Here is a 55,823-nt window from a genome sequence, read left to right as displayed (position 1 = left end):
CGACGCTGATCCTCCTCGACATCGTCGAGGACTGCCTCAACGATGACGACGTGTCGCTCACCGGAGTTCTCGGCGGCGCCCGTGACCACGCCGAGCACATGCTCGGCATCCCCAGCAGCTACGGCGTCCTGGCCGAAGCCGAGGCCGGCGCGCAGATCGTGCAGGCCGCCGGCCTCGACGCCGGCTCCCCGTTCGGCCTGGCCCTAGCCCAGGGCCTCACCGGTATTGAGCAGTTGCCCGTACAGCAGCAACAGCAGCTCGTCCGTGCCGCAGCGCGCAGATACGCGATCACCGCGCCTTCGCGTACACCGGCTGCCCCGGCGACAGTACCCCGGCGTCCGGAGCCCGGCCGCTCCCGCTGAATCACCCCCCGCTCCACCAACCGTACGCGTCCCCTTGGAGAGTCCCTTCTTGCGTATCCGCTCCGTTCGCACCCTTCCAGCCGCCGTCGCCGTCGCCGCCACGGTGGTCGGCAGCAGCCTGTCGTGGGCTCCGGCCGCCTCCGCCCAGAGCACCGAACCCACCCCGTCCACCTCCGCGACCTCAACCCCGAAGAACGCGGCCGAGACGGAGTCCGGCGGGGTGGCCATCCTGAAGACAGACCCGGGTGGCGACGTCCTCGCCGGGGCGGCCTTCACTCTCTTCAACTCCGCGGGGAAGGAAGCCGCCAGCGGCAAGACCGACGCCCAGGGGCAGCTCGCCCTGAAGGACCTCACCCCCGGGGTTTACCGCCTCAAGGAGACCTCCAGCGGCAGCCCGCTGCATGCCACCGTCGATGATCAAGACGTGATCGTCACCCCTGGTGTCGACACGCCACTGACGATCGTCGATCCGTTCAAGGACGCCTCGGTCCTGCTCAAGGCCAAGGACGACAAGACGGGCAAGCCACTGGCCGGTTCCGTGGTCAACATCGGCAGCGGCGACAAGACCCTCCTGACGCTGACCACCGGTTCTGACGGCACGGCAAGCGGCAAGCTGCCGACCAACTCCCGGACCAGCAGCAACTTCTGGGTCAAGCAGATCAAGGCACCCGACGGCTACGAGATCTACAAGCCCTCGAAGACGTTCCAGGCCAAGCCGGGCGATCCCGTGACCGTGACCGTCACCAACGCCAAGACCGCCACCACCCCGCCGCCCACGCACAAGCCCACCGACAAGCCGACCGAGAAGCCCACCGGCCGACCGAGTGAGAAGCCCACCCCCGACAAGCCCGGCAAGGACGAGGCCACTCCGACCCCGTCGGTCCCGGCCACGGACACCCCGACCACCCACGAGACCACGTCGAGCACCGCGGCTCCCGCCCCAGCGGGCTCACTCGCGCACACCGGCGCGGACGCCACCCCCTGGCTCATCGGCGGAGCCGGAGTGCTGGTCGCCGCCGGCGGAGGTGCCCTCCTCGCCGCCCGCCGCCGTCGTACGGACGACTCCGCCGAGAACAGCTAAACAACCCGCCGCTACCACCATGAAGGCCCCCGGAATCACCATGATTCCGGGGGCCTTCGCACGGTGTGGGCAAGGCAGGGGGGCGCGTCCAGTGCTTCGTCCGGTCACGCGGCCTCGGTTCTCTACTCAGTCAGCACGAGGAGACGGAGATGTGGACCAGTCGGAGAACCTCGTGGACCAGCCCGCCGGCCAATGAGGCGGAAGCGGCGTAGAGCGCTGCTCGCCCAAGGCCCTCGACGAGACGGTGTCGGGCTCGGCGCCGCTTCGGGGTCCGGCGTTGCGTACGGTGGCTCATGACGGTCTCCGTTCAGGGGATGAGTCGGCTGCCCCCGCACCGGGTGTTCCTGGCAGGGATACGGTGCGGGGTGCAGTTTCTGCTGGCCCCTAGCCTTATGGCTGACGCGTGCGGAGAGCAGCTCCTGAGGGTCGAACCTCGATGTAAGTTCGGTGCCATGGACGGAAATCGGGCCACCACGTCGAGTGAAGGGACCGCAGCCGATCTGGTCGCCGACGCGCTGGCGCTGGGCGTGAAGGCCAGCCCCCGGATGGTGACCTCCTGGGTCGAGGACGGCATGCTGGCCAGCCCGGAACCGCGCAAGACCAGCGCTCACGGCAGTGATCCGCGAGTGTTCCCACCCGAGCAGCGCGAGCTGTTCAGCAGACTCCTGGAGGCCCGGGAACGCTCCCCGCTGGGGCGCATCCCGCAACGCTCCCTGATCCGTGTCGTGCTGTATCTGTGGCTGATCGACGACACGATCGTGCCCACACCGCAAGCACGCCGAGCCTGGCGCACCCATGCGCGCGCCACAGGGAAGACGAACGCCGCCCGGCGCAGCGAGAACGTCCGTGCCGTTGTCGAGCAGCTCGCCCACCCGTCTGCCACTCTCAAGCAACGGCGCGCTGCCCACCTCGTCCTTGAGGAGGGAGAGCGGACCGGGCAGATCGATGTCGACAGACTGACGTCGGTCCTCACGGAGCTGTACTCGCCCTGGCCGACCCAGCCGGGTATGCCGAGGATTGAGCGAGCCCTTCCCGGCCCGTTCGGGCCGGTCTCCGTCCAGCACCACATCGCCACGTGGCGAGCCCGCCAACAAACAGTCCGCCGCCTGCGGCACGAGGAGATCGACGAAACCGAACTCGACCGAGTACGGGCCGTCTACCGACCGATGTGGGCTGACTACCAGGCCCGCCGACCCGCCATGGCGACTCTCGACGCCGGAGAATTCGCCGCGCACTTCGCAGAGCCCGACACCATGGAGGGCCGCGCGATCGAGGCCGTCAATGCCTTCGTGGGAACCCTCGCAGGCGAACTCGGCCTGATCGAAGCCGCGTCCCACGCCGCAGAGACAGCACGCCTCAGATTGGTGCGCTGACGGACACCGCACACCAGCGCCGCTCCGCGGCCTCGATGTGCCACGCGCTCGCCCGGGGATCTCGGGCGACGCTCGGCACCACGGCCGCAGGGCGTAATGCTCAGGAGGTATCCGATTCCCGGGCTTCCGCACTACGCGTCTAGGTTTGTCGGGTGAGCACGCGGCCCCAGCTTCCAGGCGACCCCTCCGACCTGTACCTGCGCATCTCCTACGACGACGAACTCGGTGACACCCCGCAGGCCGACACGTTGGAGCGATGGCGCGTGGCCATCCTCCACCGTCAGCGCGTGCACGAAACAGACGAGGGACCGGCGTCCACGGGCAACTGCTTCACCTCGGATTGCCCCTCGTGCACGGTCGAGGACGCGACCGTCGGGTCGATGACGTTCTTCCGGGTGCACCTTGACCGCGGGAAGAACGCGTACTGGGCCATGGAAGAGGAGTCCGAGGAGCTGTACGAGACCGCCCAGGCCCTCCTCGACCCCGAGACAGGCTGGTTCACCAGTGAGGTCAGCGGGTTGCTGGAGTACGTCGGCTCAGCACTGCTCGTCATGGACCGGGTGACCCTGGCTCCAGCGTGGCGCGGGCAGGGCCTGGCGGCCGTGCTGGGCTGCGAGGTGATCCACCGGCTCATGGCCGGCTGCCGGGCCGTCGCCTGCTCGCCCGGCGTGACCGACCTCAGCAGCCCGCAACTGACCGACCGGTCCGAATGGGACCGTGTGAATGCCAAGATCGCCCGAGGGTGGGAGAGCCTCGGCTTCCGTCTCTACCGAGACAATGTCTATCTCCTCTCGCCGACCTCGCCAGATCTGGAACAGGCACGTGGCGTCCTGCGCGGTCGGCTTGCCGAACTTGGTGCGTCCTGGCGGACCGGCCCATCATGAGCGGCGACGGGACGCTCCCCCGACGTGGTCCGGCGGCTCCCGCGGCGGCGGAGTCTCCATGGATGTGCGGCCCGGCGGAGTGGTGACCACTCAGGGTCGGCAGCGATCGTTCTGTGCCGCCTGCGCAGTGCGTGTGCGCAGTAGATGCCAGCGCTGCTCTGCATAGTGGTTGCGGTCTCGTATCCGCCGGGCCTACCGCAAAGGTATGGGTTGGCTGGGGCGGTGGCGTGGCATGAGGACCCGTTCACTCTTTCGGGGTACGGGCCTCTCGCCTGAATGGGCGACGCCCCGGCACCACCGCCCCGATGAGGGACTCGGACGGTCCCGGGGCGGCCTGACCTGCAAGATCCACCTCGCCAGCGAAGGCGGTTGCCGTCCCATGGCGCTCCTGCTCACGCCGGGTCAGTGGGGCGATGCCCCGCAGATGGTCGAGGTCCTGGACCGGATACGGGTTCCCCGGCCGCTGGGCGGACGGCCCCGCACCCGGCCGGATCACGTCAGCGGCGACAAGGCTTACAGCTCACGCCGAAACCGGCGCTACCTGCGAAGACGCCACATCCGGCACACGATCCCGGAACCGAAGGGCCAGCGGGCCAACCGCCGCCGGAAAGGCAGAGGAGGCGGCAGGCCGACCGGCTTCGACCGCGACCTCTATCGGCGCCGCAACGAGGTAGAGCGGACCATCAACCGGCTCAAGAACTCCCGCGCCGTCGCGACCCGTTACGACAAGCGGGCGTATGTCTTTCACGGCACCGTGCCCGCCGCGGCAATCAGGCTCTGGATCCGCCCGTGATCCGCCGTACCGACCCCATGGGCGTCATGCGAACTGCGCGGTGGCATGCGGCTCTCTGGCCACGGTCCAACCCGTGGTTGCAGCTTTCAGGGAGTCGGTCAGGCGTTGGCGGGTGCGGACGAGGATGACCGCGGTGGCGATGAGGACGAGATCCAGGGAGGCGAGCGGGGCAGCCACACGGCGGGCGGTGCGAACGCTGCCACACAGATCACTCGCCAACTCGCCGCCATCGACTGCTTTCGACGCACTGTGGGTCCAGGTTTGTGTGCAACGGAGCAGTTGGCCTCATCAGCACTGCGGGGCGCACGCCCACAGTTCGGTGGGTTCGGTGAGGAGCCCCGTCCGGGCGGTGAATGTCCCCAGGGAACGGTCCGTGATCAGCCGCGTGCCGCATAAAGCACACCGCCAGCCCTTGGCCTGGTCGAACGTTACCCGCTCAAGATCGACGCCGAGCAGCTCGGAACGAGGGGCTTGGGAGGAGAACATCGCGTCAGGACTCCAGATCAGCGGGGTGGATGGACCACGAAGAGGTCGCGAAACTCGGTGGTGAGGGAGGCCGGGGTCCGGCGATACGCGAACGGCATGCGCCTGGTACCGGACGCCGGGGCCGCCCCGTCCGCTCGGCGGGCCGGACGGGCGCTTCAAGGTCTCGCCGTAGCGGCTCGTCCTCACGGCCCACGTAGCGGTCCGCGTCACGATCCGCCGTGTCCGGTGAAGCCGATCCCGGCGGGCAGACGGGCGGGGCGGCCCTGCACGTCACGTGAGGTGGGTGGTGAACCAGTCGATCATTCGGCCGGGGTTCTCGGGGAAGTGGTTGTAGCCGTCGAAGCGGCGGGTGGTCCCCTCGATCCAGTGCAGCTTCTTGTCGTCGGCGGCGAGGTTGTCGTAGATGTTCTGGACGTCCTCGGGCCGGGTGCTGGAGTCCTGGTGGACCTGGGCGATGAGCGTGGGTACGCGGACGTCCTTCGCGTATTCCAGCGGGGAGAGCTCGTCCAGGTCGAAGCCGGTCAGGTTCTTGAGTTCTGTCTCCAGCAGGCCGATCCCGCCGGGGACCTGGGCCAGGGCGGTCTCGGCGAGCGCGCGCAGGGACACGGGCTGGACGGCGACGAGGGCGCGGACGCCTTCGAACTCCTCGGGGTGCCGGGACATCGCGACGATGGTGGAGTTGGCCCCCAGGCAGCGGGAGAGGAAGCCGATCCGGGTGTTGTCGATGCCCATGCGCTCGCGTCCGTAGCGCACCGAGCCGATCACGTCGCGGTATTCGAACTGGCCGATGCCGACCAGGCCGCCGTTGGCTTCGCCGCTGCGGCCGTGGTTGCGCAGGTCGTAGGCGAGGACGTTGTAGCCGGCGTCGTGAAGGTTCTTGTAGTCGGGCAGGAAGTTGATCTCGAAGTCGGCGAACGGGGTCGCGTACTGAGGCAGGTGCCCGGGGTAGCCGTAGCGGTTGGCCGGCATCGGGTGGTTGGCGATGACGAGCTTGTCGGAGTCGGCCGGGATGAACCAGCCCTCCAGCGGGGTGCCGTCCTGCGAGGGGAACGTGACGTCCTCGTAGGAGAGTCCGTACTCGTCGGGGCGGCGCAGGACCGGGACGCGGCGGGTGTGGGCGAACCCCTGGGCCAGGCTCGTGGCGATCGTCTCGGGTGAAGGCATGCTCACGGGTGGCTCCCGGTAGGTCGTGCGGCGAGGGCCGGCCCGGCCGAGCAGCGCAAAGCCGCTCGGCCGGGCCGGAGAGTGCGGTCTGCGGGCGCGGTCGTCCCCGGTGAAGACGGCGGGGACGGGCGGCTCAGAGGTGCTTGTTGAAGAACGGGATGAGCGCGTCGAGTGCGGGTCCGACGGCTTCGGGCTTGTCGTAGAGGTCGTAGTGGGAGACGTCCGGGATCACCAGGACTTCCTTGTCCTTCGAGGCGGCCTTGTCGAAGACCTCGAAGGCGTCCCGGTAGGCGCCGAACTCACCCGGCTTGTTGCCGACGACGAGCAGCAGGGGCTGGGTCAGCAGCTTGTCCGCGAGGTGGTAGGCGTCGAACCAGACCGTCGGCGCCATGGAGGAGAACGACCACAGGTTGGTTCCGTTCGGGTGGGCGCCCCGGGGGGTCTTGTAGTACTCGGTGGCTTCCGCGACGTCGATGTGGAGGGGCGGAACCATGCCGAGCTCCTTGGCCTTCTCCACCGACGGCGGCAGGGAACTGTCGAGCCGCTGCTCACCCCCGCGGGCCTCGACGGTGCGCTGGGCCGAGATGGCCTCCAGCGTCTTGACGGCCGCGTCCGGCGACATGTCGCCCTGGCGCAGCAGCCGGCCCAGGTTGACTCCGGTGACCGTCGCGACCGCCTTGAAGCGGCGCTCGGTCATCGCGGCGGCCCAGGTGTAGCCGCCGCCGGCGCACATGCCGAAGACGCCGATACGGTCCTCGTCGATGTAGTCGAGGGTGACGAGGTAGTCGGCGGCGCAGCGGAAGTCCTCCACCCGCCACGTCGCGTCCTCCAGCTGGCGGGGCTCGCCGCCACTGCCGGCCTGGAAGGAGGCGTCGAAGGCCAGGACGACGAAGCCCGCCTCGGCGAACGCCTTGCCGTACACCGACCCCGAGGTCTGCTCCTTGCAGCTGCCGACCGGGTGGGCACTGACGATGGCCGGGTACTTCCGGGCGGGGTCGAAGCCGGGCGGGAAGTGAATGTTCGCGGCGACGTCCACGTGCTTGTTCTTGAAAGTGACGGTTTCCACGGCTGACGCCTCCTGAAAAGCGATGTCGTTCCGCGAGAATGACCGGGACGCCGAAATAGCGCAATCCAGCTGACCCTCTTCTCCGCGGCAATCGGATCTGCGGTGATTCCACCGTCACACATCCACCGGCCGCCGTGCAGGGTAAGGATCCCTACCCCCCGGAAGAACCGCTTCCCGGGTGATCACGGCACTACTGTGGGGGCATGGGCAGGGACGCGAACACCAACGAGCTCGGGCAGTTCCTCAAGGCGCGACGAGCCGAGCTGATCCCCGAGCATCTGGGGTTCACCGATGACGGACGGCCGCGCCGCGTCCCGGGGCTGCGCCGTGAAGAAGTGGCCCAGCTCGCCTCGATCAGCGTCCAGTACTACACCCGCGTGGAGCAGGGCCGCCTCAAAGCGTCCGCGCCGGTCCTCGCGAAGCTGGCCGACGTGCTGCGCCTCGACCACGACCAGCGGACCTACCTCCTCGAACTGGCCGGCAAGGACGCCCCCCGACCCCAGCGGCCCGCAACCCAGAAGGTTCGCCCCCCGACCCGGCGCCTCCTCGACGCCCTCGGCTTCCCCGCGATCGTCCTGGGCCGCCGCATGGACATCCTCGCCTGGAACCCCCTCGCGGCAGCCCTCCTCACCGACTTCTCCCAGCTCTCCGCGAAGGAGCGCAACTACGCCCGCCTGGTCTTCTCCGACTCCGAGGTCAGGGCGCGCTACAAGAACTGGCAGGCGATAGCGCCGGACTGCGTGGCCTTCCTGCGCATGGAAGCCGCTCGCCACCCCGACGACCCCCGCCTGAGCGAACTCGTCGGAGACCTGTCGATAAAAGACCCGCACTTCCGCCGGTGGTGGGCCGCCCACAACGTCGCCGCCCAGACCGCCGGCGTGAAGAAGATCGACCACCCGCTCGTCGGCGAGCTCATCCTCGACTGGGAAACGCTCGCCTGCGCCACCGACCCCGACCAGCAACTCGTCGTCTGGAGTGCCGAACCGGGCACGCCCAGCCACGAAGCACTGGCCTTCCTCGCCTCCTGGGCCGCCACCCACACCACGGCCGCCGTCCAGGAGGAACACCCCGAGAAGCCGGAAAGCGCGCGCCGCCACAGAGGCCACTGAATTCGCTCCACACGACGACCGCCGCCAGGCCGTCTGCATAATTGACGCGCCCACTATCGCTCCCGTCCTGTTCAAAGGGGTAGGAATTCTTACCCTCCCGAATTCTCCCGCACCGTGTCACGGTGGACTCGTAGAGAAAATGTCGAACCTGTAGGGAGCGTAGGGGAATGGCAACCAAGGTCCTGATCCTCGGAGCCGGAGGGCAGATCGCCCGACGGGCAGTGGAAATCCTGGAAAACGAAGACGTCGAACTGGCACTGCTGGCCCGCAGCCGTGACCGTATCGCGCACGTGCCGACCGGAGCGCACGTCATCGAAGGCAATGTCCTGGACACCGAGGTACTCGGCAACGCTGTGCGCGGGCAGGACCTGGTCTACGCGAACCTGGCCGGCGATCTCGACGCCCAGGCGGAACACATCGTCACCGCCATGCGGAACGCCGGCGTACGACGCCTGATCTTCGTCACCGCCCTCGGAATCTACGACGAGGTTCCCGGTGCGTTCGGCCGCTGGAACACGGAGACGATCGGCGCCCCGGTCCTGGCCACCTACCGTCGCGCCGCGGAAACGGTCGCGGCTTCGGGCCTGGATTACACGATCCTGCGGCCCGCGTGGCTTTCGGACGAGGACGAGATCGACTTCGAGACCACGAACCGGGACGAGCCCTTCAAGGGCACGGTCGTGTCCCGCAAGTCCGTGGCCGCGCTCGCCGTCGAGATCATCAAGGACCCCACCAAGTGGGTGGGCGCGGACCTGGGAGTGGACAAGCCCGGCACGGACGGTGAACGTCCCGTCTTCGGCTGACGCGCCCACCTCGGCCCATGCCCTAACCAATGGTCAGAAGGTCACATGATCCGCCGGACAAGCCCTAGGCGGTCACCGTCCACGGGCAGTTCGGCAGGTTCGCTGCGAACCACCCGTCCGCCAATTCCAGCACCCGGTCAATATGCGCGGCATCGAAATACTCGGAGCCCATCACCGGACGGATGCCCTGGCTGGCCAAGCAGTCCAGGACATGTCGCTCGACATCGCGAGCTGAACCAACGGGCAGGTCGGATATGAACCTGCGGACTTGACCCAGACCGTGCTGGATGCGGTGGGTATCAAGCCGGCCTCGCCCGTCACCCGAGGAGATCCCGGGCTTCACCATGGCCCCGTCGGTCACCACGTAGTACACGGTTGGTTCGGGGCGAACGCCCGCTCCGCTGCATCGGGCGCACAGCAACTCGCGCTTCAACCCGGTGTTGATGCTCACCGAGGTCAGGTGCCCGGCAACGCAGCACAGGCGCACAGTCTGGAGGATCCGGTCCGACATGACGTCCAGGATCATCACGTTCTGCTCGCGGGCGCGGCGCCTGAACTCAACGAGCTTGGGTGTCTGAGAGATGCGGCGACACGTAGCGCAAGGGTCGTCCACGTTGCCAGGACCTGTTGTGGATCCGTAGTTACCCTCCGGCAACCGCCCGGGGGTAGGTGAATCCATCGGCATGGTGAAATCACGCCAGGTGCGTTCGTGCCCGTAGTTGCGCCCGTAGCCTGGCGCGCGCTTAGGGGTACGTGGATCTATCGCGGTGATGGTGAACTCATGCCCGTGCAGGCAGCGAACCTTCTTTGCTGGCAACCCGTTGCGGGATGTGGCGTCGGCCAGGATGCGGAGATCGGTCTCGATAGCGTAGGCAGCGAACGACGCATGGGCGGCTTCTTCCCACCGCTTCCGCGCGCAGTGCTCGCACTCCTCCAGCGCCATGGGGAAGGATGCCAGATTCGTCGTTCCCGGCACTTCCATGTGCTTCATCTCTGCATCCAGGAGGAACACGCTCCCCTCGGGTGCCCGGACGATCGTGCTGCCGAGTGTGGGGTGCAGTGCGGTCACGGGGGTTACCTGAGTCGTATGTCCCGCGTCGCAGGACAGCGTCACGTGGTCCAAGATGCCGCTCGGCTTGCTCCGTACCTTCCAGCCCAGTTCGTAGGCCCGCGTGGTGAAGAGCGCCACGACGGCCGCCTCAGCACGGGCAAGCAGCCGGGCAGAGCGCAGCGTGTCCTCCGGCGAAGGTGCGGCGCTCCGTGTGTCGTCACTCAAGTCGTCCCCCATCTCAACGGGCGCGTCGGCTGCGCGAGCGCCTAGACGAGGTCGAGGGTCGCATGGCGCACTGACAGCGGGCGCAGCTGCTCGCCCTGTAGGTATACGCGGCCGACATACGGACCTCGTGGAGGGGCTCACCCTGGATCGGCAACGGGCAGTGGTCAACTTCCCCGCCGAGGTGACGATCCTGCGGAGAGAGAAGTCAAAGCGGCTTGGTTCGTTGTCAAACGCCTCGAATGGATGACGAAGGACAAGTTCTGTCCTTCGACAGCGAAGCTAGTCGTGCACAACGCGCTGATCTGGGGCGACTGAGTTGGATGTCAACGCGAAGTCGCCGCAGAGCCAGGTTCCTTGACGCCGCCTCGTTCCCAAGGAGCCCGTGGAGTAGAGGAGGCCCGCTCAGGGCTGGTATGTGCTGCGTTAGTCGCTGGCGAGTTCGGTGTTCTGCTGCCCGCTCTGATCGAGAGTGGCGGCCCAGCTGGCCAGAAGCCGGAGTCCATCAGCCGATGCGGAGCCGGGCTCGGCGCTCATTGCGGTGAGGGTGAGGCCGGGATCGTTCGGGACGGGCAGGCCCTCGAACGCGAGGGCGAGGTCACCGACGACAGGGTGGCGGAAGCGTTTGAGGCCGGTGCGGTGCAGGCGCACGTCGTGCGCGGCCCACAGTGTGCGGAATTCCTCGCTACGGGTGGAGAGTTCACCGATCAGGTCGCTGAGGTCACGGTTGTAGGGGTCCTGTCCGGCCTCGGTGCGCAGGAGAGCCGCCGAGGCGGCCTTTTGGTAGTCCAGTTCGGTCATGTAGTCGCCGGCGCCGGGGTTGAGGAACTGGAAGCGGGCGAGGTTGACCGGCCGCGCGGGATCCTGGAACACAGGCCAGTACAGGGCTTTGCCAAGGCGGTTGGTGGCCAGGATGTCGAGGCGGCCGTTGCGGATGAAGGCGGGTGCCTCGGTCATGGCGTCCAGCAGTTGCTGCAGGGCGGGGCGGATCGGCTGAGCGCCGCGGCGGCGTGAGGGCTTGCGGGTGGTGTTGGCCGTGCGTGCGAGATCCATCAGGTGGGCGCGTTCGGATTCGTCGAGCTGCAGCGCCCTGGCGAGCGCGTCCAGGACGGCCTCGGAGGCACCTGCGAGGTTGCCGCGTTCCATGCGGGCGTAGTACTCGGCGCTGACTCCGGCGAGCATCGCAACCTCCTCGCGGCGCAGCCCTTTCACCCGGCGCTGACCTGCTGCGGGCAAGCCGGCCTGCTGGGGTGTGATCTTGGCGCGGCGGCTGGTGAGGAACTCGCGGACCTCGCTGCGGTTGTCCATGTCTTCGAGGCTACGACGATCCCGACGAGCGAGAGGTGTACTGCCAGTACACGTATCAACGGGTCCTTCCGCGCGCCCGTGACCTGCCGTTTCATCGGAAGCAGGCCAGCGATGGGGCTGCCTCCGGTGGCGCACACCGTGACGGCGAGACCGAATGGAGAGACGGTGCCTGCTTCCCGCCCCTGCGGGGACACGTCCGGGTATCCACGAGGAAGGAGCCGAACATGGCGGAGGACAAGAAGCCCGAGGGCCCGCGTCAGCAGTTCGGGGACATCGCCCCGGCACTGGCGGGATACAGCGAGGACGTGCTGTTCGGGCAGGAGTGGGAGGACCCCGACCTGTCCTCGCGGGACCGCAGTCTGGTCACGGTGGCCAGCCTGATCACCAGCGGCAGCAGCGAGCAGCTCGCCTTCCACCTGGGCAAGGCCCGCGAGAACGGGGTCAGCGACACGGAACTGATCGCGACGATCACGCACATGGCGTTCTACGCCGGATGGCCCAAGGCGATGTCCGCGCTCACTGTCGCCCGCGAGGTCCTGGCCGAGGACTGATTCGCCCCGCCCCTACCCCTCACCTGTCCGTGGCCGAGCCACGACAGCACGTATGCAAGGAGAACGATCATGGAGATCCTCCAGCCTCCGGCCACGATGAAGCTTCCGGCGGAGATGTTCACCGGGGATGCCTGGGCGGATGTGATCTACCGCGGCGAGGACCCCTCCCGGGCGCGGGCGAACATGGTGCGCTTCGCGCCCGGTGCCCGCACGGCTTGGCACTCCCACGGCCTGGGCCAGACCCTCTACGTCGTCGAGGGAATCGCCCTCATCCAGTTCCGCGGCGGCGACATCGTCGAGGCCCGCCCCGGGGACGTGATCTTCACGCCGGCGGGTGAGGAGCACTGGCACGGCGCGGCCCCGGACCGGTTCATGGCGCACATTGCGCTGTGGGAGGGCGACGAGGTCGACTGGCTGGAGCACGTCACTGACGACCAGTACTCCGGCCCGCGACGCCACGCCCGCCTCTCCTGACCTTCCCCGGCACGAGTCCTGCACCGTGCCCAGTTTGCGCGTTACGAGTGCCGTGCCGCCCAGACTTTCCGGCGCCCTGACGAACGTGGCGCGCTTCGGCCGCGGCGAGACCGTGCCCGCCCCCTGTACGAGCGGCCTGTCGATTCGCCGGGCCCGCATAAGAGATTGGAACCTGAGCATGAACCCGCAGTACAACTTCGAGGGCCAGGTCGCCCTGGTCACCGGCGCGGCCTCCGGCATGGGCCTGGCCGCCGCCCGCCTCTTCGCCCAGGCCGGCGCCGCCGTGGCCCTGGCCGACCTCGACCAGGACGCGGTCAACAGGGCCGCCAAGGAACTGAAGGACGCCGGCCACCAGGCCATCGGCGTGGTGTGCGACGTCGCCGACGAGGCGCAGGCCGCCGCCATGGTCGACCAGGCGGTAGCCGCCTTCGGCCGCCTGGACATGGCCTTCAACAACGCTGGCATCCAGGCCCCGCCCTCGGACGCCGCCGACGAGACGGCCGAGGACTTCGACCGGGTCAACGCCGTCAACCTGCGTGGTGTGTGGGCCGCCCAGAAGCACGAACTGCGCCAGATGCGCACCCAGGGCTCCGGCGCCATCGTCAACAACTCCTCTCTGGGCGGGCTGGTCGGCCTGCCCGAGCGCGCCGCCTACCACGCTTCCAAGCACGGCGTGATCGGCCTGACCAAGAGCGCCGCGGTCGAGTACGCGCCCAAGGGCATCCGTATCAACGCCATCTGCCCCGGCGTGATCGAGACCCCGATGGTCGCCGACATGCTCGAAGGGCAGGCCGAGGCGATGGCCGAGATCATGAAGCAGCAGCCCATCGGCCGCCTGGGCACCGCCGAAGAGGTCGCTGCCGCCGCCGTATGGCTGTGCAGCCCCGCCGCCAGCTTCGTCGTAGGCGTCGCACTGCCCGTCGACGGCGGCTACACCACCCACTGAACCGCCGGCCCCGCAACCGGACCGCACTTGATCACTGAGGAGCACCCAACGTGGAGTACACCCGTCTCGGCACCACCGGGCTGAGGGTGAGCCGGCTCGCTCTGGGGTGCATGAGCTACGGCGACCCGACCGTCCCCAGCGCCCACCCGTGGGCGCTGACCGAGGACAAGGCCGCGCCGTTCTTCCGGCAGGCCGTCGAGCTGGGCATCACCTTCTGGGACACCGCCAACGTCTACCAGGCCGGCACCTCCGAGGAGATCACCGGCCGCGCCATGCGCGAGTACTCCCGGCGCGAGGACGTCGTGCTCGCCACCAAGGTCCGGGGCAAGATGCACGACGGACCCGGCGGCGAGGGCCTGTCCCGCAAGGCCATCCTCGAACAGGTCGACGCGTCCCTGGCCCGACTGGGCACCGACTACATCGACCTCTACCAGATCCACCGCTTCGACGACGACACGCCGGTCGAGGAGACGATGGAGGCCCTGCACGACGTCGTCAAGGCCGGGAAGGTCCGCTACCTCGGCGCCTCGTCCATGTACGCCTGGCAGTTCGCCAAGCTCCAGCACGCCGCCGACCTCGGTGGATGGACGCGCTTCGTGTCCATGCAGAACCAGTACAACCTGCTGCGCCGCCAGGACGAACCGGAGCTGATGGCCATGTGCGGCGACATGGGCGTGGGGCTGGTGCCGTACTCACCGAACGGCAAGGGCCGCCTCGCACGGCCCGTCGGCGAGCAGAGCACCCGCTCCCGTACCGACCACGTCGTGCAGTCCTTCGACAGCCCGCATGACGAGCCGGTCATCAACGTGGTCCAGCAGGTCGCCGAAGCCCGCGGCGTCAGCATGGCTCAGGTCGCGCTGGCCTGGGTGCTGCGCAACCCGCTCGTCTGCGCGCCTGTCGTGGGAGGCACGAAGCCCCACCACTTGTCCCAGGCCGTGGATGGACTCGGCCTGCGCCTGTCGGACGACGAGGTGGCCGCGCTGGAAGCGCCGTACACCAACGCTGGCCCCTCCTGGTTCTGACCACCCGCCCGTCAGCACGGTGCTTACGGCAGCGGTGACCGGCGCCACTCTTGCCCGAGCCGCCGCGGCACCGTGCGGGCTACGACTGGCCGAGGGGGTGGTCGGATCCCTGGGAGACGAGGTCTCCGAGGGCCTGGTCGCCGCCTTGGAGCCGTCGGTCGCGCTGGGCCACACCGAAGGGGCCGTAGGGGTAGTCGCCGGGTGTGGGGGCGCTGACCTTGTCGAGGGCGTGGGTGGCCTCGTCGTCCAGGGTGAGGTCGGCGGCGGCGATGCCGTCGTGGAGCTGGTCCAGGGTGCGGGCCCCGTAAACCGGGGCAACGACGCCGGGCCGGTCGGCGATCCAGCTCAGCGCAACCTGAGCGGGGGTCACACCGGCCTCCTGAGCGATGCGAACGGTCTCGTCGATGGTGGCCCAATTGCGGTCGGAAGCTGAGTACTGCGCCGAGACGTACCGGTACAGCGGGTTGTCGCCGCCGGCCCGGGTGTCCGGGGCGGGGGTGGTGCCGCGCCGGTACTTGCCGGTGAGAAAGCCCCCGGCCAGCGGCGACCAGGGCAGCAGGCCGATGTGGTTGTGCAGGGCGGCGGGGACCATCTCGTACTCGCTCTCGCGGGAGAGCAGGCTGTACTGCTGCTGGAGGGTCAGGGGGACGTTAACGCCCATGGCCTTGGCGGTGGAGACGGTCAGCTGGAGCTGCCAGCCGGTGAAGTTCGACAGGCCCGCGTAGTAGATCTTCCCGGCGCGGATCGCGCCGTCGAGGAAGGAGAGGGTCTCCTCGATGGGTGTGTGGGCGTCCCAGCCGTGCATCTGGTAGAGGTCGACCCTCTCCACGCCCAGGCGGTGCAGGGAGGCGTCCAGGGCGCGGGTCAGGTGGCGGCGGGACAGGCCGACGTCGTTGACGTCGGGGCCGGTGGTGTAGCGGCCCTTGGTGGCCAGGACGACACGGTCGGTGATCTCGCTGGGGCGGGCGGCCAGCCAGCGGCCGACGGTCTGCTCGGCGAGGGTGTCGGAGTACACGTCGGAGGTGTCGAGCACGGTGCCGCCGGCCTCGACGAAGGCGTCGAGCAGGGCGAATGCCTCGTCCTCGGTGTTCTCGCTACCGAAGTACATCGTGCCAAGTGCGATCTTGGAGACCGCCATGCCGGAATTACCGAGGGTGCGGTACTTCATGAGGGTTCGGGCCTTCCTCTGGTGGTGGTGAGACTAGGTGCGGTGCGGGTCGCACGCGACCCGACCGGCTCCGCGGGCGGGGTCAGACCGTCGTGTGGCGGACGTCGGTTTCGTGCGCGACTCCCGCTTGAGCGGTGGACGTCGGGGGCGCGGGCGTGTGGGTGGCGCGGATCGCGCCGAGTGCGGCCAGCGGCACCAGGGAGCAGGCGGCCATCACGGTGCCGACGAGGGCGGGGCCGGTCAGGCCGAGGGAGGAGTCCAGGGCGCTTCCGGCGATCCAGGAGCCGGCCGCGATCCCGACGTTGAAGGAGGAGATGGCCAGGGCGGCGGCCAGGGTGGGGGCGTCGCCCGCGAAGCGCACCGCGAGGGCGGTGACGACCGGCGGGACAGCCATGCCGGCCATGCCCAGCAGAACCACCAGGACCACGGTCGGGGCGGCGCTGTGGGACAGCGGGATCAGTAGGAACAGGATCAGTGCCGTGCCGATCGCGGCGCTGGTCACGGTGGCCAGGGGCTTGCGGTCGCCGAGGCGTCCGCCGAGGTTCGTTCCGGCCAGGGCGCCGATGCCGTAGCCGATCAGGACCAACGGCACGAGGCCCTCGGGGATGCCGGTCCGCTGGGTCAGCAGCGGCGTGATGTAGCTGAACGCGGCCATGGCGCCGCCGGTGACCAGCGCGGTGGCGCTCATAGACAGCCACAGACGTCCCTGGCGCAGCGCGGCGAACTCAGCACGGGCCGAAACCGTCGCGCGCTGCGTGTCGGCGGGGACGAACCGGCCGATCAATACCGCGACCAGGACGGCCAGGGCGGCGAGGGCCCAGAACGTGCCGCGCCAGCCGACCGCCTGTCCGGCCCAGGTTCCTACCGGCACGCCGACCACCGTGGCCAGGGCGGAGCCGCTGACCATCACGCCCAGCGCGCGGGACCTGGCGGCCGGCCCCGCGGCGGCGGTGGCCACGACGGAGGCGACGGCCCAGAAGGTGCCGGTCGCCAGCGCGCTGAGCACACGGGCCGCGAACACCACGGTGAACGAGGAACTGAGCGCGGCGAGTACGTGTCCGGCGGCGAACACGGCCAGCGCCAGGATCAGGGTGGAGCGGCGGGGCAGCCGCAGGGTGGCCAGGCCCATCACCGGGGCGCCGACGATCATGCCGATCGCGAACGCCGTGATCAGCAGACCGGCCTGGGAGACGCCGACGGACAGGTCGGCGGCCAGCTCGGGCAGGATCCCCGCGACGATGAACTCGGTGGTGCCCATCAGGAACGCGCCGACGCCCAGCAGATAGACGACGAACGGCAGCTTGACGGACTTCTCTGTCGGAGCAGACATGTGGAAGGAAACCTCTTGGCCGGGGACGCGCCGCAGAAGTGCGGCACTCACCAGGAAACCTCGATCCCGGGAGGTGAGGGAGTCCGCGTTGTGAGGGGTACCGGCGGGGACCCCCAACGCCATGTGCCCAGTTCACGGCAGCGCCCGGCGCACACCGTGTGCGCCGGGCTTCAGAGGAGTAAGCAGGGCCGGTTCAGTTCTCGGGATCGGCCTGTCCGGCCACATGGCTTTCGTCCGTGGTGGCGGCCCAGAAGGCCAGCAACTTCAGACCGTCCTCGGCTGCGCTGCCCGGGATCGCGCTGTAGACAGCCACACCGATCTGCTCGTCGGCCGCCAGGAACATCGTCTCGTGGTCCAGATCGATCGGGCCGACGGCCGGATGCCGGAACCGTTTCGTCCCGTCCCGGAACACCCGCACGTCGTGCGCGCCCCACATCACCCGGAACGCGTCACTGCGCGTCGACAACTCCCCAATCAGATTCGACAGTTCCCGGTCGTAGGGGTCCTTGGCCGCCGCGACGCGCAGCGCACCCACCGCCGTCTGGGCGACCTGCTCCCAGTCGACGTAGAACTGCCGCGCCGCCGGGCTGAGGAAACAGAACCGTGCCGTATTGGCGCCGCAGGACGCGTCCTCGAACACCGGCGCATACAGGGCCCGCCCCAGCGGGTTCGCCAGCAGGATGTCGAAACGGTGATCGGTCACGAACGCCGGCAGCGTCGGCATCGCCTCCAGCATGCGCATCACCCCTGCCCGAACCGCCGGACGCACCGGGGCGCTGGAACGCGCACGGGCCGCGCTCTTGCCGGATGCCCGTGCCAGGTCGTACAGGTGCGTGCGCTCGGTGTCATCCATACGCAGTGCGGTGGCGAGTGCGTCCAGAACGGCGTCGGAGACTCCGCGGAGGCTGCCTCGCTCCAGGCGCGTGTAGTACTCGACGCTCACCCCGGCGAGCAGGGCGACCTCGCTCCTGCGCAGTCCCGCGACCCGCCGGGCGCCGTACGCGGGCAGCCCGGCCTGACCGGGGGTGATCTTGTCCCGGCGGGACTTCAGAAAGGCGCGGATTTCTGCCCGGTTGTCCATACCCCCAGGGTAGGCATGTGCCCTTCGTCCCTGGGAGTCCCTGCCAGTGCCCCCACCGGGAAGAATCCTCTAATGTGCGCGGTGCGCATCCGGGGCAGCAGGCGTGTCAGCGCAGCTGGTCGGTGGGTTCGGCCTCCTGGGACCGGGTCGCCGCCAGGCTGGCGAGCAGCTTGAGCCGGTCCTCGGAAGGGGTGCCGGGTTCGGCGGTGTAGAGGTTCAGGCCGTGCACCGTCCGGTTCGGCGTGGGCAGGTCCAGAGACTGGTAGGTCAGCTCCAGGCGGCCCACGTCCGGGTGCTCCAGGCGCTTGATGCCGCCGTGCTGGATACCGACGTCGTGCGCGGCCCACATCGTGCGGAATTCGGGGCTGAGGGTGGACAGCTCCCCGATGAGTTCGCGCAGGGCCCGGTCGTGGGGCTCACGTCCGGGCTCCGCCCGCAGTAGACGGTGGCATGGGCGGGGCGTCCCAGTCGACGAAGAAGTCCAGCGCGCCCGAGTCGCGGAAGTGGAAGCGGGCGATGTTGGCGCGGCCCCGTTTGTCGACGGTTTAGCTGTCGAACATCGGCGCGTGCAGGGCGCGGGCCAGCGGCGCGGATTGGCGGCGACGACGTCCATGCGGCCGTTGCGGACGAAGGCGGCGGACAGCGTGACGGAGTCGAGCAGCCACCGCACCGGGGGCGGGACCTGGATGCGCTTGCCCTCCAGTTGTCCGGCGACGAGGTCACGGCTCTAGAGAAGCCCTACATCAACGCCGGACCTCCTGGTACTGACCACCACCCCCGGGCGCGGGCGCGGCCGACGACGGCCAAGACACCCCGGGGGGCGTTCTCGTCCGCACGCTGAGTGGGCCCGTCGGTTGGTCACAGCGCTGGGGGACGTGGCAGGCGGTTAATGCAGCTGGTCGGTGGGCTCAGCTACCCCACCCGGTCGTTTCGCTGTGGGGGCTTCCCGGCAGGCCGGTGGCGGTAGCGGCCTGCCGGGGGTGCTTGCGGTCAGGCGAGGTTCTTGGTGAAGAACTCGTCGAGCTTGTCGAAGGGGATGAGGTCCTTGCGGTCATACAGGTCGACGTGGTCCGCGCCCGGTACGACCACGAGGTCGACGGTCTCGGGGGCCATCTTCTGGACGTCCTGGGAGTAGTAGAGGGAGTGCGCGTCGGCACCGGCCACCAGGAGGGCCTTGCGGGGCGCCAGCATGTCGATGTTCGTCATCTGCCGGAAGGCGAAGAACGACATGGGCGTGGTCGCGGTCCACGCGGTGGCGGAGTTGATCGAGCGCGGGTGGTAGCCGCGCTCGGTGCGGTAGTAGTCGAAGAAGCTCTTCGTGACCGGGTCGGCGTCCGCCGGCAAGGTCTTGGGCAGGACGCGGTTCGAAGGGGCGACGTCGCCGTTCTCGTCGAAGGGGACCTCGTGGGATCCCCGCGCGAAGGTGCCCTTCTCGGCGTCGATCCAGCGCTGCCGGCTGATGTAGTCCACGACCTTCTGACGCTGCTCACGCGTGTAGAAGTCCTCGTGCCCGCGGGAGATGCTGCGAGACATGTCGTACATCGAGGCCGTGGCGACCGCCTTGATACGGCTGTCCGCAGCCGCAGCGGTGAGCGCCATACCGCTGAGACCGCAGACGGCCTGCACGCCGATCCGCTCGCGGTCGACGTTCTTCTGCAGGCCGAGGAAGTCGACGGCGGCGCTGAAGTCCTCGGTGTAGATCTCGGGCGAGCCCACGTCGCGGACCGTGCCGCCGCTCTCCCCGGTGAAGGAGGGGTCGAAGGCGAGGGCGACGTAGCCGCGGCGGGCGAACTCGTTGGCGTAGAGCCCCGAGGACTGTTCCTTGACGGCGCCGAACGGGCCGCTGAGCGCCAGGGCGGGCATCCTGCCCCTGCCGTTCTTCGGAACGTAGAGGTCTGCGGCAACCGTGATGCCGTAGCGGTTCTTGAACCGCACCGAGGTCCGCTTGACGTTCCTGTCCAGTGCGAAGGTGTAGCCGCCCTTGCCCGTGGCCTTGCCCTGTCCTGTGGCGCCCGCGGCGCGGCTGCTCTCCTCACCGAAGGCGGGCAGAGCCGTGAAGGACGCGGCGGCAGCGCCGCCACCGGCGATCAGTCCGAGTGCTTTGCGACGTTCCATGGAATGGACCTCATATTCGATCGGTGGAAGGGGCGCGACGGCCGGTGATGTCGTGACCGAGGCACGGTTCCAGGAGACCGTTTCTGCGCCAGGCGTGACAGGTCGGGTTTGTGGGGGGTACCAGCTCAACCCCCCACCTCCGCAGCGTTGTCCGCCGCCGTCCGGACGGCGGCAAGGGCTGTCTCACGGCCGAGGTGGCGGAGGTCCGGGCAGGTCGACGGCACCTGCATGCTGCGGCGGGGCTTCGCCTGTGACCACGACCACCGGCCGGACAACGCCGCCTCCCGCGTGTACTGGTCATTCACGGCTCTCCCTTTCTCTCTCGGGAGGTACGCCTGCAGCCCCACCCGACGCGTCTGGCACGTCGGGTGGGGCTGCGTGAGGTGTTCCTCGGCTTTTGTCGAACGGGACCGGGTTCGGAAGCCTGTCCTTCGAGGCAAGCGGTGCCGGGTCAGGGCTTGACGAGGACCTTGAGGCTCCTGCGGTGGGCCATGTCCTGGTAGCCGGCCGGGACGCCGTCGAGGTCGGTGGTGGCGTCGAAGACCTTCCCGGGTTCGATGGTGCCGTCGAGGATGGCGGGCATGAGTTCCTCGATGTAGGCGCGGACCGGCGCAGGTCCACCGGCCAGCCGGATGTTCCGGCCGAAGAGGCTGCCGAAGCCCACCGGCGCCTCGTCGTACTGGGGCACGCCGACGCGGCTGATGACGCCGCCGGGGCGTACGACGCCGAGGGCCTGTTCGTAGGCCGGCATGTGACCGACGGCCTCCAGGACGACGTGGGTGCCGTGTCCGCCGGCGAGTCGGCGGACCTGCTCGATGCCTTCCTCGCCGCGGGCGGCGACGACGTCGGTGGCGCCGAAGGTGCGGCCGAGGTCGGTGCGCTCCTGGTGGCGTCCCATGAGGATGATCTGCTCGGCGCCCAGGAGCTTGGCCGAGAGCACCGCGAGCAGGCCGACCGCACCGTCGCCGATCACGGTGACGCGGGTGCGCTCGTTGACGCCGCCCATCACGGCGGCGTGGTGGCCGGTGCCGAAGACGTCGGAGAGGGTCAGCAGGGACGGGATGAGGGCCGAGTCGGCGGCGACTGGCAGCTTGGCGAGGGTTCCGTCGGCCAGCGGCACACGGATGGCTTCGGCCTGGGCGCCCTCGTCGCTCTCGCCGTCCCAGAAGTTGGCCTGCGGGTGGGAGCAGGAGGTGTGCAGGCCCTCGCGGCAGAACTCGCAGGTGTTGTCGGAGATCGCGAACGGGGCGACGACCAGGTCGCCGCGCTTGACGGTGTTTACCTCCGGGCCGGTGTCCTCGACGATGCCGATGAACTCATGCCCCATCCGGGCGGGTCCGTCTTCGGGCTTCATCGAGCCGTAGGGGTGCAGGTCGCTGCCGCACACGCAGGAGGCGGTGATGCGGACCAGGGCGTCGGTGGGGTGCTTGATGACGGGGTCGGGGACGTTCTCGACGCGGACGTCGCCGGCGCCGTACATGAGGGTCGCGCGCATGGGTGGTACTCCGTTTCCGGGTGGTGCGTGAGGGGGTATGTGGATCAGGTGCCCGTGGAGAGCACGATCTTGCCGATGGTCCGGCGGTCTTCCAGCAGGCGGTGCGCCTCTGCGGCGTCGGCCAGGGGAAGGATCTTGGAGATGCGGGGCGTAAGCCAGCCGTTCTCGATGCCCTCCATCACCGCGTGGGCGCGGTGGAGCATCTCCTGGCGGGTTTCCATGAAGTGCCACAGGTCGCCGCCGGACAGTGACAGTGAGCGTTCCATCAGCACGTTGGGTGAGATGGGTTCGGCGGGGCCGCTGGCCGCCCCGAAGATCACGATGTGTCCGCGCAGGGCGGCGGCTTTGAGGTTTCCGGCGAAGGTGGTCGCTGCGACGCCGTCGATGATCAGGTCCGCGCCATGTCCGTCGGTCAGGCGCAGGGTCTCTTCGGCGAAGTCCTGCTCGGTGTAGAGGATGACGTCGTCGGCACCTGCTTCGCGGACCGCATCCGCCTTTTCCTGGGTGGACACCGTTGCGATGACGCGGGCGCCGAGGTGGCGGGCCCACTGCACCAGGAACAGGCCCACCCCGCCTGCCGCGGCGTGGATGAGGACCACGTCGCCTGCGCACGGCTTGCGGTACTCGTGGATCAAGTAGTGGGCGGTCATCCCCTGTAAAGGGAAGGCGGCGCCCTGCTCGAAGGACACGTCGTCGGGCAGCGGGATCAGGCTGTCGGCCAGTACGACGGTGGCTTCGGCGTATGCGCCGATCTGCTGAGCGTAGGCGACGCGGTCGCCCGGTTGGACGACGCTCACGCCGGGTCCGACGGACTCCACCACGCCGGCCCCTTCCAGGCCGGGAGTGAAGGGCAGCGGCACCGGCTTCAGGCCGCGGCGCATGTAGATGTCGACGAAGTTGACGCCTGCCACGGCCAGGCGGACCAGGGCTTCGCCGTGTCCGGGAGCCTTCGGGTGGACGACCTGCGCGGTGAGGGTGTCCGGACCGCCGTAGCCGTCGACGACCATCGCGTGGATATCTGTTGTGCGGGGAGAGTCAGCCATGGCTGCTGTCCTCCTTTCGGGGTGTTCGGTGTGGGGCCACAGGGGCGGGGCCTGGGTTCCTTGTGGGTGGCTGGCCCCGTTGTTTCACCGCGGCCGTGGACCGGCGTGGGGGTGCAGAGGGTGCCTGGTCACCAGGCGGTCCATCCCGCTTCGACGGGGACGGTTGCGCCGGTCATGAAGGAGGCTTCCTTGCTGATCAGGAAGACGATGACTTCGGCGATCTCCTGCGGCTGTGCGTACCGCTTGAGCATCTGCCGTCCGGCGAGTGCGTCGATGGCTTCCTGGGGGCTGGCGAAGCTCTTCTGGTGCTCGGCTGCCATCTGGGTGTCGACCAGGCCGGGGCAGAGGATGTTCGCCCGGATGTTGTGGGGCGCGTACTCCATCGCGAGCGAGCGAGTGAGACCGAGGACGGCGGCTTTGGACGCGCAGTAGATGCCGATGTTGGGCAGCGCCGCGAGTGCGCCGATCGAGGAGACGTTGACGACGGAGCCGCCGCCGGCCTTGACCATCTCCGGGACGACGCGCTTGGCGGTGACCAGGCAGGACATGGTGTTGATGTGCATCACCTTGTCGAAGTCCTCGACGGTGTGCTCCAGCAGCGGCTTGGAGAAGACGATGCCCGCGTTGTTCACCAGCCCGTCCACCTTGCCGTAGGCGTCGAGAAGCTGGGTGGTCAGCGCGTCGATGGTCTGCTCGTCGACGATGTCGCCCGCCACGGCGATGACCTCACCGCCGGCTTCCCGTACGAGGGCCGCGGTCTCCTCCAGCGAGGTGGCGTCCAGGTCGGTCACTCCTACGCGCGACCCTTCTGCGGCCAGGCGAAGGGCGGCCTGGCGGCCCACGCCGCCGCCTGCTCCGGTGACGACCGTGACCGCGTTGTCGAGGCGTGCCATTTTCGTTCCTCATTTCCGTGTGGGGTGCGCGAAGGCTGTGACCACCACTCTCGTCGGTTTGGCTGGGTCTAGCCGTATTTGCGGTTTAAGTTCCCGGGCCCTGCGTTGCGCCGGTGTCCGCGGCTTAGGCGGTTGCTGCCGTGCGGCGGCGCTGGGTGAGAGCGATGGCGGTGGTGGGGATCAGGGTGAGTGCGGCAATGACGGTGCCGACGATGGCGGGGCCGGTGGTCCCGAGCGAGGTGGCGAGGGTGAGGCCGGCGGTCCAGGAGCCGATGGCGGTGCCGAGGTTGAACGCCGAGACGGTCAGGGCGGAGGCCAGCACGGATGCCTGCTTCGCGAAGCGGACGGCCAGGGCCATCAGCACCGGGTTGGCACCAAGACCGAAGAAGCCCAGCAGGGCGACCAGAATGATGGTGGGCACGGCGTAGCCGGCCAGCAGGGAGATCGCCAGGAGCAGGACGGTGGCTCCCGCGGCGGCAACGATGGTCACGGTGTGCGGGCGGCGGTCGCCGAGGCGGCCTCCGACCAGCGAGCCGGCCAGGGCGCCGAGACCGAAGCCGACCAGGACCAGCGGCACGATCCCCGACGCGATGCCCGTCCGGTCGGTCAGCAGCGGCGAGATGTAGGAGTACGCCGCCAGCACACCGCCGGTCGTGGTGGCGCAGGCCGCCAGCACCAGCCACACACGGCCGGAGCGCAGAGCGGTCAGCTCGGACCGCATCGACACCGCCTCCTGGCCGCCATCCTCGGGAGGGACGGTACGGGCGATCAGCAGCACGGCCGCCGCGGCGAGGGCTGCCAGGGCCCAGAACGGTCCGCGCCAGCCCATGAGCTGTCCGGCGAACGCGCCCACCGGCACGCCGACGACGTTCGCGAGCATGGCCCCGGCCCCGACAAGACCCAGAGCGCGGGAACTGGCGGCAGGGCCGGCGGCGCGTGCGGCGGCCACATTGGCCACCGCCCAGAACGCGCCGGTGGCGATCGCGGTCAGGAACCGTGCGGCCAGGACCAGGGTGAAGTTCGAGCTGAGGGCGACGATGACGTGCCCGGCTGCGAAGACTCCCAGGGCGAGCATCAGTGTCAGCCGCTTGGGCAGCCGCAGCGTGAGCATCGCCATCAGCGGAGCGCCGACGATCATCCCGATGGCGAAGACGGTGATCATCAGGCCGGTCTGGGCGACGCTGACCTGCAGGTCGCCCGCGATCTCGGGCAGCAGGCCGGCCACGACGAACTCGGTGGTGCCCATCAGGAACGTGCCCAGCGCGAGCACGTAGACGACGAGCGGCAGCCGGGCGGACGGAGGCTGGGGGGTGTCAGCCCGTACGGTCTCGGCGGGGGCGTGGAGGGTTGCTCCTCGCGTACTCATGCATCAACTCCGTGGGGGTGGTGTTCGGTGTGCTGATCCCACGAAACCGGCTTTGCCACAGGTGGGGAAGGTTGCGTTTATGGGGGGTACAAGCTCAACCTCCCTCAGAGCGTCCCGGTAGCTACCGTGGAAGGCATGGACGACCACAGTGACCACCGCGCGGAGATCCGGGACTTTCTCGCCAGCCGACGCGCCAAGATCACCCCGGAGCAGGCGGGGCTGCCCACCAGCGCCCGGCGCCGGGTCCCGGGGCTGCGACGTGAGGAAGTCGCCGTGCTCGCCGGCGTGAGCACCGAGTGGTACACCCGTCTGGAGAAGGGCCACATCAGCGGCGTGTCCGAGGACGTCCTTGCCGCGGTCGCCCAGGCCCTGCAGCTGGACGAGGACGAACGCACCTACCTCTTCGACCTGGCCCGCGCCGCCCGGCCCTCCCGCCGCACCCCTTCCCGCCGCAGGGACGTCGAGGCCCCGCCTCGCATCCACTGGCTGCTCGACTCCATCACGATGTCCGCCGCCTTCGTACGCAACGGCCGCCTGGACGTCATCGCCCACAACGCACTCGGCCGGGCCCTGCACGCTCCCATGTTCGACAGCCCCACCACCGACAAGCGCGGCCGTCCCAACTTCGCCCGCTACCACTTCCTTGATGCCGGCTCCCACGACTTCTTCGTCGACTGGGACTCCGGCGCCGCCGCCACCGTCGCGCTGCTGCGCGCCGAGGCCGGGCGTGAACCACACGACCGTGCCCTGCGCGAACTCATCGGTGAGCTGTCCACCCTCAGCGCCGACTTCCGCACCCTGTGGGCCGCGCACGACGTCCGTATCCGCCACGACGGCACCAAGCGGCTCCAGCACCCCGAAGTCGGCGAGCTGGAGCTGACCTACCAGTCCGTGGACCTGCCCGTGTCCCAGCGGGCCGTGCACGACCTGAGCCTCTACACCGCCGAACCCGGCAGCACCTCCGAAGAACGCCTCAAGCTCCTCGCCAGCCTGGCAGCCACTGCTAACCGCACCGCCAGGACCGAGACTGATCAACGGCACTGACCAGGCTCAAGCGGTCCGTAACCCGCGCCGAGCGGCGTACCTGTCCGTGCGCAGTACCGGATCAGGCACCCCGTCGGGCCGCAGTCATCCAGGGCACGGCGAGTACGACGAGGGCTGCGACTGCGGCGGCCAGGGCGAGACTGATCTGCAGGCGGTGCCCGAACTCAGCCGGTGCCGAGATCAGGGCGCCGAAGACGGCGACGGCCAGAGGACCCCTGGTGATCATTTAAGCCTGGGGCGGCCGGTCGGTGAGTTCGTCTCGGAACCGAGGTCGGATGTCAACGAGGCTGCTCGGGCCGACGGCGTTCGGGAACGAACGTATCTGATGTAGTGACGGATGCTGTCGTATGTGACCAAGTAGTCGTGGTGGTCCATGAGTTCCGTCCAGATCTGTCTTCCGTTGAGCCTTCTGCCGATCAGGCTCTCGAGCAGGTTGGCGAGTTCGCCTGTGACGGGTTCGGTCAGCGGAGCCGTCTCTGTGGTGGTCAGGCGTGGGATCTCCAGAGCGAAGCGGACGTCCCAGGTGCGGAGGTTGTGGCGCTTTGCGAGCGTGCGGATCTGTGTACCTTTAAGCGCTTCTTGGGCGATGCAGTGTGCCAGTTCCTGACGCCGGGTGAAGGGATTTTTCCTGGGGAGGCGCCGGCGTGGTCTGTTCGTGCCGCCCAGGGCGTTGGCGTCGGCGAGGGCCCGTTCGAGGGTTTCGGGCGAGTGACCTGCGGCCGTGGCGAGGTTTCCGAGGAGCGGCTTGCCGAACCACTGCGGTGGGCCGCAGAGGTAGCAGTGCAGGAAGCTGGGCTTGAGATGGTTGGCGCGAGCCAGGCGCCGGATGTAGGAGTTGGCGGACTCTCCGAGGCAGGGCCGGAGTCGGATCGGCAGGGGCGCAAACCGGGGCGGTAGCTCGCTGTTCATCGGTAGGTAGCGGTCTTTGTGGCCAGCGACGCCGTGGTGTGTGCGGTGTGGTCGAGCGGGACGGTCTGGAGGCTCTTCTTGGTGATCTTCTCGGTGCCGGTGAGGATAGCGTCGAGGGCGGCTCCGCGGATGGCATGGGAGAGGGACCCGATCATGCCGCCGGTGTGGTCGTGCAGGAAGCGATCCAGGCCAGTGAGTGTGCCAGGACGGTGGTCATGCAGCCGCAGGGTTGCCTCCATGGTGGCGACCAGGGCCTTCCATTCGCCGTTGTAGGGGAAGGGGCGGGAGGGGATCAAGGTGAAGCGGCCGGAGATCTGGGCGCCGCGTGTTCCGGAAAGCAGTCCGGATTCGGCGATGTCGATGCCGGCATAGACGAAGGTGGCGGCCAGGCGCTCGGAGAAGTACTTGAGAGTGTCGGCGACTTCGGCGCCATGGCGGCTGGTGAGTGAGATGTTGTGGAGCTCGTCGACCAGTACCAGCCCGGTGCGGGTGTCGGCGCAGACCCCGACTACGGCTTCGATGATGTCGGTGATGTTCGAGCGGGCCCGCACTGGCAGGCCCAGGAAGCGGGCGAACTCAGTCGCGATCATGCGGGCGGTCGCGGCGGGCGGGACGGTGATGTAGACAACGGGAATACGGTCGGTGATGTGTGGGTGTCGGGCGCGGTCAAGGAGTTCGTGCGAGCGTCCCAACTGGGTGATGGCGATGGTCTTGCCGGTTCCCGCAGGGCCGGAGACGATGAGCCCGCGGCGGGCGCTGATCGCGTGGCGGTTGAGCAGCACCAGCCTGCGACCACAGATCGCCGTCTGCTCGACGAACGAGGTGGCCACCGTGAGCATGCGGGCGTGATGGTCAAGGCGGCCCTCGTCGTAGGGGCCCCGCTCGGACGTAGGCATCCGCTGCCAAGCGCTGCGGGATGACAAGATCGGGGGCGCGGGTGGCCCGTCGATGAACCTCCGCCACCCGGCCAGGGTGTTCAGCTGCAGACTGGACCCGGTGTCGTCCTTCCGCAGCGCGGTGCGCCGGCTCGCCGGCGTGGGAATGGTCACGGGCGCCTCCAGGGGTCGGCCAGCGGGTCGAACAGGCCCAGCGGAATGACCTCGGCCAATGAGGTGTCCGTGCCCTCATCCATCGGTTCACTCTCGGTCGGCGGATCGAGAATCTTTCGGCCAGAGCTGGTCGCCCGGGTGCGGGCGGCGACCCGACGGTCCCGCCGAGACCGTTTGACCGGAGGGTCTTTCTCGTCCGGAGGGCCGTCGTGGGCGCGTTTGAGCAGCGCGGCGGCCGCATCCGCGACCTGAGCCTCGCTCCCATTCTTCGGGGCCTGTTGACGGGCGTGGTCCCAGGCCATTTCGCCGAACGGGACGCCGACGCGGTGCAGGTGCCGCCAGAACACGGTGATCCACCGGTCCCTCCCACTGCGGCGGTCGCGTACCCAGATCCGGGAGACGTCGTAGGGGTCGTAGTGGATCTCCCACAGGCCCTTCTTCTCCGCGACCCCGGAGTGCTGACGGCGCAGCGTGTTCAACTCGGGGCTGTCATAGGTGCGGCGGTTCATCCGGATGCCGTAGGCGTTGATTGCGTGCCACCGTTCCGGCAGTAACTCGACGTAGTCCTCACCGCTCAACGGGGCTGGAACGTATCCGCACGACTCCAGCAGCATCGCGTATTTCTCGTTCGGCGAGAAAGCTCGCTTCGGTGCGTCCGGATCTCGCAGGGCGTCGTGCGGTCGGGTCTGCCACACGGTGACGATCCACTCGTCCAGCAGATTTTGTAGTTCGGGCAGCGACCATAGTGGTCCGTTCTCCAAGTGTCGGCCGCGACGGTCCACCGAGCGGCCGGTGTAGCCCGCGACGAACTGAGCGAACAGCGTCGCCACCGAACCCAGGGTCTTCTCGATCACGCCCTTTTCGAAGGGCGACGCCTTGTGCGTTGGCTGCAGCGAGACGCCCAAGAAGCGGCAGGAGGCACGGAAGTTGTGCGAGATGAACACCATTCCGTGGTCGCAGACGATCGTCTCCGGAACGATCGCCGGCCTGGCCGCTGCGTGCTCCAGCCGCTTGTCCAGAGCCAGCAGCCGCTGGTGCGGCAGCACTGACCGGGACATCCGCAGTGCCTCTGGCCAGCCCGGTCGCATCGTCTCCGGCGTGATGCTGCGGGCCATGAGGGCGGAGGCGTCGGCCGCCTTCGTCGTTGGCCGCAGCACCGCCGCAGTGATCGACCTGGACGCGATGTCGACCAGCGCGGTCAGCTCGACCTTCTCCGCGATGCCGTCGTCCAGACGCACCAGGACGTCCAGCGGAGTGGAGTCGATCTGCATCAGCTCGCCCGGCGCAATGGCCGGGACTTCTCCGAACGGGCCGGCCGGACGTGCATGCAGCGAGCGGCGCGTGGTCGCCGCGCCGGTCGCGTGTGTGCCGGTAGCCAGCTTGTCGAAGAGCCGGTAGAGCGTCCGCTCCGTTGGCAATTCGATACCGTCGGCATCCTCTCGGGACGCCAGGATCTGCTTCGTTCGCCAAATAGTGAATCGGATTGTCCTTGAGGAGGCATCGGCCGTCTCAGCGATGGCCTGCCGCATCGCTTCGACGACTACCGGGGGGATATGGCCGAAGTCGGGCAGCTTCTTGGCCGACCGGCCGTCGGCCAGTCCGACGAGTCCGTCGCGGTGATATCGCTGGCGCCGTTGCTTGATGCCGCTGGCCGTCACCCGATGGCCCGCTGCCGTCAGCTCGGCGGCCTTGGCCCGCTCGCGTTCGGCCAGCGAATGTCGCTTCGGGTCGAACTCCGTTCGCGGCACGGCCCCTTGGGGCGCATCCGGCGGCAAGCCATGCAGCACCTCCAGGATATGGCTCTCCCACCACCGAGCCTGGTCAGCGGCCTTCTTCGGGAACTCCGCGATCCGGGCCGTCGGCGGAACCCGTCGCCCGTCCGCCGTCATCGGATGCCCCCGCCGGCCAGGCGCACGACCGTGCGCGGCCCCAGCAACTCGACCGCCATGCCGTCGGCGGACAACTCCTGCCTCCACAGCAGGTGGAACAACACGGGCAGCGTCGCCAGCCGGTCGCCAGCCACATCGGCGCTGGCCATCAGCGGCCCGGGTTGCGAGAAGAGCCGCATCAGCCGTGCAGCGAGCGGACCCTGCCTGCAGCGGGGGTGGCGGTAGCGCGACAGCCATCGCACGTTCGCCAGCAGCACGGCCTCCGGCACCCCCACCCGCTCGAAGCCCCACCCGACTTCGGCGCAGGCCCGGCGCGTCACCTCGAACGCCTCGGCATCGCGCGGCGCGATCCAGTCGTCTGCGCGGACGTCGACGACCACGGCCGAACCATCCGCACGGCGCACAAAGAAGTCCGGGGCATGCCGACGTTCTTGCGAACCGTCGTGCCAGTGCAGCCAGAAAGGCTGGGAGGCCATCCGCACCACATCGGGATCGAAGTCCATGAGTATGAGGCGGTCCCGCTCGAGCCACGACTCGAAACCGACATGCTGCCCAGTCGTCGCCGCCCAGTACCACCCCGGGAAATGGAGCCCACCCCGCGACCATCGAAATGGCCGCACCGGAACCGCGTCCTCGAACCTGGCCGTCGCGCAGTCCAGCAACGGACGCCGACGCCGGCGCCCGCGTACGCCGTCCGCACACGACAACTCGACGTACGGCACGACGCTGTCCGCCCCAGCCGCTACCGACATACGAAACCCCCGGCTTGCTCGTCCCTCACGACTAGATTCACTGTCAGGGAGTCCGAAACAGCTGGGTTCGTTGTCAAACGCCTCGTTTGGATGACAGAGGACAAGTTCTGTCCTTTGACAGCGAAGTTAGTCGTGTGCGGCCTGCTGACCTGGGTCCGACTAAATTGGTTGTCAACGAGCGGAGGTGTGCCAGGGGGCTGACATCACTTATCGCTCCGCGTCGCGGGCGTTGTGGTGGTGGCGTGTCCTGGGAGTGTGGCGTGGGCACGGGCGGTGGAGCGGTCGGCAGCGGCTTGGGCCGCCGCGTCGTGGCGGGTGGCCTGGTGGTTGGGGTCGTGGTGCGGTGCCGTCCGGTGGATGGGGCCGGTGCGCTGGGACAGAGGCAGGCCGCTGGCGCTGTTGGTGTGGGCGATGATCTCCGCGGTGATGGAGACGGCGGTTTCCTCGGGCGTGTGCGCACCGAGGTCGAGACCGATGGGCGAGTGCAGTTCGGCCAGCTGGCCTGCTGTAACCCCGGCCTCGACCAAGAGTCGCAGACGCTCGTCGTGAGTGCGGCGTGAGCCCATGGCGCCGACGTAGCCGATGGGCAGGGTGAGGGCCCGGCGCAGGAGCGGGATGTCGAACCTGAGGTCGTGGGTGAGGACGCAGATCGCCGTGCGTTCGTCCACGGTCGTGGAGTCCAGGTAGCGGTGGGGCCAGTCGACCACGACTTCGTCGGCGTGGGGAAAGCGGGCGGGGGTGGCGAAGACGGGGCGGGCGTCGCAGACGGTGACGTGGTAGCCGATGAAGCGTCCGGCCTGGCTGAGGGCGGCGGCGAAGTCGATCGCGCCGAAGATCAGCAGGCGGGGCGCGGGGGCGGCGACGTGGACCAGGACCGTCAACGGTTCGGGGCAGGTCGTGGCGGTGCCGCCGAGCGTGATGCGGTCGGTGCGGCCGGCCCGCAGCAGGGCCTGGGCCTGCGCGGCGACCATGCTGCGTACGTCTGTGTCCAGGTCGGTGCCCGAGAGGTGGCCTTCGCTGTTCAGGGCGAGGTAGCCGCCGAGGAGGTGCGCGGGGCCGTCCACGACCTGCGCAAGGGCGGTGGCCCGGCCTTTGGCCGCGTCGGTGAGGGTGGCGGCGAGGTGCGGGAAGTTGGCGGGGTCGATGCGCTGCACCAGGACGTCGAGTTCTCCACCGCAGGTCAGGCCGATGGCGAAGGCGTCCTCGTCTGAGTAGCCGAACCAGGCACGTTGCGGGGCCTGCTGGTGGTGGAGGACCTGCTGGCACAGCTCGTACACGGCACCTTCGACGCATCCGCCGGAGATGCTGCCCACGGCGGTGCCGTCTTCGTCGACCGCGAGCGAGGTACCGACGGGCAGAGGCGCGCTACCGGTGACGCCGACGATGGTGGCCAGGGCGAAGGGGCGGTGCTCGCAGCACCAGTGGCGCAGTGTGTCCGCGATGTTCAGCATGGGCTCTCTCCGCAGGTGAATCCCGGTGGCCGGACGGGTGGGTGGGCCGCCGCCGTCCAACGGGGGACGGGGCGGCGGCGGCCCGGTGGTCCGGCAGACGGTGCGTGTGACTGGCTGTCTGCCGGACGATTCGGCGTGTACCACAGGGGATGCACCGGTCAGAGGAGTGCTTCGGCGGTGATGGGAAGTTGGCGTACGCGTGTGCCGGTGGCGTTGAAGACGGCGTTGGCGATGGCGGGGGCGACGCCGACGTGGACGACTTCGCCGAGTCCCTTGACGCCGAGCGGGTCGGCTTGACGGTCCTCGCCGTCGAGGTAGATGGCCTGGATGTCGGGGACGTCGGCGTTGACGGGGACGAGGTAGTCGGCCAGGTTCGCGTTCACGATCCGGCCGTCGCGATGATCAGTGACGGTGTGCTCCAGCAGGGCGGTGCCGATGCCCGCGGTGATGCCGCCGATCGCCTGGCTCTGGGCGAGTTTGGGGCTGATGATGCGGCCGGCGTCGTACACGCCGAGCATGCGCCGTACCCGTACGAGGCCAAGGGTGGCGTCGACGGCGACCTCGGCGAAGGTGGCGTTGTAGGCGTAGAAGGAGTGCCGTTCCTTGGCCGGTGGCCCGGCGAAGGCGCCGTCGGCTTCAAGGTGGGTTCGGTTGTTGCGGGACAGCAGGCTTTTGTACGTCTCCCCTTGTGCCGGGTTGCCGTCCACGTACAGCCGCCCGCCTCGTACGACGACGTTCTCGGAGCCCACCCCGTACAGCGGTGACCGGCGGTCGTCGACGGCCATTTTGATGGCTTGTCGGCGGACTTGGTTGCAGCCGTCGAGGACGGCGGAGCCGACGCTGGCCATGGTCATGGACCCGCCGTGCGGCGGGGTCGGCGGGAACAGGGAGTCGCCGAGACGGAAGGTGACGGCGCGCATGGTCAGGCCGAGGGCGTCCGCGGCGACCTGGGTCTGGGAGGTGTAGGTGCCCGGCCCCATGTCGCTGGCGGCGGCGTCGACCACGGCGGTGCCCTCGGCGTCCAGGCGGACATGGGCCTGGGCCGGCATGCGGGCGGTGTCGTAGACCCCTGCGGCCATGCCCATGCCGATGAGCCAGTCGCCCTCGCGGCGCGAACGCGGCCTCTGCCTGCGGTGGTCCCAGCCGAACTCCCGGGCCCCGGTGGTGTAGCACTCGCTCAGGCGGCGGGTGGAGAAGGGCAGGTTCTTCGACTCGTCCTCGTTCGGTTCGTTGCGGCGGCGCAGCTCGATCGGGTCGATGCCGATCTTGTGGGCGAGTTCGTCCATGGCCGACTCGATGACGAACGAGGCGGTGGCGTAGCCGGGGCCGCGCATGTAGATGGGGGTGTTCACGTCCAGCGGCACGGTCCGGTACGTCTGGTGGACGTTCGGGGTGCTGTAGAGCATCTGTCCGGGCTGGAGCACCGCTTCGGTGAACGGCTCGTACGAGGAGGTCTCGGCGTCGATCTCGTGGGCCATGGCGGCGAGGCGGCCTTGCCGGTTGCTGCCCAGTTTCAGGCGGTAGCGGTAGGAGGGGCGGAAGCCGGTGCCGGCGTACTGCTGTTTGCGGGTCAGGACGAGTTTGACCGGGCGGCGGGCCTCGCGGGCGGCCAGGGCGGCGACGACGGTGTGGGGCCAGCAGCGCAGTCCGCTGCCGAAACCACCGCCGACGTACGGCGAGATGACCCGCACGGCGTCGGCGGGCAGTCCGAAGACGGTGGACAGTTCGGTCTGGGTGCCGACCACCCACTGGGTCTTGTCCCAGACGGTCAGCTGGTTGCCGCTCCAGCGGGCGATGGTGGCGTGCGGCTCCATGGCGTTGTGGTGGTTGCGCGCCATCTGGAAGGCCAGGTTCATCCGCACCGGCGCCTTGCGTAGAGCGTTCTCGGCGTCGCCGCGCTCGTAGGTGGTCGGCTTGCCGGCCTTCGCCTGCTCCAGCTCGGTCGAGGGCTTCTGCGCGTCGTAGCGGACCTCGACCAGACGTGCGCCGTGCTGGGCGGCCTCCAGCGTGGTGGCCACGACGACGGCGACCGGCTGTCCGTGGAAGAGGACCTTGTCGTCCTGGAAGACGCGCAGCCTGCGCCCGCCGGGCGGATTGTTCGAGGCCGGGTTCTCCTTGTAGGGGAGCTTGGGGGCGTTGCCGTGGTGGATCACCCGCAGGACACCGGCATGTGCTTCGGCCCGGCGGGTGTTGATGCCGGTGATGCGGCCGAGGCCGATCGTCGCGTCCACGACGACGGCGTGCACGACACCCTTGACATCGTGCTCGGCGGAGTAGCGGACCTGGCCGGTGACCTTGAGGCGTCCCTCCACGCGGGAGAGCGGGGCGCCGACGGCCGCCTGCGGCTGCGGGCTCATGCGTGTCCTCCAACGGTGCGGAGCTGGCGTTCGACGGTCCGCTGAAGCAGCTCGACCTTGAAGCGGTTGTGGGCGAGCGGGCGCGCCCCGCGGGTCGCCTCCTTCGCGGCGGCCTTCCACAGGGCTGCGGAGGGCCGCTCCCCGATGAGGTGGTCCTCGACCGCGGGCAGCTTCCAGGGGATGGTGCCGACTCCGCCGGCAGCGACCTTCGCCTCGCGGATCACGCCGAGCCGTACGTGCAGGGCGACGGCGGCCGAGGTGAGGGCGAACTCGTAGGACTGCCGGTCGCGGACCTTCAGATACCCGGAGGCCAGCGGACGCGGCAGCGCCGGAATCTCCACCGCGGTGATCAACTCATCACGTCGTAGAGCTTGTTCGCGACGCGGGGTATTGCCGGGTGGAAGCAGGAAGTCGGCGAAGGGCAGCTGGCGTTCGCCATCGTGTCCCAGTAGGTGGACGCTTGCTCCGAGGGCGGTGAAGGCGACGGCGGCGTCGGAGGGGTGCGTGGCGACGCATGCCGTGGAGGTGCCGAGGATCGCGTGGGTGCGGTTGTACCCGTCGCGGGCTCCGCAGCCGGATCCGGGGTCGCGTTTGTTGCAGGCGGCGGTGATGTCCCGGAAGTAGGTGCAGCGGGTGCGCTGCATGATGTTCCCGCCGATGGTGGCCATGTTCCGCAGCTGGGCCGAGGCGCTCAGTTCCAGCGCCTGGGAGATCACCGGGAACAGGGTGCTCACCTTGGGGTGGGCGGCTGCCTGGGCCATGGTGACCAGAGCACCGAGCCGCAGGCCGCCGCGCTCGGTGGCCCGGATCTCATCCAGCGGCAGGGTGCTGATGTCGACGACCGTGCCGGGGTGCTCGACGCCTTCGCGCATCAGGTCGACCAGGGTGGTGCCCCCGGCGATGTACCGGCCGCCGGTCCGTCCGGCGGCCAGGGCCTCACGGGTGCTGGCGGCGCGGGTGTAGGTGAAGGGCTGCATGGGTCCTCACTTCTTTCCGGCGGCCTGCTGGACGGCGTTCACGATCTTCGGGTAGCAGCCACAGCGACAGATGTTGCCGCTCATCCACTCGGAGATCTCCTCCCGCGAGCCGGTGTGGCCCTCCTTGATGCAGGCGACACCGGAGAGGATCTGGCCCGGTGTGCAGTAGCCGCACTGGAAAGCGTCCTGGTCGATGAACGCCTGCTGCAAGGGGTGAAGTCGGTCGCCGTCGGCCAGGCCCTCGATCGTGGTGACCTCGGCCCCTTGCGTCCGTACGGCGAGGGTGAGACAGGCGTTCCGTCGGCGTCCGTCGACCAGGACAGTGCAGGCCCCGCAGGCGCCGGCGTCGCAGCCCTTCTTCGAGCCGGTCAGCCCCAAGTGCTCACGCAGCAGGTCCAGCAGGGAGGTGCGGTTGTCGACCGTGACGGTGTGGCGGATGCCGTTGACGGTCACGGTGAGACGGCTGGACGGGGCCGCAGGGGCGGCTGCCGCTTCGGGCTGCGTCAGCAGATCGGTACCGAGGACGGTGCCGGCGACCACGGCGGTGCCGACCGCTGTGCCGGTGGCGATGAAGGTGCGCCGGGTCGGCGCGATGCGCGATTCTGGGCCGGTGATCTCGCCTGTGGCGGATTCTTGCGGGACGGGTTCGGTGGGCATGTGGAGACCTTCGCGTCGTGGACAGGGTCAACAGCACAGCGGTGGCGCCCGTGCGGGAGGGCATGGCGGGATCGCCCCCTGGCGGCCAGGGGGCTGAAACCGGATCGTGATCGGGTCGTGCGGAACCGAAGCCGGGGTCGGTGGTGCCGGGGCGGGGGCCGAGCGGCGTGGACTGTCCGGCCGGAGGTGGGTGGTTACTGGGCGGTGTAGCCGCCGTCGACGGGCAGGGCGATGCCGGTGATGTAGCTGGCGCCGTCGCTGCAGAGCCACAGGACGGCTTGGGCGATCTCGTCGGCGGTGCCGAGCCGGTCGATGGCCTGGCCGGCTTCGGCCTGGGTGCGGTCGAGTTCGCCGCCTTCGACCATGGCGTCGACCATGGGGGTGCTGATCGTGCCGGGGCACACGGCGTTGATCCGCACGCCCCGGGAGCCGTATTCGAGGGCGGCGCTCTTCGTCAGGCCGATCACGCCGTGCTTGGAGGCGTGGTAGGCGGCGCGCCCGGGGTTGCCGACGAGGCCGCCGAGTGAGGAGCAGTTCACGATCGCGCCGCTGCCCTGGGCGCGCATGTGGCGCAGTTCGTGCTTCACGCTCGCCCAGATGCCTCGGAGGTTGATGTCCTGGACGCGGTCGAACTGGTCGGCACTCTCGTCGGCGGCGTCGGTGGGCGGGGGCATGATGCCGGCGTTGTTGTAGGCCATGTCGAGCCGTCCGAAGGCTTCGACCGTGCGGTCGACGGCGGCGGCGACCTGGTCCTCGTCGGTGACGTCGCAGACGAGCGCGAGGACCTGGTGGCCCTCGTCGGCGAGCTGATTGGCGGAGGCGTTGACGGCGTCCTCGTTGATGTCGGCGAGGGCGACGGCCGCGCCTGCTTCGGCGAAGGCGCGGGCGGTGGCCAGGCCCATGCCGGAGGAGGCGCCGGTGATGAAGGCGACCTGGCCGGTGAAGTCGTAGGTGGGGTTCATGTGTGATCTCCCGTCGAAAGGTTGCGCAGGGGCAGGGCTGCGTGGCCCCGGTGTTGTCGTTCATCAGCGGTTTCGGGTGGGTGGGTGCGCGGTCCCTCGAAACCGCCGCATACCTGGTTGTGCTAGTTGGGTACGGGGGTCTATCCGACGGTCTGGCCGCCGTCGACGACCATGGCGTGGCCGGTGGTGAAGGAGGCGGCGTCCGAGCAGAGCCACAGGACGGCGGAGGCGATCTCTTCGGGCAGGCCGAGGCGTCCGATGGGCTCGTCGGCGATGAGCGCCTCACGCCCACCGGGAACGGTTTGTGCGTGCCGCTGGATCATGACGGTGTCGATGATGCCGGGGCAGATCGCGTTGATGCGGATGTTCTGGGAGGCGGTGTCGAGGGCTGCGGAGCGGGTCAGTCCGATGACGGCGTGCTTGGAGGCGGTGTAGGCGGCGGAGCCGGGGAACCCCTTGACGCCCGCACCGGAGGAGGCGTTGACGATGGCGCCTGCTCCCTGCTGGAGCATCAGCGGGATCTGGTACTTCATGCACAGAAAGGCGCCGGTGGTGTTGACGGCGAGGATGCGGTCCCAGTCGTCCTTGGCGAGGTCGGTGATGAGCTGGGTCGGCTGTTCCACGCCGGCACCGTTGAAGGCGGCGTCCAGACGCCCGAACGTCTGGATGACGGCGTCGAGGGCGGACTTCACCTCGTCCTCGTCGGTGACGTTGCAGGTGACGGACAGGGCCTGCCCACCGGCTTCGGTGATGAGCCGTTCGGTCTCCTGCAGGCCGTCGGTGGAGGTGTCGGCGAGGGCGACGCAGGCGCCTGCCTGGGCGAAGGCGAGGGCGGTGGCCCGGCCGATACCGGAGGCGGCTCCGGTCACGAAGGCCACCTTGCCGCTGAAGTCGGGGTAGATCGTGGTCACGACGGGCTCCTCATCTCGGGGGGTGGGGGTTGCGGAAGTGGTTCAGCAGGTGCCGGGGGCCAGCGACGGGTCGGCGCCTGCTTTTTCTCGGTGCGGGACCGGTCGAGGGCCGGGGCGGCGCGCTGGGCGACGATGCGGGGACGGCCGGCGGGGCTGAGGGTGGCCAGGGCGATCAGCGGCACCACGGTGAGTGCGGCGAGTACGGCTCCGACCAGGGCAGGACCGGTCAGGCCGAGAGACGAGGCCAGGGCCTGTCCGGCGATGGCCGATCCGATGGCAATGCCCGTGTTGTACGCGGAGGTGGTCAGCGCCGAGGCGAGCGTGGGTGCATCGCCCGCGAAGCGCACGACGAGGGAGGTCAGGACCGGGTTGACGGCGAATCCGGTCAGGGCCATGAGGAAAATCAGGGCAACAGCCGTGACCGGGCCGTCCGAGAGCGGGATCACCAGCAGCAGGGCGAGGGCGGCTGCGACTGCGGCGGTGATCGTCGTGGTCATGGGCCGGTGGTCGCCCAGGCGTCCGCCGATGGCGGTGCCGCCCAGAGCGCCGATGCCGAAGGCGATCAGGACCAGCGGTACGACGGCTGCCGGGATGCCCGCGCGGCCGGTCAGCAGCGGGGTGATGTAGGTGTAGACGGCCATGATGCCGCCCATGATCAGTACTGCGGCGCCCAGCGCCAGCCACAGCCGTCCCTGTCGCAGGGCCAGGACCTCGGCCCGCACCGACACCTCGGCCCGCTGTTCGGCAGGGGGGATGAACCGGCCGACAAACGCGGCGGCCAGGGCGGCGAGGACGGCCAGTGCCCAGAAGGGGCCGCGCCAGCCGGTGTAGTGGCCGACGAACGAGCCGATCGGGACGCCGACGACGTTGGCCAGGGTGAGGCCGCCCATCATCACGCCCACTGCTCGGGTGGCGCTCGCGGGCCCTGCGGCGGCGGTGGCGATCACGAAGCCGACGGCCCAGAACGCTCCGGTGGCCAGCGCGGTCACCACCCGAGCGGTCAGGACGACGGTGAAGGAGGTGCTGAGCGCGGCGACGACGTGTCCCACTGCGAAGACGGCGAGTGCGCCGATCAAGGTGTGGCGCTGGGGCAGGCGCAGGGTGGCTATGGCCATGGTGGGCCCGCCGACGATCATTCCGACGGCGAAGGCGGTGATCAGCAGGCCGGCGTGGGAGACGCTCACGTCCAGGTCGGCGGCCATTTCGGGCAGCAGTCCGGCGATGACGAACTCGGTGGTGCCCATCAGGAACGTGCCGGCGGCGAGCACCCAGACGACGAAGGGGAGCTTGCCGGGGGCGGACCCGGTGGCGGAGGGCATGTGAAAGCTTTCTCCCGTACGAGGAGGGGCGGTGGGCGGCGTGGTCAGGAAGCGGCCTCGATGCTGATCCGCTCGGCCCTCGACAGCTGGTCGGCGTCGGCGTCGATGTGGCCAAGGATCAGCAGGTCGGTGGAGGCGGAGGGGCCATCCTTGTAGAAAAAGGCGAGGTTGCCCCACGGTGCGAAGTAGGCGATGTCCCCGGTCTTCGGTGCCTGTGGTTCGGGGGCGCCTTCGGTGGTCAGCTTCCGCGGCGGGTCGGCGATCCGCTCGGTTCCGTGGAAGTCCTTCAGATCCAGAGTGAGCGGGAGGAGGGAGGCGAGGTCGCGGGCGGCGGGGCTGTCGTTCAAGGTCGCCTCGACGGGCTGGCCGTCGAGGGTGGCGCGGATGTCCATCGGAGTGCTCCTGTCTGGGCCGGACGAGCTCGCCGACCCTGGAGTCTGCGGCTGCCCGGACGCGGGGGCGGACGATGAGGTGGACGCGGTGGCCGGGGGCTGCTCGGCGGGTGAGTCGTCGGAGCAGGCGGTCGCGGCGAGCAGCAGTACGCCGGTGGTGGCGGTGGCGGTCAGGGCCCGGCGAAGGGCGGAGGTCATGGGGTGCCGTCCTGCGGGTCGGGCATGGGCTCGGAGTAGTGGCGGAACCCCTTGCGGCCGGTGTGCAGGGCGTACAGCCGCTCGGCCAGCGCCTGGGGGCTGGAGCGCTCGGAGTCGGGGCTGATCGCCCCGGGCACGATGAGCTGCGTGACGTGGATGTTCTCGTCGGCGAGCGCGGCGTGGAGCATCTGCGCGTAGGCGCTTTCGGCGGCGAACGCGATCGAGGTGCCGGCCACGTTCGGGTTGGGTCGTACGGCGCTGGAGCCGTTGACGAACAGCAGGGTGCCCCGGCCTAGCTCCCGCATGCCGGGCAGGACCGCGTTCACGCAGGTCAGCGGCCCTTTGACGGAGAAGGCCAGGGGGTCGTCCAGGTCGGCTGCGGTGGTGTCCAGGACGGGCTTCATGAAGTCGCCGCGGGGCACCGGGCTGAACTGGAGAATCTCGACGGTCCCCAGGGTCTCCGCAGCTTCTTGCAGGGCTGCGGTGAGGGAGGCGGGGTCGAGGACGTCGGCGGTGAAGCCACGTGCGTGGATGTTCTCCCTGGCCAGTTCGGCTGCCAGGTTGTCCTGGTGCTGTGCGCTGCGCGAGAGGAGAGCGACGCGGTGGCCTGCCTGGCCGAAGCGACGGGCGGCGGCCAGCCCCAGGCCGGGGCCGGCGCCGACGAGAGCGAAGGTGGTCACGGGAATGCTCCTCAAGAACGTGGGTGGTGGCGGGCCTCACCAGGCCCGGATAACGCGCGGCGTGGTTCACGGGGACGGGCCGACGGTGCACCCGTTCGTGCGCGGCCGTGCAGCCTCTTCGGCGACGTGAACCAGGGCTCGGGTTCAGCTGGTGGCCGGGGCTGCGTGGTACTCCGCGTCGGTTACGGGGGTCAGCCAGTGCACGACGTCGTGGTCGTCGTCGCCCTCGTTGATGGCGAGGTGGACCATCAGACGGTTGGGTGCGGCTCCGTGCCAGTGCTCCTCGTCGGCCTCGAACAGGACGCGGTCGCCGGGCCGGATGATCTCCACTGGTCCGCCCCGGCGCTGGCACAGGCCGACCCCTTCGGTGACGAAGACGGTCTGGCCCAGCGGGTGGCGGTGCCAGTGGGTGCGGGCGCCGGGCATGAAGTGCACCAAGTTCGCGGTGACCCGGGACGGGGTCGGGGCCGCGGCGACGGCGTCGATGTAGACGTCGCCGGTGAACCAGTCCGCCGGGCCCTTGGCGGTGTCGATCGAACTGCGTGTGATCTGCATGGTTCCTCCTCGTGTGGTCGACAGCCGGGTCAGGGGGTGAGGAGGGTTTTGATGGCGCGGCGCTCGTCCATGGCCTTGTAGCCCTCGGCGACCTGGTCGAGGGGGAGGGTGAGGTCGAAGACCTTGCCGGGGTCGATCGCGCCGGCAAGGACGCGGTCGATGAGGTCGGGGAGGTAGCGGCGTACAGGGGCGGGGCTGCCGCGCAGGCCGGCGTGGGAGAAGAACAGTTCCTGCCCGTCGATGGCGACCTCGTGCGGGACGCCGACGAAGCCGACGTTGCCACCAGGGCGGGTGGAGTGCAGGGCCTGGCTCATCGACTCGGCGGTGCCGACGCACTCCAGGACGCTGTCGGCGCCGATCCCGCCGGTCAGTTCCTTGATCCGGGCGATGCCTTCCTCGCCGCGCTCGGCGACGATGTCGGTCGCGCCGAACTCGCGGGCCAGCTTCTGCCGGGACTCGTGACGGGACATGGCGATGATCCGCTCCGCGCCCAGCTGCTTCGCGGCGATCACCGCGCACAGGCCGACCGCGCCGTCACCGACGACCACGGCGGTGGAGCCGGGCTTCACCTCGGCCGCATCAGCGGCCCACCAGCCGGTACCCATCACGTCCGAGACGGCCAGCAGACCCGGCCAGAACGTCTCGTCCGGCACACCGTCGGTGGCCACCAGGGTGCCCTGGGCGTTGGGGATGCGGACGTACTCGGCCTGGCAGGTGGACATGAACTCGCGGTTCAGGCAGCTGGACTGGAAGCCGTTGCGGCAGTTCGCGCAGGTGTTGTCCGAGGTGGCGAACGAGCCGACGACGAACTGGCCGGGCTCGACCGAGGTGACCTCGCTCCCGACCTCCTCGACGAATCCGACGTACTCGTGACCCATCGGGTGGGCCTGGTCGGTGGGCTCCGCACCGCGGTAGGGCCACAGGTCGGAGCCGCACACACAGGTCACGGCCGTGCGGATGACCGCGTCGGTGGGCTTGAGGATCTTCGCGTCGTCCACCGTCTCGAAACGGATGTCGCCGGGGGCGTGGATCACTGCTCCGCGCATGAGAGATTCCTTTGCGTTACCTGGTACAGAGTGCGAACCCTGGAACACGGGCGGTGTACCGCCCGGCCGGGTGCGGAGCCCCCGGTTCCCGACTGGCGGGCGGGAGTGGGAGCACCACCTTTTCCAGGTAACGCCTCTTCCGCGCGCGGAGCGAGTTACTGACAAGGGGTGTACTGGCAGTGCATCCCTTCGGCCGTGTGCGCGGCGTACCGTCGGAGGCATGGACAACCGTGAGGAGGTCCGCGAGTTCCTCACCTCGCGGCGCGCGAAGATCACCCCCGCCCAGGCCGGACTGCCAGGAGGCTCCCGGCGCCGGGTGCCGGGCCTGCGCCGCAGCGAGGTCGCGGCCTTGGCCGACATGAGCGTGGAGTACTACTCGAAACTGGAGCGCGGCAACATCGCCGGCGTCTCCCCGTCCGTTCTCGAAGCCCTTGCTCGCGCCTTGCGGCTCGATGATGCCGAGCGCGCTCACCTGGTGAACCTGGCCCAGGCCGCCGACGGCTCCGACGCCCTCACCCGCCCCCGCCGCCGGCGTACGAAGGAGCAGTGGAAGCCGCACCGCAGCCTGCAGTGGACCCTGGACGCGATCACTGCCGGTCCCGCGTTCGTCCGCAACGGCCGCATGGACATCCTCGCCGCGAACCCGCTCTTCCGCGCCTTCTACACCGACCTCTACGCCACCCCGGGCAACCAGCAGAACCTGGCCCGCTTCACCTTCCTGGACCCCGCTGCCCGCCGCTTCTACCCCGGCTGGGACTCCTTCGCCGACATCACCGTCGCCATCGTGCGGACCGAGGCCGGCCGCAACCCGCACGACAAGGACCTCCACGACCTGGTCGGGGAGCTGTCCACCCGCAGCGACGCATTCCGTACCCGGTGGGGCGCGCACAACGTCCGCCACCACAGCACCGGCACCAAGCACTTCCACCACACGGCTGTCGGCGACCTCTCCCTCGCCTTCGAGGGCTTGGACATGGCCGCCGCCCCCGGCCTCACCCTCACCATCTACACCGCCGAACCCGGCTCCCCCTCCGAAGAAGGACTCCGCCTCCTCGCCTCCTGGGCCGCCACCCAGGAAACCAACCCGGCCACCGAGCACACGGCCACGGGCTGACCGGCAACCTGAACGGGGGGCACCGAACCGAGCATGGTTCGGCGCCCCCGCCGTTCGTGGTCTCCCGCTCGTCGCCCGCTTCCTCGCGAACATGGGCCACCGGGCCTATCGCAGGGTGACCCCGGTGCGCCGGGCGTAGGCGTCGAGCAGGGCGTCCTGCTCGCGGGGGTCGCCCACCGAGGCGTGGACGTCGTCCTCCGGTTCACGGTGGAAGAAGAATCCGCCCGACCCTGTGCTCGCCCGGTCGGTGCCCTCGGCCAGCCAGAGCTGCGTCGCGTAGCCGGCGCGGAGGTCATCGGGGGCGTACGGGCCGTTGGCGAACCCCATCTTCGTCGGCACCCAGCCCGGGGCCACCGCATTGACCTGCAGACCGGGCCGCCGCCGGGCCACGGCCATGGCAAGGGTGAGGACCTGGAGCTTGCTGTCGTCGTAGGTGACGTCCGTGCCGCCCCCGCGCAGCTCCCCGAGCTTGAGGTCGCCGCCCAGGTGCAGGTCGGAGGTGAGGTAGAGCGACTGCCGGGGAGGAACCACCAGGCTCGTCAAGAGGTACGGGGAGAGCGAGTTGACGTTGAGGATCTCCTCGTTCGCCACGCCGTACTCCCCGGCGTTGTGGACGATGACGTCGAACGCCCCCAGCCTGTTGACCCGGGCGGCGAGCCTCCGCGTCTCGTCCAGGTTCGCCAGGTCTCCGGTGACGACGGACTCCAGGCCGGGGAGGTCACGCCGTACGTCCGCCGCACGCCGGTCGTTTCGCGCGTGGGCGACGACCCGGTGGCCGCGCGCCAGGAGACGCGCGGCGGTGAGCTGGCCCAGCCCTCCGGTCGAGCCGGTGACCAGGATTCGCTTGGTGTCCTTCTCGGCGAGCGGGCGGACGTGCTTCTGGATGTAGCGCAGCTCGTCGGCGACTTCCTGGGTGTTGTAGTCCCCGACGCCGAACCTGCCGCCGCTGCCCGACGCACGGCTGGTTCCGGTCGGCGGCCCGCCGGGTTTCTGCGCGGTGGAACAGGCGGCCAGGGTCCCCGCGCCAAGGACGGCAGCGGAGAAGAGGAGGGTACGCCGGGTCATGTCGGTCACGACGGACTGTCGCTTTCTCTTCCGGGGCGGCACGCACGCCGGGGGCGGTACGAAAACCGGTACACGACGGACCGTTCTCCCTGGCTGTCGAACGCACCGGCTGCATCACCGGCCCGTGTGCGAGGGCAGCCCAACTGGACGATGTCTCACGAGACTGCGAAGGCGGCGGCCCGCAGTGCGGTGCGCCGTTGCCACCGCCTTCGCGGCACCTGCCCATCGGCCGTCCCGGACGGATGGTCCGTCCGACACGGCCGATGGGATCAGAGGTGCTGGTCGAAGAAGCCGGTGAGCTTCCCCCACGGGATCAGGTCGACCTTGTCGTAGAGGTCGACATGCCCAGCACCGGGAACGATGTGAAGCTCCCTCGGCTGAGGGGCCAGAGCGTAGGCATCCTCGCTGTAGTACCGGGAATGCGCCCGCTCGCCCGCGATGAACAGCAGCGGACGCGGAGCGGTCAGCTCGATCTGCGCGAGGGGCATGAAGTTCGCGATCGCGCCGAGGCTGGTCAGGCTCAGCGGATGTGAGCGCGGGTGCTGGCCGCGCGGCGTCGCGTAGTACTCCGCGAACTCGTCCGCCGCGGCCTGCTGGGACGGCTTCAACGGCACCGCGCTCCCGCCGCCGTAGCGCACCTTCCCGCCCTCGAACTCCACCCAGCGTTGCTCGGCCGCCTCGGCCAAGGCCCGCTTGCGCTCCGCGACGGAGTTCTTCTCGGCCGGGACCGGGGCGTAGCCCTGGCCGTCGCGGTAGGCGCGGCCCATGTCGTACATGCTCACCGTCGCAACCGCCTTCATACGCGGATCGATCTGCGCGGCGCTGAGGGAGAACCCGCCGCTGGCGCAGACCCCGATGACACCGATCTTGTCCCGGGCCACGTACCGGCGGGTGCCGAGGTAGTCCACGGCCGCGCTGAAGTCCTCGACGAACGTCTCCGGGGAAGCGATGTTCCGCGGCTGGCCGCCGCTCTCACCGTTGTAGGAGGCATCGAACGCCAGCGTCACGAAGCCGCGCTCGGCCATGGTCTGCGCGTACAGGCCCGAGGTCTGCTCCTTCACCCCACCGAACGGGTGGCCGACGATCAGCGCCGACGCTCGGCCACGCAGCCGCTTCGGGCTGTACAGGTCGGCAACCAGCTCGATGCCGAGCCGGTTGCGGAACGACACCTTCTTGTGGTCGACCTTGCGGCTGCGGGGAAAGGTCTTGTCCCACGTCGACCCGCGCCGAGCCGTCTGCGCATGGGCAGTTGTACTGCCGGCGGCGGAGAGCGATCCGGCCGCGACAGCGGCGCCGCCCATCATCAGGATCTGACGCCGCTGCGGACCGCGCCCGCTCCCTGGTGCGGTCATGGATTCACGTGACTCGTCGGAAGTCATTCACTGGCCTTTCCGGATTTCGTGCATCTGGACGGATGAGGTGCCACTGATGCGTTCTGTCCCTGGCCAGGAAGCAACTCGGTACGACAGCAGGAGGGCTGCTGGTACCACTGGCTCAGGCGGCAGCGGCGGGATGGCTCACGAACGGACAGCTAACCGCGATCCCCAGCCGTGGGGGAGACCCTCCTGGGCGGTGTACTGCCAGGGCATCCTTCGGCAGGGACTCCCTCCCGCCCGCGGAAGGTAGTTCGCTGCATGTCGAATATCCCAAGCCGCACGGAAGGACCGACTCGGCATGCGTTCCATCACCACCGCGATACCGCCCGCCCGCAGCCGACGCACGAGGCTGGCGACGGCGTCCCTGCTCTCAGCGACGATGCTTCTCGCCTACTCGGCCGGTACCGCGCAGGCACATCACGGGTTCGACGACTTCGACACCGACCGCCTCTACTACATAGCGGGCACCGTCTCAGAGGTCCGCTGGGGCGAGCCGCACTCCTACTTCACCGTCACCGTCGAAGACGACCTCCCCGCCGATACGCCCGAGCACGACCTGCCGGACGGACTGCGGGACGCCGCCGACAGCGACCCCATCAACGCCGCACCGTCCTACGACGGGCCGCACGACGACCTGGCCGTCACCATCGCCCCGCCGAGCTTCACCTCGATGTGGGGCCTGGACCGCGAGCTCGACGACGGCGAGCGCATCGAAGCCGTCGGCTACATCGGCAAAAGCCACACCGACGAGTTCCGCCCCGTCGTGTTCTGGGCCGACGGGCAGCCCGTCAACCAGGTACTCAACGAAGAACTCCCCGCACAACCGCTGCCGGTCCCGTATCCCCAGGGCGACGGGCCCGCCTCCGGCACCGACCGGGACGCGCCGTCAGCCTCGGCGAACTCCGAGGGCACCTCCTCGGTGGCGGTGTGGGCAGGACTCGGCGCCGTGCTGCTCGCCACCATCACCGGTGGGGCCTTCTACCTGCGCGCCCGCTCGCGCCGGACGTGACGGAGCCCGCCATGAACGATGTCTTCTCCTGGCTGGAGAACACATGGCTCGCCGAGGCCGTCCGCAGCACGGCCTACCTGTACCCAGTGCTCGAAAGCGTCCACATCATCGGCATCGCCCTCCTCGTCGGTCCAGCTGCGGTCTTCGATCTCCGACTGCTCGGGATCGGCCGGGGGGTCTTCCGTGTGACGACCGCGGCCAACTACCTCCTGCGCCTGTCCCACATCGGCTTCGTGATCGCCGCCACCACCGGTGTGGCCATGTTCCTGCCCGGCGCGAACCTCATCGCCGACCGCGGCAGTGCTCCGTGGAAGCTCGGCCTCATCCTGATCGCCGGACTCAACATTCTGATCTTCCACCGACGCACCTACCGCGGCGTGGCCGAGTGGGACACCAACGAGCCGCCCCCCATCGCCGCCCACCTCGCCGCTGTCGTCTCCCTCACCACCTGGACGGGCGTCGCGATCGCAGGGAGACTCCTGGCCTACACCTGACCACCAACGCACAGCAGCGGCAGCCACTCAACCAGGAAACGGAGGAGTTCCGGGCCTGGATGGACCGGCTCTGGGCGGTGTAGCGGCGACGACCGGAGGTGCCACTGACAGGGGCCGGATCAAACGCCGGGTGACCGAAGGGCGTGAACCTATCGGTGATAAGCCAAGAACTGCCTCGGGCCGATGCGTTGTCCGTTAGTTCAGCGGCAGCAGCCAACTTTTGATGACGGTGTGTCGTTAACGCTCCCGGTTGTGGTCGGCACCTCGACGTACGGAGCAGCGCTCCCCCGCCTGTCGATACCGATATTCGACACCTCCAGCGCGATCACCCTTTCGACTAGATTCGCTGTCAGGAAATCCGAAACGACTGAGTTCGCTGTCAAACGCCTCGATTGAATGACAAAGGACAAGTTCGCCGGTGGCAGACAAGGAAGATCGCCCAAAGGACTGGTGGACGTTGCCACGGCATGTCAACCTAAACGACCTTCCCGGAAAACCCCAGGTCAGAGAGGTGATGCTGTGGCATTGAATGCGGCGCAACCTGGATTTGCCACGACGGTCGCGGCACTGCGGCTCCGCTCCTGGAAGCTGGGTGCCGGCCAGCCGATGGAGGTGATCGACCAGTTCTCGGACGCCGACTTCACCCACATCGTGGACGACCGGGCCGACGTGCACGTCAGCTCGCGCGACGGCCGCTTCTACCTCGGTTACTTCCCGAACGGCCGCCCCGGCGGCGCCGACGAGGACTGGGTGACGGGTGAGGGCTGGGTGATCACCGTCACCGGTACCGCGGGTGTGCTGGGGTACCGGATGGCCTTCGGTACGGACACGCCCGCGGAGATTGTCGCAGCTGTCGTGGCCCGGATCCTGGCCACCTCCCAGCCCCTGTGACCTGCAGTCCCCTTCCCTTCGTACGTGACGCGTACGCTGCCTCTGCTCTCGCGGCCCTGTCCGCCACCGCTAGGAGAATGCCTTGGACCCGCACGCGCCCGAGATGACCGTCGGTGACATCCTCGACCTGCTGTCCGCCTGCGACCGAGACACGCCTGTCCGGCTCGCCATCAACCCCTTCTTCCCCATGGCTCATCGTCTGGGCGCGGTGCACAAAGCGGTCGACGAGCGCGGCCGGCCGATGGTCTACATCGCCGAGTCCGAGGAGGCCGAGCAGTTCGGCCCCCTGCCGCCTGCTGTGGCCGTGGCTCTCACCTGGCAGGAGCCGGTGGAGGCGCCCCGACGCCGCCGACGCGGCGCGAACGGGCCGAACTCCGGCCAGTGATTCATCCCCAAACCTACGGAGGCGCCCCTGCACCCGCACCACCCCATCGAGCCCTCCCAGCCGGATTCGCCGGACCCGCTGTACTGGGTCACCCCGCGCCACCTGGCCGGCGATGACGGAGCCCTTGCCGAGCGGATCGGCGACACCCTGACCGGCCTCGGCTGGAACATGTGGCCGACCTCCCGCAACACCCTGCTCTACGTGAGCCCGGACGGACTGCGAGGCGCCGAGTGGATCCTCGCCGCCTACCCGTTCGAGCTGGGCGGCCTCCCCGTGGCCTGGCAGCTGTCGGCCCGTCCTCACGCCGCCTCGGCGCTGACCGAGTGGAACGCCTACTTCACCGCTGGCGTCCCGCACGAGGCCCTCGCCGACCTCCTGCTCGCGCTCGACGCCTGCGCCACACCCGATACCGGGTTCGAGGGTGCTGAGTCGGTGCTGACCGCGCTCGGTGCGCGGGGCTGGTGGCGTGACAGGGACCGCCCCGGCACGACCGCGACGGACCCCGGCTTCTCCGGCAGCGTCTCGCTCGAGATGCTGCCGCCGCTCATCCACGACGCCGACCCCCGGGACGACCTTCTGGGGTGGCAGGCGTGGGCGGAACCCGTGCTGGGAGCGCCGTACCTGTGGTGTGCGAGTTTCAGCGCGAGCGCACCGCACGAGCTGGTTGCCGCCTTCGCCTCCTCGCTCGCGGCACCCGGCCCGGTGCCGCGCCGGAGGCTGCCCGTAGGCGCGGAGCACCGGCTCACCGTCGTCCACCGCAGCTGACGATGATCGCGGGCGGCCGAAGAACGGGATACTTCGGGTGATACCCCCCCAGGCCCGGTGGTTCCGCTCCCTCCTCGGGAGTGACACCACCGGGCCTTCGCCGTACCCGTGTCGGGAAGGCGGCGGCGCCGTGAATCCAGGATCCGAGCTCTGAATAGGATCGCTTCCGTGGCAGTCAAACTGATAGGCAAAGGACCACTGCGCGGCTACCTCCTGGAAGAGGTGCTGGCCTGGTTGCTGCGTTCCAGCGGCTATGAAGTGCTCACGGCCAACGACGATAAGGACAAAGAGCCTTGGAAGGTCCTTAAAGAGGACAAGAATGGCTTGTTGGTCCGTGGGCGCGGGGCGTGGCACCAGGTCGACGCGCTGGGACAGTTCCGGTACGTCCCGCCGTTCTCGCTGCCTGTCCGCCTGTTTGTCGAGGCGAAGTATCTGACCTCGACGCGCGTAGGTCTGCCGACGGTGCGCAACGGGCACGGCGTGATTCACGACGTGAACGAAGGCGAGACCACGACGCTTACTGCTGCGGGTACGGGTCGGCCGAGAACGCGGTACCGCTACAACTACGCGATCTTCTCCACGTCCGGGTTCACCAAGGAAGCCCAGGATTACGCCCTGGCCCATCAGATATCCCTGATCGACCTTTCCGCTCCGGACTTCGCCGTACTGCGGAACCTTGTGCGGACCGCGTCCGACGCAATTCACGCAGCGCTCGAAGCCGCGCCCGCGGGCGAGCGGCCGACGGTGCACCAGATACGCGCGTATCTTCGCGGCCCACTGCTGGAGATGTACGTCGAGGACACGTACCTGCCCGATCAATTCCGTCGGCCCCTCGATGGACTCGCTAAGGCGCTGCGCAGCCGGTCGAAGTTGGGCCTGGTGCTGGCCTTTCCTGCAGCACCGTTCGTTCTGGGACTGGCGTCGAACGACCTCTACGGGTTCGTGAATTACGCGAGAGAGCACCCCACACACGCTGTGCGCGTGCGGCGCCTGCATCACTCGGCTTCGCATCCCGTCTGGGAACTGCGCTCGGCCGAGCACCCGCATATATACGCATTGAGGTTCAGCCTGCCGGAACGGGTGGAATCTTGGATCGTCGAACAGGACGAAGGAATGCCCTCGCGAACCCGGTATGTGAAAAGAAGCATGCTCTCGACCATGACCCTGTACTGGATGGACGGGGAGCACGCGCAGACATTTCAACTGCGCTACGAGCCCGGCGAACTGCGCCTGCAGGGCTAATCGGCTCATAAGCCGAAACCCCGGTGTCCGGGCCTGTCGAAGGGACAGGCCCGGACACCGGGGTTTCGGACGGTGGAGTGGGTCAGCGTGCGGTGCGGGCCTTGGTGAGCGCCTTGTCCAGGTGGGCTTCCACGAGGCCCGGCGAGCCAGAGACGATCACCAGGATGTTGCCGGAACGGACTGCCGTCTGCTTGACGACGCTGCGCTGCCCGCCGGCGGAGTAGGTAAGCAGCTGGCTCCACTGCTCGTCGCCGAGGTCGGGCGCGGCTGTCTTCTGCGTGCCCATGTCGATGACGGTGCTGCCCGACGCCACCTGGTAGGACGGGCAGGAGACCATCGCGTTGAAGACCTTCCCGATCCCGTTGGACAGCTTCGTCGCGCTGTCGCTGTACAGCTCCTCGCTCACCTCGGAGTTGGTACTGCCGGCGTAGGTGAAGGATGCCTTCGCCTTGCGGGTGAAGTCGAGGGTGGCCCCGGTGGACGCGTCGCTGCCGAGCTTCTCCAGCGCCGGGCAGCCGATGACGGTGACGTCGTCGTGCCGGTCAGCGGCTTGGGGCTTGCGGGTGTAGCCCTCGCCCAGGTCGCTCTCGTTCAGCAGCCGCTGGTTCAGCTTGGCCGACGAGAGCGGCGCGGACGCGGTGGCGCTGGGACCGCCCCGGTGCGCGGGTGCGGAGGATGCGGCCGAGGTGCCGGCGGGCTCGGTACTGCGGGAGCAGCCCGTCAGGGCGAGGACGGTGAGGGCGCTCAAGGCGAAGGCGGTCGTGGTGGAACGGCGCATGCGAAAACCCCTTGTGATGCGAGATGGGCGGTCTGACCAGGTCGGCCCTCCGGGTGCCGACGAACGCAGGGGCGGGGGAAGGGGTTTCGCGTCGTCAGTGGCCGAGGTGGCGCAGACCCTCGTCGAGGGTGGGGTGGAAGTGGTCGACCGGGCCGGAATTGCGGTTGTACCAGGCGGTGTCCAGGCGGGACTCCTTGGCCTCGTGGCCGGCCTCGCAGCGCAGCCACACCGAGTCGTCCCGCATATTGAAGACGATCCAGTTCCGGTACGCGCCGCAGTGGCACTGGTGGACGTCGCCGTCGATGACGAGCGGGAGATCCCAGCGCATCATGAACCCCGAGACGTCCTGGCGGGACGGCGCCCGGAAGTCCGCCGGCAGGAAATCGGGCACCACCGCGGACTCCGGCGCGGCATGGGCCGGCGCTGCGTGGGTGCCGGGGGCGTCCGGCAGCGGCAGTTCGGTGTGCATCGCCAGCACCGCCTGGCCGGCCCGCTGGGCTTCACGAAATTCTCGGTCCCCACGGTTGCGTCGGAACATGCCGTCTCCATCTCTCTCGTCTCGCCTGCACGAGCAGAGTGCCGTAATCCCCTGACCTGCTGCAACTCTAGAAATGTTGAACGCGGACGACTTGCCGGTGGACTTCGCCTCGGCACCTCCGTGCCGGGGCGTGGGTCGCTGTTTTCATTCCAGATCGGTTGCGGCACGTGCCGTTTGGGGCGGACGGGCGTTGCCCCGAGCATGCGAAGCACAGGTCCTTCAACGCTCCCGACGTAGCTGAGCGGCGCGTACTGGCTGGAGTCGCCGGTCATGGAGCACGCGACCGGCTGCCGGTGCCCCAGCACCCACGAGCCGCAGCCTGAACTGCGAAGCCCGCGGGCGCCGGAGGCGCGCACCATCATGCTGTGTATCGCAGGCGCCACCGTGATCATCACGGTGTGCGCCTCGGTGCTGTAAGCGCGGCGCTCAGCGCCGAGGTTCTCTCGTGCCAGTCCGCGTGGCCGAGGCATTCTGAGACGGCGGCGTCGCCTTCTTCCGTGTCTGCCCTTTCGATACGCCCTTCGTCGTGCTGCTCTCCGGCCCGGTCGAGGCGTCCGCGGGCAGATCAGCCAGCCGTCGCAGCCGCCATACCATCACGTTGCTGATCGATTCTGCGGTGTCCAGCTCGCGTCGCTCGGCGGCTTCCGCGAGGAGCGCGGCGGGGTCGTGGCCGGCGTTCTCGACGTCGGCGAGGGTGGCGGCCAGGGCGTGCCACCCGGGCTCGGCGAGGATCTGCTCGGCCAGCTCTGGAACCGCCCGCCGGAGATGGGCGGCCTGCTTGCGCTGGAGGGGGTGGGACAGGCGGCGACCGCGCTGGTGCATCACGCCGAGGTAGGGGGGCGCGGCGGCTTGGTAGGCGGCACGCAGGTGGTCGGCGGCCTGGCGGGCAGCAGCGGCCTGCTGGGCGTGCTCCTTCTTCACGTGCCAGTGGGCGGCGGCGCTGACCAGGAAGAACGCCATGTCGATGAGCATGGCGGTGGTGGCACCGTCCTCCCCGCGGCCGAGGGCTGGACCGCTGTAGACGAGATCTCGGGCAGCCTGACGCAGGGCACGGTCGTGGCCTCGCTCGGCCTGGATGTGGGAGCGAGTCGCCCGCTCGAACGCCCAGGCGGCATCTCTCAGTTCACGGCGGGTGTGCGCGGCTGAGGTCTTGGCGAGCGCGTCGAGGACCTCGCCGGCTGCGGCGAGGTGCGCGGCGATCTGCCCGTCGTCGCCCTGGTCGAGGATCAGCACGGCCTGCCAGACCGCTGTCGTCGCCTGCCGCCGAGCGGCCGACGGGCTGATACGGGGCGAGCTGGAGGAGCGGTCCGTGGCGGCGTCGCTGTGGTGACCGGTGAGGTCGTCAGCCCACCGTTTGCGGATGCGGGGCAGGGAGAGGTCGGGCGCGAGGGTGGAGCCGGAAAAGTAGATCGGCTCCTGGTCCTCGTTGCGGTCGTCCGGCAACGCGACCTTGTAGCCGAGCAGATCACCAGAGGGTGCGGTGCGCTGGCGGATCAGGAGGCCGGCGGCGGCCAGGCGGTCGAAGAACTCCTCCTCGCTGGCGACTCCGGCTGCGGCGCGGCGCACGGTCTCGCGCAGCTCCTCGCGTGGGGTGCGTTCCTTACCCTGGCGGTCGGCCTTGTGGCGTTCGGCGCTGGTGGGGCGTTTCGCGGCGGTTCCGTCGCCGACGTTCAACCGGCGTAGCCCGTAGTCGATTTCGACCTTTCGGGCTTCGGCCTGGGAGCGGGCGCCGTCCTGGCGGATGCGGGCCTGGCGGCCGTCCTCACGTACGACGGTGGCGACGATGTGGATGTGATCGTCGGCGTGCCGGACGGCCGCCCAGCGGCAGGCGGCGTCGTCGCCTTCGGGGGCGATGCCGGTGGCGGCGACCATGCGGCGGGCGATGTCGGCCCACTGCTCGTCGGTGAGGATCGGATCCTCCGGCGCGGCGCGTACGGACAGGTGCCATACGTACTCGTCGGGCCTGGCGCTCTCGGGCAGAGCCATGACGGGCTGGTCGAGCAGGCGCTGCAGGTCACCGTACGTGGACTCCGAATCGGGGACAGGGTCGGGGGCCTGGCTGTCCCACGCGGCGACCAGGTGCGGATTGACGTGCTCCTCGGCCTTGCCGGGACCGTACAGGTAGGCCACCAGTCCGCGGGTGTCATGGCCCATGTCGTGGACTCTGGGGATCACGTGGCCGGGCGCTCGCTGTCCAGGTAGTGCTGGGTGAAGGTGTCCACGCGCCTGGCGGCACGGTGCACGGCAGAGAGGACCGCTTCGGCGTGCGGGGCATCGCCGCCTGAATTGAGCGTCTTGGCAACCTGGTTGACGTTGTTGCCGACCTGTCCGAGGTGGCGCCGGAGGCTGAACAGCTCGGCGAGCATTTCGCGTTCGCCGGCGATCTCGGATGCCGTGCGCGTCAGGTCGCGCGCGGCGCTAAGGGCTGCGTGGGCGAGGAAGCCGGACGGCGTCATGGCGCACGCGGCTGCGGCGTCGAGGACGGACTGCTTCTCGTTGTCGCTGAAGCGGCTGGCGATCAGGTGCTTGCGCTTGCTCGACTTGGTCTTCGGCGCGCGGTTGCGCGCGGGCGGCTGGCTCGACGGCGCGCTCGCGTGGTACGTGCAGTGCGGGTTGTGGCACGGGTGGGCGGCTGTCTGTTCCTCCTGGGGATGCCGGCCGCCCTCGGTCGCATCCCCTCGGTCCGGCGCCCCCCGGCGCGGGACCGCCTCCGCCACCCCCGGGGCGGAGGACGCGAGAGTATTACTCCCAACGGGAGTAGTACTCTCGCACCAACTTGCTCGCGGTGAGGTCGAGTTGGTCGCGGGCTCACCGTGCGCATGAGCGGGGGGTGTCGTCGGGTTCGTCATCGGGTGCGGTTCCTCGTGGTGCGGATGCGGTGCTGGATGTCGGCGGCGAGTTCGACCATGGCGGCCGGACCGTTAAGCACGCGGACTGGGGACTCGGGGCGGTCCTGGGTGAGCCACTGGCCGTTGGGGGCCAGTACGGCTGCGTGCAGGAGCTGGTGCCGTACGAGCACTTCCGCCCAGGCGCCGGCCTCGGTGGTCGACGGGGTGCGCGTACGTGGATTGCGGGCAGGAATGGCGACCCCTCCATCACATGGGACGGGTCGCCCGACCAAGGCCGGGCCACCCGACGGAATACAGAGGGCAGGCACGTGACCTGCCCCTTTGCAGGTGTCAGCCGCACTCGGGACAGCGGTCGAGGTGCCGATTCAAGGCCCGCGCCATGTTCCGCTTCACGGAGAAGGCGTTCTTCGCGCTCGTCTTCGCCGATGTCGATCCCTGGTGACGCTCGCAGTGAGCGCGCAGGAACCGGATGTCCTGCTCAAAGCCGGACTTGATGGTGGCGAACCGATGGCAGTTCTTCATCGGGCCGTGCTCCTTGTCGTGGTGGTGGCCGCCTCGTCCCGCAGTCGCTGCAGGACAGGGGTCAGGCGCTCGTTGCGTCCGCCCGGCAGGTTCAGGGCGCGGAGGATCTCCCGGAGCTGGGTGCGGGTGACCGACTCGTTGCCGTCCCGTTCCAGCAGCTCGGGCACATGCGGACGAACCCGCTCGACCGTCTGCTCGACAGTCAGCCGGGGACCGTTCCGCCGACGCTTGTCCTTCCCGGCTTGCGGACGGTTTCGCGCGCCCTTCTGCGGCGGCTTGCGATGCAGGGGGACGGTGTGGGGACGGTCCCCGTCGGGCTCGGTCCCCGCATCGGTGTCGGGGTGTTCCCGGTCCCCGTTGCCGTTGGGGACGGTGTGGGGACGGTCCCCGTCGGGCTCGGTCCCCGCATCGGCGTCGGGGTGTTCCCGGTCCCCGTTGCCGTTGGGGACGGTGTGGGGACG

General features: G+C 69.2%; 56 protein-coding genes and 2 pseudogenes (1 of these 58 running past the window's edge). 19 read left to right on the top strand and 39 right to left on the bottom strand.

Annotation, left to right across the window (positions count from 1 at the left end; translation table 11 throughout):
* The 5 genes and pseudogenes from AB0F29_RS15110 to AB0F29_RS15090 form a co-directional block, all read left to right on the top strand.
* Positions 1–362: the 3' portion of a hypothetical protein gene (locus AB0F29_RS15110; RefSeq protein ID WP_361871796.1), read on the top strand. 136 nt of this gene lie to the left of the window's left edge; 362 of the gene's 498 nt are visible here — the last part of the coding sequence; the start codon falls outside the window, past its left edge; its stop codon occupies positions 360–362.
* A gap of 49 nt (positions 363–411) precedes the next feature.
* Complete coding sequence (locus AB0F29_RS15105) at positions 412–1,443, top strand: SpaA isopeptide-forming pilin-related protein (protein ID WP_361871794.1); 1,032 nt, start codon at positions 412–414, stop codon at positions 1,441–1,443.
* A 452-nt stretch (positions 1,444–1,895) separates the two neighbouring features.
* A complete protein-coding gene (locus tag AB0F29_RS15100; protein ID WP_361871792.1) occupies positions 1,896–2,816 on the top strand; it encodes a hypothetical protein in 921 nt (306 codons plus the stop codon).
* 152 nt (positions 2,817–2,968) lie between these two features.
* Entirely contained in the window at positions 2,969–3,700 is a 732-nt protein-coding gene (locus AB0F29_RS15095; protein ID WP_361871789.1) for a hypothetical protein, read from the top strand.
* A gap of 295 nt (positions 3,701–3,995) precedes the next feature.
* Positions 3,996–4,493: pseudogene (locus AB0F29_RS15090) on the top strand (IS5 family transposase); the annotation flags it as partial.
* Between the two features lie 24 nt (positions 4,494–4,517).
* Here AB0F29_RS15090 and AB0F29_RS15085 read toward each other — a convergent pair.
* From AB0F29_RS15085 to AB0F29_RS15075, 3 genes are all read right to left on the bottom strand, one after another.
* On the bottom strand, positions 4,518–4,670 hold the full coding sequence (locus tag AB0F29_RS15085) for a hypothetical protein (protein ID WP_361871786.1): 153 nt from the start codon (positions 4,668–4,670) through the stop codon (positions 4,518–4,520).
* A 579-nt stretch (positions 4,671–5,249) separates the two neighbouring features.
* Complete coding sequence (locus AB0F29_RS15080; RefSeq protein ID WP_361871979.1) at positions 5,250–6,143, bottom strand: prolyl oligopeptidase family serine peptidase; 894 nt, start codon at positions 6,141–6,143, stop codon at positions 5,250–5,252.
* Between the two features lie 133 nt (positions 6,144–6,276).
* Positions 6,277–7,209 (bottom strand): alpha/beta hydrolase, encoded by a 933-nt coding sequence (locus tag AB0F29_RS15075; protein WP_361871784.1) that lies wholly within the window; start codon positions 7,207–7,209, stop codon positions 6,277–6,279.
* Between the two features lie 203 nt (positions 7,210–7,412).
* Between AB0F29_RS15075 and AB0F29_RS15070 the strand changes: the two genes are divergently transcribed.
* Entirely contained in the window at positions 7,413–8,318 is a 906-nt protein-coding gene (locus AB0F29_RS15070; protein ID WP_361871782.1) for a helix-turn-helix domain-containing protein, read from the top strand.
* A gap of 167 nt (positions 8,319–8,485) precedes the next feature.
* Positions 8,486–9,121, top strand: coding sequence for an NAD(P)H-binding protein (locus AB0F29_RS15065; RefSeq protein WP_361871779.1), 636 nt, complete (start codon positions 8,486–8,488; stop codon positions 9,119–9,121).
* 64 nt (positions 9,122–9,185) lie between these two features.
* Here the strand turns inward: AB0F29_RS15065 and AB0F29_RS15060 are convergent, their stop codons facing one another.
* The gene (locus tag AB0F29_RS15060; protein WP_361871777.1) at positions 9,186–10,397 is read right to left on the bottom strand and encodes a hypothetical protein; all 1,212 of its coding nucleotides are present in this window, start codon (positions 10,395–10,397) and stop codon (positions 9,186–9,188) included.
* 423 nt (positions 10,398–10,820) lie between these two features.
* Positions 10,821–11,702, bottom strand: coding sequence for a helix-turn-helix transcriptional regulator (locus AB0F29_RS15055; RefSeq protein ID WP_361871774.1), 882 nt, complete (start codon positions 11,700–11,702; stop codon positions 10,821–10,823).
* 224 nt (positions 11,703–11,926) lie between these two features.
* On the opposite strand from AB0F29_RS15055, the gene AB0F29_RS15050 reads away from it, so the two are divergent.
* The 4 genes from AB0F29_RS15050 (at position 11,927) to AB0F29_RS15035 (ending at position 14,695) form a co-directional block, all read left to right on the top strand.
* Positions 11,927–12,253: a carboxymuconolactone decarboxylase family protein gene (locus AB0F29_RS15050; protein WP_361871772.1), complete on the top strand. Its 327-nt coding sequence runs from the start codon at positions 11,927–11,929 to the stop codon at positions 12,251–12,253.
* A gap of 69 nt (positions 12,254–12,322) precedes the next feature.
* Positions 12,323–12,727: a cupin domain-containing protein gene (locus AB0F29_RS15045; protein WP_361871769.1), complete on the top strand. Its 405-nt coding sequence runs from the start codon at positions 12,323–12,325 to the stop codon at positions 12,725–12,727.
* A 178-nt stretch (positions 12,728–12,905) separates the two neighbouring features.
* The gene (locus AB0F29_RS15040) at positions 12,906–13,673 is read left to right on the top strand and encodes a glucose 1-dehydrogenase (protein ID WP_361871767.1); all 768 of its coding nucleotides are present in this window, start codon (positions 12,906–12,908) and stop codon (positions 13,671–13,673) included.
* A 50-nt stretch (positions 13,674–13,723) separates the two neighbouring features.
* Positions 13,724–14,695, top strand: a complete 972-nt coding sequence (locus AB0F29_RS15035) for an aldo/keto reductase (protein WP_361871765.1) — start codon at positions 13,724–13,726, stop codon at positions 14,693–14,695.
* 79 nt (positions 14,696–14,774) lie between these two features.
* Here AB0F29_RS15035 and AB0F29_RS15030 read toward each other — a convergent pair whose 3' ends face one another.
* From AB0F29_RS15030 to AB0F29_RS14990, 9 genes are all read right to left on the bottom strand, one after another.
* Positions 14,775–15,863 (bottom strand): aldo/keto reductase, encoded by a 1,089-nt coding sequence (locus AB0F29_RS15030; protein WP_361871763.1) that lies wholly within the window; start codon positions 15,861–15,863, stop codon positions 14,775–14,777.
* Between the two features lie 82 nt (positions 15,864–15,945).
* The gene (locus AB0F29_RS15025) at positions 15,946–17,193 is read right to left on the bottom strand and encodes an MFS transporter (RefSeq protein ID WP_361871760.1); all 1,248 of its coding nucleotides are present in this window, start codon (positions 17,191–17,193) and stop codon (positions 15,946–15,948) included.
* Between the two features lie 193 nt (positions 17,194–17,386).
* Positions 17,387–18,274: a helix-turn-helix transcriptional regulator gene (locus tag AB0F29_RS15020; protein ID WP_361871759.1), complete on the bottom strand. Its 888-nt coding sequence runs from the start codon at positions 18,272–18,274 to the stop codon at positions 17,387–17,389.
* A 106-nt stretch (positions 18,275–18,380) separates the two neighbouring features.
* Complete coding sequence (locus tag AB0F29_RS15015; RefSeq protein ID WP_361871757.1) at positions 18,381–18,944, bottom strand: hypothetical protein; 564 nt, start codon at positions 18,942–18,944, stop codon at positions 18,381–18,383.
* A 320-nt stretch (positions 18,945–19,264) separates the two neighbouring features.
* Entirely contained in the window at positions 19,265–20,389 is a 1,125-nt protein-coding gene (locus tag AB0F29_RS15010) for an alpha/beta hydrolase (protein WP_361871754.1), read from the bottom strand.
* Positions 20,390–20,840: 451 nt separating this feature from the next.
* Positions 20,841–21,884 (bottom strand): alcohol dehydrogenase catalytic domain-containing protein, encoded by a 1,044-nt coding sequence (locus tag AB0F29_RS15005; RefSeq protein ID WP_361871751.1) that lies wholly within the window; start codon positions 21,882–21,884, stop codon positions 20,841–20,843.
* A gap of 44 nt (positions 21,885–21,928) precedes the next feature.
* Complete coding sequence (locus tag AB0F29_RS15000) at positions 21,929–22,927, bottom strand: quinone oxidoreductase (protein WP_361871749.1); 999 nt, start codon at positions 22,925–22,927, stop codon at positions 21,929–21,931.
* A 128-nt stretch (positions 22,928–23,055) separates the two neighbouring features.
* Positions 23,056–23,820, bottom strand: a complete 765-nt coding sequence (locus tag AB0F29_RS14995; RefSeq protein ID WP_361871746.1) for an SDR family oxidoreductase — start codon at positions 23,818–23,820, stop codon at positions 23,056–23,058.
* Positions 23,821–23,944: 124 nt separating this feature from the next.
* On the bottom strand, positions 23,945–25,186 hold the full coding sequence (locus AB0F29_RS14990) for an MFS transporter (RefSeq protein ID WP_361871743.1): 1,242 nt from the start codon (positions 25,184–25,186) through the stop codon (positions 23,945–23,947).
* A 135-nt stretch (positions 25,187–25,321) separates the two neighbouring features.
* Between AB0F29_RS14990 and AB0F29_RS14985 the strand changes: the two genes are divergently transcribed.
* Positions 25,322–26,230, top strand: coding sequence for a helix-turn-helix transcriptional regulator (locus AB0F29_RS14985; protein ID WP_361871740.1), 909 nt, complete (start codon positions 25,322–25,324; stop codon positions 26,228–26,230).
* A gap of 61 nt (positions 26,231–26,291) precedes the next feature.
* Here the strand turns inward: AB0F29_RS14985 and AB0F29_RS14980 are convergent, their stop codons facing one another.
* The 16 genes from AB0F29_RS14980 to AB0F29_RS14905 form a co-directional block, all read right to left on the bottom strand.
* Positions 26,292–26,456, bottom strand: a complete 165-nt coding sequence (locus tag AB0F29_RS14980) for a hypothetical protein (RefSeq protein ID WP_361871737.1) — start codon at positions 26,454–26,456, stop codon at positions 26,292–26,294.
* A complete protein-coding gene (locus AB0F29_RS14975; RefSeq protein WP_361871736.1) occupies positions 26,453–27,139 on the bottom strand; it encodes a hypothetical protein in 687 nt (228 codons plus the stop codon). The genes AB0F29_RS14980 and AB0F29_RS14975 overlap by 4 nt, the downstream gene beginning before the upstream one ends.
* Positions 27,136–28,188 (bottom strand): TniB family NTP-binding protein, encoded by a 1,053-nt coding sequence (locus tag AB0F29_RS14970; RefSeq protein ID WP_361871734.1) that lies wholly within the window; start codon positions 28,186–28,188, stop codon positions 27,136–27,138. The genes AB0F29_RS14975 and AB0F29_RS14970 overlap by 4 nt, the downstream gene beginning before the upstream one ends.
* A complete protein-coding gene (locus tag AB0F29_RS14965; protein WP_361871732.1) occupies positions 28,185–30,077 on the bottom strand; it encodes a Mu transposase C-terminal domain-containing protein in 1,893 nt (630 codons plus the stop codon). The genes AB0F29_RS14970 and AB0F29_RS14965 overlap by 4 nt, the downstream gene beginning before the upstream one ends.
* A complete protein-coding gene (locus tag AB0F29_RS14960) occupies positions 30,074–30,829 on the bottom strand; it encodes a TnsA-like heteromeric transposase endonuclease subunit (protein ID WP_361871729.1) in 756 nt (251 codons plus the stop codon). Before AB0F29_RS14960 ends, AB0F29_RS14965 begins: the two co-directional genes overlap by 4 nt.
* Before the next feature lie 203 nt (positions 30,830–31,032).
* The gene (locus AB0F29_RS14955) at positions 31,033–32,280 is read right to left on the bottom strand and encodes an XdhC/CoxI family protein (protein WP_361871726.1); all 1,248 of its coding nucleotides are present in this window, start codon (positions 32,278–32,280) and stop codon (positions 31,033–31,035) included.
* Positions 32,281–32,438: 158 nt separating this feature from the next.
* Positions 32,439–34,637: a xanthine dehydrogenase family protein molybdopterin-binding subunit gene (locus AB0F29_RS14950; RefSeq protein ID WP_361871725.1), complete on the bottom strand. Its 2,199-nt coding sequence runs from the start codon at positions 34,635–34,637 to the stop codon at positions 32,439–32,441.
* Positions 34,634–35,614, bottom strand: coding sequence for a xanthine dehydrogenase family protein subunit M (locus tag AB0F29_RS14945; RefSeq protein ID WP_361871722.1), 981 nt, complete (start codon positions 35,612–35,614; stop codon positions 34,634–34,636). The genes AB0F29_RS14950 and AB0F29_RS14945 overlap by 4 nt, the downstream gene beginning before the upstream one ends.
* Before the next feature lie 6 nt (positions 35,615–35,620).
* On the bottom strand, positions 35,621–36,271 hold the full coding sequence (locus AB0F29_RS14940) for a (2Fe-2S)-binding protein (protein ID WP_361871720.1): 651 nt from the start codon (positions 36,269–36,271) through the stop codon (positions 35,621–35,623).
* 194 nt (positions 36,272–36,465) lie between these two features.
* Positions 36,466–37,233, bottom strand: a complete 768-nt coding sequence (locus tag AB0F29_RS14935; protein ID WP_361871718.1) for a glucose 1-dehydrogenase — start codon at positions 37,231–37,233, stop codon at positions 36,466–36,468.
* Positions 37,234–37,373: 140 nt separating this feature from the next.
* On the bottom strand, positions 37,374–38,144 hold the full coding sequence (locus AB0F29_RS14930) for an SDR family oxidoreductase (protein ID WP_361871715.1): 771 nt from the start codon (positions 38,142–38,144) through the stop codon (positions 37,374–37,376).
* On the bottom strand, positions 38,141–39,463 hold the full coding sequence (locus AB0F29_RS14925; RefSeq protein ID WP_361871712.1) for an MFS transporter: 1,323 nt from the start codon (positions 39,461–39,463) through the stop codon (positions 38,141–38,143). Before AB0F29_RS14925 ends, AB0F29_RS14930 begins: the two co-directional genes overlap by 4 nt.
* 44 nt (positions 39,464–39,507) lie before the next feature.
* Complete coding sequence (locus AB0F29_RS14920) at positions 39,508–40,053, bottom strand: cyclophilin-like fold protein (RefSeq protein ID WP_361871709.1); 546 nt, start codon at positions 40,051–40,053, stop codon at positions 39,508–39,510.
* Positions 40,050–40,733, bottom strand: a complete 684-nt coding sequence (locus tag AB0F29_RS14915) for an SDR family NAD(P)-dependent oxidoreductase (RefSeq protein WP_361871706.1) — start codon at positions 40,731–40,733, stop codon at positions 40,050–40,052. The genes AB0F29_RS14920 and AB0F29_RS14915 overlap by 4 nt, the downstream gene beginning before the upstream one ends.
* 144 nt (positions 40,734–40,877) lie before the next feature.
* Entirely contained in the window at positions 40,878–41,288 is a 411-nt protein-coding gene (locus AB0F29_RS14910) for a cupin domain-containing protein (RefSeq protein ID WP_361871704.1), read from the bottom strand.
* A gap of 29 nt (positions 41,289–41,317) precedes the next feature.
* The gene (locus AB0F29_RS14905; protein ID WP_361871702.1) at positions 41,318–42,334 is read right to left on the bottom strand and encodes a zinc-dependent alcohol dehydrogenase family protein; all 1,017 of its coding nucleotides are present in this window, start codon (positions 42,332–42,334) and stop codon (positions 41,318–41,320) included.
* A gap of 220 nt (positions 42,335–42,554) precedes the next feature.
* Between AB0F29_RS14905 and AB0F29_RS14900 the strand changes: the two genes are divergently transcribed.
* The gene (locus AB0F29_RS14900) at positions 42,555–43,448 is read left to right on the top strand and encodes a helix-turn-helix transcriptional regulator (protein WP_361871700.1); all 894 of its coding nucleotides are present in this window, start codon (positions 42,555–42,557) and stop codon (positions 43,446–43,448) included.
* Positions 43,449–43,553: 105 nt separating this feature from the next.
* Here the strand turns inward: AB0F29_RS14900 and AB0F29_RS14895 are convergent, their stop codons facing one another.
* Positions 43,554–44,513: an SDR family NAD(P)-dependent oxidoreductase gene (locus tag AB0F29_RS14895; RefSeq protein ID WP_361871698.1), complete on the bottom strand. Its 960-nt coding sequence runs from the start codon at positions 44,511–44,513 to the stop codon at positions 43,554–43,556.
* Positions 44,514–44,782: 269 nt separating this feature from the next.
* A complete protein-coding gene (locus tag AB0F29_RS14890) occupies positions 44,783–45,865 on the bottom strand; it encodes an alpha/beta hydrolase (RefSeq protein ID WP_361871696.1) in 1,083 nt (360 codons plus the stop codon).
* Between the two features lie 322 nt (positions 45,866–46,187).
* Here AB0F29_RS14890 and AB0F29_RS14885 point away from each other — a divergent pair, with 322 nt between their 5' ends.
* From AB0F29_RS14885 to AB0F29_RS14860, 6 genes are all read left to right on the top strand, one after another.
* Positions 46,188–46,898, top strand: a complete 711-nt coding sequence (locus AB0F29_RS14885) for a DUF6152 family protein (RefSeq protein WP_361871694.1) — start codon at positions 46,188–46,190, stop codon at positions 46,896–46,898.
* A gap of 11 nt (positions 46,899–46,909) precedes the next feature.
* Positions 46,910–47,392, top strand: a complete 483-nt coding sequence (locus AB0F29_RS14880) for a DUF6644 family protein (RefSeq protein WP_361871691.1) — start codon at positions 46,910–46,912, stop codon at positions 47,390–47,392.
* 519 nt (positions 47,393–47,911) lie between these two features.
* Positions 47,912–48,283, top strand: coding sequence for a DUF317 domain-containing protein (locus tag AB0F29_RS14875; protein WP_361871690.1), 372 nt, complete (start codon positions 47,912–47,914; stop codon positions 48,281–48,283).
* A 103-nt stretch (positions 48,284–48,386) separates the two neighbouring features.
* The gene (locus AB0F29_RS14870; RefSeq protein ID WP_361871977.1) at positions 48,387–48,668 is read left to right on the top strand and encodes a hypothetical protein; all 282 of its coding nucleotides are present in this window, start codon (positions 48,387–48,389) and stop codon (positions 48,666–48,668) included.
* Between the two features lie 78 nt (positions 48,669–48,746).
* The gene (locus AB0F29_RS14865) at positions 48,747–49,433 is read left to right on the top strand and encodes a DUF317 domain-containing protein (protein ID WP_361871974.1); all 687 of its coding nucleotides are present in this window, start codon (positions 48,747–48,749) and stop codon (positions 49,431–49,433) included.
* Between the two features lie 168 nt (positions 49,434–49,601).
* Entirely contained in the window at positions 49,602–50,675 is a 1,074-nt protein-coding gene (locus AB0F29_RS14860; RefSeq protein WP_361871687.1) for a hypothetical protein, read from the top strand.
* 82 nt (positions 50,676–50,757) lie between these two features.
* Here AB0F29_RS14860 and AB0F29_RS14855 read toward each other — a convergent pair whose 3' ends face one another.
* The 7 genes and pseudogenes from AB0F29_RS14855 to AB0F29_RS14825 form a co-directional block, all read right to left on the bottom strand.
* On the bottom strand, positions 50,758–51,453 hold the full coding sequence (locus AB0F29_RS14855; RefSeq protein WP_361871685.1) for a hypothetical protein: 696 nt from the start codon (positions 51,451–51,453) through the stop codon (positions 50,758–50,760).
* A gap of 94 nt (positions 51,454–51,547) precedes the next feature.
* Positions 51,548–51,991, bottom strand: a complete 444-nt coding sequence (locus tag AB0F29_RS14850; protein WP_361871683.1) for a hypothetical protein — start codon at positions 51,989–51,991, stop codon at positions 51,548–51,550.
* A gap of 426 nt (positions 51,992–52,417) precedes the next feature.
* Positions 52,418–54,166 carry a relaxase/mobilization nuclease domain-containing protein gene (locus AB0F29_RS14845; RefSeq protein ID WP_361871682.1) on the bottom strand — a complete coding sequence of 583 codons (1,749 nt, stop codon included), beginning with the start codon at positions 54,164–54,166 and terminating at the stop codon, positions 52,418–52,420.
* On the bottom strand, positions 54,163–54,708 hold the full coding sequence (gene mobC / locus AB0F29_RS14840; RefSeq protein WP_361871681.1) for a plasmid mobilization relaxosome protein MobC: 546 nt from the start codon (positions 54,706–54,708) through the stop codon (positions 54,163–54,165). The genes AB0F29_RS14845 and mobC overlap by 4 nt, the downstream gene beginning before the upstream one ends.
* A gap of 128 nt (positions 54,709–54,836) precedes the next feature.
* Positions 54,837–55,010, bottom strand: coding sequence for a hypothetical protein (locus tag AB0F29_RS14835; RefSeq protein WP_361871680.1), 174 nt, complete (start codon positions 55,008–55,010; stop codon positions 54,837–54,839).
* Positions 55,011–55,170: 160 nt separating this feature from the next.
* The gene (locus tag AB0F29_RS14830) at positions 55,171–55,362 is read right to left on the bottom strand and encodes a hypothetical protein (protein WP_361871677.1); all 192 of its coding nucleotides are present in this window, start codon (positions 55,360–55,362) and stop codon (positions 55,171–55,173) included.
* Positions 55,359–55,823: pseudogene (locus AB0F29_RS14825) on the bottom strand (hypothetical protein); the annotation flags it as partial. The gene AB0F29_RS14830 and the pseudogene AB0F29_RS14825, both read right to left, overlap by 4 nt.

Origin of the sequence: Streptomyces sp. NPDC026589, from assembly GCF_040638385.1 — a bacterium.
In the GTDB taxonomy this organism is placed as follows: domain Bacteria; phylum Actinomycetota; class Actinomycetes; order Streptomycetales; family Streptomycetaceae; genus Streptomyces.
Note: the sequence above shows the minus strand (reverse complement) of the source record. Positions and strands in the feature narration are given on the sequence as shown.

Bases quoted from the DNA above. Each gene is read 5' to 3' on its own strand.
- AB0F29_RS15100 (WP_361871792.1), top strand. From the start codon at position 1,896: ATGGACGGAAATCGGGCCACCACGTCGAGTGAAGGGACCGCAGCCGAT.
- AB0F29_RS15080 (WP_361871979.1), bottom strand. From the start codon at position 6,143: ATGCCTTCACCCGAGACGATCGCCACGAGCCTGGCCCAGGGGTTCGCC.
- AB0F29_RS15070 (WP_361871782.1), top strand. From the start codon at position 7,413: ATGGGCAGGGACGCGAACACCAACGAGCTCGGGCAGTTCCTCAAGGCG.
- AB0F29_RS15065 (WP_361871779.1), top strand. From the start codon at position 8,486: ATGGCAACCAAGGTCCTGATCCTCGGAGCCGGAGGGCAGATCGCCCGA.
- AB0F29_RS15055 (WP_361871774.1), bottom strand. From the start codon at position 11,702: ATGGACAACCGCAGCGAGGTCCGCGAGTTCCTCACCAGCCGCCGCGCC.
- AB0F29_RS15050 (WP_361871772.1), top strand. From the start codon at position 11,927: ATGGCGGAGGACAAGAAGCCCGAGGGCCCGCGTCAGCAGTTCGGGGAC.
- AB0F29_RS15045 (WP_361871769.1), top strand. From the start codon at position 12,323: ATGGAGATCCTCCAGCCTCCGGCCACGATGAAGCTTCCGGCGGAGATG.
- AB0F29_RS15040 (WP_361871767.1), top strand. From the start codon at position 12,906: ATGAACCCGCAGTACAACTTCGAGGGCCAGGTCGCCCTGGTCACCGGC.
- AB0F29_RS15030 (WP_361871763.1), bottom strand. From the start codon at position 15,863: ATGAAGTACCGCACCCTCGGTAATTCCGGCATGGCGGTCTCCAAGATC.
- AB0F29_RS15025 (WP_361871760.1), bottom strand. From the start codon at position 17,193: ATGTCTGCTCCGACAGAGAAGTCCGTCAAGCTGCCGTTCGTCGTCTAT.
- AB0F29_RS15020 (WP_361871759.1), bottom strand. From the start codon at position 18,274: ATGGACAACCGGGCAGAAATCCGCGCCTTTCTGAAGTCCCGCCGGGAC.
- AB0F29_RS15010 (WP_361871754.1), bottom strand. From the start codon at position 20,389: ATGGAACGTCGCAAAGCACTCGGACTGATCGCCGGTGGCGGCGCTGCC.
- AB0F29_RS15005 (WP_361871751.1), bottom strand. From the start codon at position 21,884: ATGCGCGCGACCCTCATGTACGGCGCCGGCGACGTCCGCGTCGAGAAC.
- AB0F29_RS15000 (WP_361871749.1), bottom strand. From the start codon at position 22,927: ATGGCTGACTCTCCCCGCACAACAGATATCCACGCGATGGTCGTCGAC.
- AB0F29_RS14995 (WP_361871746.1), bottom strand. From the start codon at position 23,820: ATGGCACGCCTCGACAACGCGGTCACGGTCGTCACCGGAGCAGGCGGC.
- AB0F29_RS14990 (WP_361871743.1), bottom strand. From the start codon at position 25,186: ATGAGTACGCGAGGAGCAACCCTCCACGCCCCCGCCGAGACCGTACGG.
- AB0F29_RS14985 (WP_361871740.1), top strand. From the start codon at position 25,322: ATGGACGACCACAGTGACCACCGCGCGGAGATCCGGGACTTTCTCGCC.
- AB0F29_RS14980 (WP_361871737.1), bottom strand. From the start codon at position 26,456: ATGATCACCAGGGGTCCTCTGGCCGTCGCCGTCTTCGGCGCCCTGATC.
- AB0F29_RS14975 (WP_361871736.1), bottom strand. From the start codon at position 27,139: ATGAACAGCGAGCTACCGCCCCGGTTTGCGCCCCTGCCGATCCGACTC.
- AB0F29_RS14965 (WP_361871732.1), bottom strand. From the start codon at position 30,077: ATGACGGCGGACGGGCGACGGGTTCCGCCGACGGCCCGGATCGCGGAG.
- AB0F29_RS14960 (WP_361871729.1), bottom strand. From the start codon at position 30,829: ATGTCGGTAGCGGCTGGGGCGGACAGCGTCGTGCCGTACGTCGAGTTG.
- AB0F29_RS14955 (WP_361871726.1), bottom strand. From the start codon at position 32,280: ATGCTGAACATCGCGGACACACTGCGCCACTGGTGCTGCGAGCACCGC.
- AB0F29_RS14950 (WP_361871725.1), bottom strand. From the start codon at position 34,637: ATGAGCCCGCAGCCGCAGGCGGCCGTCGGCGCCCCGCTCTCCCGCGTG.
- AB0F29_RS14945 (WP_361871722.1), bottom strand. From the start codon at position 35,614: ATGCAGCCCTTCACCTACACCCGCGCCGCCAGCACCCGTGAGGCCCTG.
- AB0F29_RS14940 (WP_361871720.1), bottom strand. From the start codon at position 36,271: ATGCCCACCGAACCCGTCCCGCAAGAATCCGCCACAGGCGAGATCACC.
- AB0F29_RS14935 (WP_361871718.1), bottom strand. From the start codon at position 37,233: ATGAACCCCACCTACGACTTCACCGGCCAGGTCGCCTTCATCACCGGC.
- AB0F29_RS14925 (WP_361871712.1), bottom strand. From the start codon at position 39,463: ATGCCCTCCGCCACCGGGTCCGCCCCCGGCAAGCTCCCCTTCGTCGTC.
- AB0F29_RS14920 (WP_361871709.1), bottom strand. From the start codon at position 40,053: ATGACCTCCGCCCTTCGCCGGGCCCTGACCGCCACCGCCACCACCGGC.
- AB0F29_RS14910 (WP_361871704.1), bottom strand. From the start codon at position 41,288: ATGCAGATCACACGCAGTTCGATCGACACCGCCAAGGGCCCGGCGGAC.
- AB0F29_RS14905 (WP_361871702.1), bottom strand. From the start codon at position 42,334: ATGCGCGGAGCAGTGATCCACGCCCCCGGCGACATCCGTTTCGAGACG.
- AB0F29_RS14900 (WP_361871700.1), top strand. From the start codon at position 42,555: ATGGACAACCGTGAGGAGGTCCGCGAGTTCCTCACCTCGCGGCGCGCG.
- AB0F29_RS14895 (WP_361871698.1), bottom strand. From the start codon at position 44,513: ATGACCCGGCGTACCCTCCTCTTCTCCGCTGCCGTCCTTGGCGCGGGG.
- AB0F29_RS14890 (WP_361871696.1), bottom strand. From the start codon at position 45,865: ATGACCGCACCAGGGAGCGGGCGCGGTCCGCAGCGGCGTCAGATCCTG.
- AB0F29_RS14885 (WP_361871694.1), top strand. From the start codon at position 46,188: ATGCGTTCCATCACCACCGCGATACCGCCCGCCCGCAGCCGACGCACG.
- AB0F29_RS14880 (WP_361871691.1), top strand. From the start codon at position 46,910: ATGAACGATGTCTTCTCCTGGCTGGAGAACACATGGCTCGCCGAGGCC.
- AB0F29_RS14870 (WP_361871977.1), top strand. From the start codon at position 48,387: ATGACCGTCGGTGACATCCTCGACCTGCTGTCCGCCTGCGACCGAGAC.
- AB0F29_RS14855 (WP_361871685.1), bottom strand. From the start codon at position 51,453: ATGCGCCGTTCCACCACGACCGCCTTCGCCTTGAGCGCCCTCACCGTC.
- AB0F29_RS14850 (WP_361871683.1), bottom strand. From the start codon at position 51,991: ATGTTCCGACGCAACCGTGGGGACCGAGAATTTCGTGAAGCCCAGCGG.
- AB0F29_RS14830 (WP_361871677.1), bottom strand. From the start codon at position 55,362: ATGAAGAACTGCCATCGGTTCGCCACCATCAAGTCCGGCTTTGAGCAG.